The sequence below is a fragment of the Streptomyces spinosus genome (genome assembly GCF_020400655.1).
GTDB lineage: Bacteria > Actinomycetota > Actinomycetes > Streptomycetales > Streptomycetaceae > Streptomyces > Streptomyces argyrophylli.
On sequence record NZ_JAINRC010000002.1, the window covers coordinates 511,099 to 567,414 of the forward strand.

Below are 56,316 nucleotides of genomic sequence, written 5' to 3' on the forward strand. Positions count from 1 at the left end.
AGGTCGACCTCGCCGAGGGCGCCCTGCGCATCCAGGCCGTCGACTTCGGCCGCTTCACCGCCCTGCTGCCGAAGGTCGCCAGGGACCACGGCATCCGGCTCCTCACGGTCTCGCCGTCCGACGAGTCCCTGGAGTCCGTCTTCTCGTACCTGGTCGCGGCGTAGGAGGCCGAAGATGTACGACCCCACCGTCGCCCGGCTCACCTACCGGGCCCTGCTCGGCCGCCGCAGGGCCCTCATCCTCGGTGCGCTCCCGCTGCTCCTGATCGTGATCTCCGTGGCCGTCCGCGCCCTGACCGGAGCCGACGACCAGACGGCCTCGGACGTCCTCGGCGGCTTCGCGCTGGCCACCATGGTGCCGATCATCGGCGTCATCGCCGGCACCGGCGCGATCGGCCCGGAGATCGACGACGGCTCCGTCGTCTACCTGCTGTCGAAGCCGATCAAGCGCCCCACGATCATCTTCACCAAACTGATCGTCGCCATCGCCGTGACCATGGTCTTCTCGGCGGTGCCGACCCTGGTCGCCGGCCTGATCCTGAACGGCAACGGCCAGCAGATCGCGGTCGCCTACACGGTCGCCGCGCTGGTCTCCTCCATCGCCTACTCGGCGCTCTTCCTGCTGCTCGGCACGGTCTCCCGGCACGCGGTGGTCTTCGGGCTCGTCTACGCCCTGGTCTGGGAGGCGCTGTTCGGCTCCCTGGTGCCGGGCGCGCGCACGCTGAGCGTCCAGCAGTGGTCGCTGGCCGTCGCGCACAAGCTGGCCGGCGGGGACCTGGTGACCTCGGACGTGGGCCTGCCGACGGCCACCGTGCTGCTGGTGGCGGTCACCGTGCTGGCCACCTGGTACGCCGGCCAGAAACTGCGGTCGCTGACGCTCGCGGGCGAGGAGTGACGGGGCCCTGCCCTGACGGGGGCTTCACCCCGGCCCGCGCACACTGGGCTCAGCGGACGTACAAGCAGGAGGCCGGAGATGGCTGAGGAGACGCCGGGACACGAGAAGCGGGAGCGCACCGGCGAGGACGTGTGGGACGACGTCGCCTTGGACGAGTCGTTCGTCCGGGCGGCCGGGATCTGTGAGCCGTCGGCCCGGGCCCGGATGCTCGCCGCGCGCTGGCGGGCCGAGGCCCCCGAGCCCCGGCCCTGGCGCTCCGACGAGCCGCCGGCCGGCTGGTTCTTCGGCAAGGCGCGGCGCCGCAGGTGGCGCCGCCGGTAGCGGTCGCCCGCCCGCTCCTCATATATCGGTGGCGCCCGGCTCCGGCGCGGGGCACAGTGATTGTGCCCCATACGCCGGGATCGTCCCGGCGTCACCGACTGGGAGCGTCTCCGTGAGGCCACGGGGACTGCCCGGAGCGGCCGCTTCGAGCACGCGATGTCGCTCTCGCGTGGGCCGCCCACCCAGCCGTTGCCACGGGGGCCCGGCCGCAGCGGTGGCCGGGCCCCCTGGCTCCGGGCCGGGTCGGACCGGCTGACGCCGGCAGCCGCACCGGTGACCGGGCTCCGGCGCGCTCACCACGGACGGCGGCCCGGGCACCCGGTTCGACGGCGACGGCAGGTGGTCACCGACGTCACCCCGGCGAGGCGCGGTGGCAGGACCCGCGAGCCCGGCATGATCGAGCGGGAGGCCTAGCCGAGCAGACGCTCCAGTACGACCGCGATCCCGTCCTCCTCGTTGGAGGACGTGATCTCGTCGGCCACCGCCCGCAGTTCCGCGTGGGCGTTGGCCATGGCCACGCCGCGGGCGGCCCAGGCGAACATCGGGATGTCGTTGGGCATGTCGCCGAAGGCGATCGTGTCGGCGGCCTTCAGGCCCAGGCGGCGGGCGGCCAGGGACAGTCCCGTGGCCTTGGACAGGCCGAGCGGGAGCAGCTCGACGATGCCCTCGCCCGCCATGGCCACCGTGACGAAGCCGCCGGCCGTCTGCCGGGCCACCTCCGCCAGCTCGTCGTCGCCCAGCGTCGGATGCTGTATGTAGATCTTGTTCAGGGGCGCCGTCCAGAGGTCGGAGGCGTCCGTGAAGGGGGTGGCGGGGAGCTTGCCGGTGACCGCGTAGCCCGGCCCCACCAGCACTTCGCCGTCCAGGCCGTCCCGGCTGGCCGCCAGGTACAGCGGACCCACCTCGGCCTCGATCTTGGCCAGCGCCACGCCCGCGAGCTGCCGGTCCAGGGTGACCGAGGTCAGCAGGCGGTGGGAGCCGGCGTCGTACACCTGGGCGCCCTGACCGCAGACGGCGAGACCGTCGTAGCCGAGGTCGTCCAGGATGGGCCGGGTCCAGGGGACCGCGCGGCCGGTGACGACGATGTGCGCGGCGCCCGCCGCGGTGGCCGCGGCGAGCGCGTCGCGGGTGCGCTGCGAGACCGAGTCGTCGGAACGCAGGAGCGTCCCGTCGAGATCGGTGGCGATCAGCCGGTACGGGAACGCGGTCACTTGGCGACCGGCTCCAGCACCTCACGGCCGCCCAGGTAGGGGCGCAGCACCTCGGGGACCCGGACGGAACCGTCGGCCTGCTGGTGGTTCTCCAGGATCGCCACGATGGTGCGCGGTACGGCGCACAGCGTGCCGTTGAGGGTGGCGAGCGGCTTGACCTGCTTGCCGTCGCGCATCCGGATGGACAGCCGGCGGGACTGGAACTCGGTGCAGTCCGAGGTCGAGGTCAGCTCGCGGTACTTGCCCTGGGTCGGGATCCACGCCTCGCAGTCGAACTTGCGGGCGGCCGAGGAGCCGAGGTCACCGGAGGCCACGTCGATGACGCGGAACGGCAGCTCCAGCGAGGTCAGCCACTGCTTCTCCCACTCCAGCAGGCGCTGGTGCTCGGCCTGCGAGTCCTCGGGGGCGACGTACGAGAACATCTCGACCTTGTCGAACTGGTGCACGCGGAAGATGCCCCGGGTGTCCTTGCCGTGCGAGCCGGCCTCGCGGCGGAAGCACGGGGAGAAGCCCGCGTACCGCAGCGGCAGCCGGTCCGCGTCGATGATCTCGTCCATGTGGTACGCGGCGAGCGGGACCTCGGAGGTGCCGACCAGGTACAGGTCGTCCTTGTCGAGGTGGTAGACGTCCTGGGCGGCCTGGCCGAGGAAGCCGGTGCCGGCCATGGACTGCGGGCGGACCAGCGCCGGGGTGAGCATCGGCGTGAAGCCGGCGGCGGTGGCCTGGGCGATCGCCGCGTTCACCAGGGCCAGCTCCAGCAGGGCGCCGACACCGGTGAGGAAGTAGAAGCGGGATCCGGAGACCTTGGCGCCGCGCTCGACGTCGATCGCGCCGAGCAGCTGGCCCAGCTCCAGGTGGTCCTTGGGCTCGAAGCCCTCGGCGCCGAAGTCGCGGATCGTGCCGTGCGTCTCCAGCGTGACGAAGTCCTCCTCGCCGCCGACGGGCACGTCGGGGTGGACGAGGTTGCCGAGCCTGAGCAGCAGCTCCTGGGTCTCGGCGTCGGCGGCGTCGCGCTCGGCGTCGGCGGCCTTCACGTCCGCCTTCAGCTGCTCGGCGCGGCCCAGCAGTTCGGCCTTCTCCTCGGCGGTGGCCTTGGGGATCAGCTTGCCGAGCTGCTTCTGCTCGGCGCGCAGCTCGTCGAAGCGGACGCCGGAGGACCTGCGCCGCTCGTCGGCAGACAGGAGGGCGTCGACGAGCGCGACGTCCTCTCCACGGGCGCGCTGGGACGCGCGCACACGGTCGGGGTCCTCACGGAGCAGGCGAAGGTCAATCACGAGGGCAAGGCTACCGGTGCGGCGTCGCGGCTCACGAATCACCAAACCGGGGAGTTCTGATTCGCGGCGTACGTTCCGTTATGCGGTAATTGCCGCGAGTGCTGCGCTGTGCGGCCCGTACGCCCCGCCGGGCGTCAAGGGAAAAGTGTCTCACTCCCTGGGACGGGCCACGCCCCGAGCGTGCGGTTGACCCGACTTCCTTGTGGAGAACGGGATTTGGCGGCCTGGTTGTCCACAGCGATCCACACCCTCCGGGAAGTTATCCACAGGCTGTGTGGAAGATCTGTGGACGTCGGAATTGATCACTCCGAAAAGAGTGCGCGGACGGAAGAATTCCCGGGTCAAACCGCACTGACGCCCACTTTCGGGTGGAAAACGGTCGCCCCAAAAGATGAACCAAAGGAAACGGATGGACGAAGGGTGAGTCGGCCGCCGGTGGCCTCGGGTAGGGCTTCCAGGGCGATTTGTCGACCCTGTGGTACCGCTCTGTCGACTTGTCCCCAGGTCGAGAAGGGCACCTGTGGATAACTTCTGTGGATAACGTTCGTTCGCAGGTACGACCGGTCGGCGTTCGTGGGTACGACCCGCTAGAACCGGCCGTCCTGGCAGCGCGCCACCCAGTCCGCCGCCGCCATGAACTCCTCGTCCGACGTTCCGGGCAGCGTCGGACGGGCCCCGCCCGGCGCGATGTCCGCGCGCGGATAGGAACCGAGGAAACGCACCTGGAGGCAGATCCGCCGCAGGCCCGTCAACGCCTCCGCCATCCGCCGGTCGGCGATGTGCCCCTCGGCGTCGATGCAGAAGCAGTAGTTGCCGATGCCGGCGCCGGTCGGGCGCGACTGGAGCAGCATGAGGTTGATGCCGCGCGAGGCGAACTCGCCGAGCAGGTCGCGCAGGCCGCCGGGGTGGTCGTCCCGCTGCCACAGCACCACGGAGGTCTTGTCGGTACCGCTGGGCGCGGCCGGCCGGGCCGGACGGCCGACCAGCACGAACCGGGTCTGCGCGTTCTCCGCGTCGTGGATCCCGGTCTCCAGCGCTTCGAGACCGTACCGGGCGGCGGCGAACTCGCCGGCGAAGGCGGCGTCGTAGCGGCCCTCCTGGACCAGACGGGCGGCGTCGGCGTTGGAGGCCGCCGACTCCCAGGCGGCCTCCGGGAGGTTCGTGCGCAGCCAGTTGCGCACCTGTGGCTGGGCCGCCGGGTGGGCGGAGACCGTCTTGACGTCCGCGAGTTCCGTGCCGGGGCGCACCAGCAGCGCGAAGGTGATCGACAGCAGCACCTCGCGGTAGATCATCAGGGGCTCGCCCGCGACCAGTTCGTCGAGGGTGGTGGTGATGCCGCCCTCGACGGAGTTCTCGATCGGCACGAACGCGGCCTCGGCCTCGCCGGTCCGGACCGCGTCCAGCGCGGACTGCACCGAGACGTACGGGATCAGCTCCCGGGTGGCCGCCTCCGGAAGCGTGCGCAGGGCGACCTCCGTGAAGGTGCCCTCCGGGCCGAGATAGGCGTAGCTCGCTGGCATGTCCTCACCCTAATGGCCGCCGGACCGGTCGGCTGAGGCATCCGGCGACAACCACTCGACCGGGTGGTTTGAACCCCGGTCTACCCGGCCTACGGCTGGTTCGCCCGTCGGTTCCCCGGTTCACCCCTCCAGCAGGCGCTGCCCCACGTACTCCCCCTTCGCCGCCCCGCCCGGCACCGCGAACAGGCCGCTCGCCTCGTGCCGGATGTACCGCGACAGCGCGTCACCCCGGTCGAGCTTGCGCTGCACCGGGACGAAGCCGCGCAGGGGGTCCGCCTGCCAGCAGATGAACAGGAGACCGGCGTCGGGCGTGCCGTCCGCGTCGATGCCGTCGTGGTAGGAGAACGGGCGCCGCAGCATGGCCGCGCCGCCGTTCTTCTCGGGCCGGGTGATCCGGGCGTGCGCGTTGAGCGGGACGACGTAACCGCCCTGGGCGTCGGTCTTCTCCAGGTCCATCGGGGTCGTCTCGTCGCCGCCGGACAGCGGTGCCCCATCGGCCTTGCGGCGCCCGATGACCTGCTCCTGCGCGGTGAGCGAGAGCTTCTCCCAGTCGTCGAGGAGCATGCGGATACGGCGTACGACCGCGTAGGAGCCGCCGGCCATCCAGGCCGGCTCGCCCGGGTCCGGCACGAAGATCCGCCGGTCGAAGTCGGTGTCCGTGGGCTTGGGGTTGCGGGTGCCGTCGAGCTGGCCCATGAGGTTGCGGGCCGTCATGGGGCGGGCGGTGGCGCCCGGGCTGCGGTTGAAGCCGTTCATCTGCCAGCGCACCCGTGCGGCCGAGCCCGCGTCCTTCTGGATCGCGCGCAGGGCGTGGAAGGCGACCAGGGCGTCGTCCGCGCCGATCTGCACCCACAGATCGCCGTCGCTGCGGGACTTGTCGAGGTGGTCGGAGGAGAAGTCCGGCAGCGGGTCGAGCGCGGCGGGCCGCTGCTTCTCCAGGCCCGTCCTGCCGAAGAAGCTGTGTCCGAAGCCGAAGGTGAGGGTCAGCGAGGAGGGTCCCGCGTCCCGGGCCACATCGGTGTCGCCGTGCGGGGCGGCCTCGCCCGCCATCAGCCGCTCGGCGGTCGTGGACCAGCGGCGCAGCAGGGCCGCCGCTTCCTTGCGGCCCGCGCCCGCCGCCAGGTCGAAGGCGACGAGGTGGCCGCGCGCCTGGAGACCGTCGGTGATACCGGGCTGATGTTTCCCGTGAAACATCGCCCGCCCCGCACCCACCGAGGTGAGCGGAGTCGCCCCGGCGGGCGCGGAGGCGTAGCCCACGGCGCCGCCGGCCGTGCCGAGCACGAGCCCGGTGGCGCCGGCGGTGCCGAGCAGGGCGCGCCGCGAGATGCCGCTCGCCCCGGACACGGGCTCCGCCGTCGGCGTCTCGGGCGTACGGGCCTGGGGGATGGACTGGTCGGGCATGGTGTGGTTCAGCCGATCTGAGCGTTCTTGGAGACGGTCACCTGGTCGATGTCGGAGGTGCGGACCGTGACGGCGATCTTCCAGTCGCCGGCCATGGGGATCTGCACTCCGCTCGCCGACCAGTGACCGGTGGTGATGTGGTCGGGGTTCACGGGAAGCGGACCGATCTTCTTCGCCTCCTGGGTGAAGGAGACCTTCACCTCCGGGACGTCGAAGGCCCGGCCGTTGGGACGCTGGACGTAGACGTGCATCTCGTTGCCGCCCACGCGCGCGGGGTCGAGGTCGATGCTGACGACGCCCTTGCCGTCGGTGCCGCCGGTGTCGAACGGCATGTCCAGGGTGAGCGCGCCGGACGTCGCCGAGGTGCCGGAGCCCGCCGACGTGGAGGTGGCCGCCTTGGCCTCCTGTTCGGTGCGGCCCGGCTCGGTCTGCGTCAGCGCGGTGGTGACGGCGAGCAGCACGAGGGCGACTCCGGCCTCGGCGAGCACCGAGCGGCGCAGGCCGAAGCGGTTCGGGTCGCCGTCCCGCAGCCGCTTCGCCCGGGCGGCGTCGGCGGCGGCGCGCTGCCGGGCGAGCTGGGCGGCGCGCCGGCTGTCCCGGGAACCGGCGCCGGTGCCCTTGCCGCCGGTCGCCTTGGAGGCGGCGACCTGCTCCTTGCGGGCCTCGGCCTTCTCCGTCCTCCCGGTGCGGACGGCCGGGTCGGTGAGCCGTCCCGTCCACCGCCGGGACACGGCCGCGATGCCCACCAGCACCGCCACCAGCCCGATCTTGACCAGCAGCAGCTGTCCGTACCGGGTCTCGGTGAACGCCGACCAGGAGCCGAGCTGCCGCCAGGACTGGTAGACGCCGGTGACGACGAGGGCGAGGACGCTGCCGAAGGCCACCCGGGAGAAGCGCTGTACGGCGGCGGCCTCGACCGGCATCTCGGCGGGTGCCCGGTACAGCGCGGTCAGCAGGGCGGTGAGGCCGCCGAGCCAGGCGGCGACGGCCAGCAGGTGGACGACGTCGACCGGCATGGCGATGCCCGGCTGGAGCCCGGTCGAGGCGTGCTCGGCCATGGCCCAGCTGGTGGCGAGCCCGGCCGCGACGACCACGCCGCCGACGGCGAGCCCGAAGGTCAGGTCGCGTTTCTCCTCGCCTTCGTCGCGCCGGGTGTAGGCGCCGAAGAGGACGGCGACGAACAGCGCCGCGGCGGCGAGCAGCAGCAGCCGGGACACGAGCGCGGCACCGGTCTTCGTCTGCAGCACCTGGCCGAGCAGTTCTAGGTCGAAGACGTCGGCGAACTTCCCGGAGCCGGTGTACGCGCCGCGCAGGAGCAGCAGCCACAGGGTGGCCGCCGTCAGCGCGATCCAGCCGCCGACGACCAGGCGCTGAAGGGGCCGTACGCCCGCGCCGCGCCGCCAGCAGGCGAGCACGAAGGCCGCGCCGCCGGCGAGCACGATGAACCCGGCGTAGGACACGTACCGGCCGAACGCGTAGAGCCCGCCCACGACCCCGCCGCCCGCAACCGGGCCGGTGCCGGAGACGACGGTCTGCGAGGGCGCCCCGATGGAGAAGGTGTAGGCGCCGGCGACGGGATGGCTGTCCGCGGAGACGACCTGGTAGGTGACGGTGTACGTGCCGTCGGCCAGGCCGCTCCTGAGCCGCACGGAATACGTCGTGCCGCTCACGTTGGCCGGGCTGCCGGTCTGCACCGGCTTGCCCTTGGGGTCGAGGACGCGCAGGGAGTCGTCGTTCAGGGCCACCTTCTCGGAGAAGGTGAGCGACACCTGGGTGGGTGCCTTGGCGGCCACCACCCCCTGCGCGGGGTCGCTGCCGGTCAGCGCCGCGTGGGCGGAGGCCGGTCCGGCGCCCGCCAGCAGCGCGCCGGTGACGGCGATGAACAGCAGCATCAGGATCCGCACGCGGGGGGCGATGGTCCGGGTCACGGTGGTCCCTCCCTCAGTGGCCGGTCGACGGGTTGTACGTGGCGGACTTCACGGGCATCTCGACGGTGACCGGCCCGGACTTGCTGAAGGTGAGCTTCACGGTGACCGTCTGGCCCTGCTTCGGCGCACGCTTCAGCCGCTCGAACATCAGATGGTTGCCGCCGCTTCGGAACACCAGCCGTCCGTGGGCCGGTATCGCGAAGGAGGACTTCTGCGTCATGGCCCCGCCGACCGTGCTGTGCATGGTCACCTCGCCGGCGACGTCACTGGTGACCGAGGTCAGTTCGTCCCCGGCCCCGCCCTTGTTGGTGATCGTCAGGAACCCGGCGGCCATGTCCGCGGAGACGGGCTGGGGCATGTAGGAGGAGCCGACGGACAGCTCGGCCCGGCCCGGCTCCGAGCCGGACCCGGAGCAGGCGGTGAGGGCCAGGGCCGCGGCGAGCGCGCCCGTGGTCAGGACGGCGGCGCGGCACCTCACGGGGTGGCTCCCTCGACGAGCTTGGGCAGGTCCTTGGTGTAGTCGTCGACGGTGGTGTCCTCGCCGTAGAGGACGTACCCGGCGTCGGTCTTCGGCGAGAAGGCGACGACCTGGGTGCCGTGGACGGAGACGAGCTTGCCGTTCTTGTCCTTCGTCGTCGGTTCCACGGAGATGCCGACGGACCGGGCGCCGGCCTGGATCTTGGCGAAGTCGCCGGTCAGGCCGATGAACTGCGGGTCGATGCCCTTGAGCCACTTGCCCAGCTCGGCCGGGGTGTCGCGGCCGGGGTCGGTGGTGACGAACACGACCCGGAGGTCGTTCTGCTCGGCCTTGGGCAGCGCCTTCTTGGCGACGGCGATGTTGCTCATCGTCGTCGGGCAGATGTCGGGGCAGTGCGTGTAGCCGAAGTAGACCAGGGTCGGGTGTCCCTGGGTCGCCTTGCGGAGGTCGTACTTCTTGCCGTGGGTGTCGGTGAGGACCAGGTCCGGCTTGTCGAACGGCTGGTCCAGCACGGTGGCGGCCTTGTCCGCGTCCGACCCTCCGGAGACCACGGTGACCGGCGGCTTGCCGTCGTCGCCGCTGCCGCAGGCGGAGAGGGTCAAGGTGGCGGCGGCGAGCAGCACGGCCGCGGTGAACGTCTTCTTGCGCATAGAGAAATGTCCCAGATGTGTGTACTCCGGCGCGCACCGGGGTCGTGCGACGGTCCGGGTGGCGGGGTGGTACGGCCCCCGGTGCGCGCGGTGGAACGGAGGGTCAGGCGGCGGTCCGGCGGCGGCCCGCGAGGACGCCGTAGGCCACGCCCGCGACGCCGACGACGATGCCGACCACGCCGAGCACGCGCGCGGTGGTGTCACTGTCGTCGCCGGAGTCCGCGGCGGCGGCCGTCTGCCCGGTCTTCTCGGCGGTCTTCTCGGCGCTCGCCGTGCCGTGGTGGTCGTCGGTGGCGGCGGACAGCTCCAGGACCGGGGCCGGGTTCTCCGGCTCGTCCTGGCCCTCCTGCGGCACCTCGATCCAGCGGACGACCTCCTTGTTGGAGTACGTCTGGACCGCCTTGAAGACCAGCTGGTCGGTGTTCTCGGGCAGCGCGCCCAGGGAGAGCGGGAACTTCTGGAAGTAGCCGGGCTCGATGCCCTTGCCGTCGGAGGTCCAGGTGACCTTGGTGACGGCCTCGTCGATCTTCTCGCCGTGCATGGTCAGCGGCTTGGCCAGCTTGGACTTGGTGATGTCGATCTTCCAGCCCGGGATCGCCTCCGGCATCACCGAGGCGATCGGGTGGTCGGCCGGGAAGTTCACCTCGACCTTGGTCGTCGAGGCGTTGTCACGCTCGTTCGGGACCTTGAAGTCCACGACCGCGTAGCCGCCCTTGGCCGCGGTGCCCTCCGGCTGCACGGAGACGTGCGCGAAGGCGGGGGCGGACAGGGTGAGGACGGCCGTGCCCGCGACAGCGGCGGCGGCGGCGATACGAGAAGCCTTCATGAAGGAAGCACTCCACTTCGAGTGGGAACCGGTGATGAAGAGGGATACGCGCGTGTGCCCCGTGATGTGGCAGTGCGGCACCGAAATCGGCCGTTCGGCTGACCGGGAACGTGCACGCGCGCGTGCCGCGCGTCGGCGGCGCACCGGGTCCGTGTCGGGAAGTGGTGGCCGCGTCAGGCGGCGAGGAGGAGGGCGGCGGCGGGCGGGCCGCGCCGGATCACCGTGTGCTGGAGTACGGCGGTGTGCGGGGCCGGTGCCCCGTCCCGGTCGGGACGCGGGCCGCGCGGGCCCGGCCCGGTGGCGGGCAGCAGCCCGGCGCACAGGGCGCGTGTCAGCGCGAGAGCCGCGCGCAGGGATCGTACGAGCGCCCCCTCCGCGACTCCATGCGCCGACAGCTCGATCAGCCGCAGCACCGCGAGATCCCCGCGGCGCAGCAGCCAGCCGGCGGCGACGGCCGCGAGCACGTGGCCGAGCAGCATCGGCAGCGAGGGCAGCAGGCCGGCCGAGGCGCCGGCGGCGTCGTGGACGTGCTCGTAGCCGGCCAGGGCGGAGGACGTCGGCCGGCCGGCGCGGTCGATGAGACGCGCGTCGAGCAGCAGGCGGAAGGCGTGTCCCGGGGTGAGGGACGCGGCGGTCGAGCCGCACACGAGCCGCGCGGCCCGCTCGACCAGCGCGCTGTCGCTCAGCGCGGCGCCCGCCGGCCCGCCGGCCGCCGGCCCCGTCGCGCCCGTCGACATCCCGGCGGAGGCCATCGTCATCCCGTGCTGGCCCAGCCCGAACAGGGTGTGCAGCACGGTCTGGCCGAGGGCGAGGAGCACGGCGATGCCCGGCAGCGAGCGGGCCCGCCCGGCGAGCGGTGCCACGAGCAGCAGGGCGCCGAGGAAGCCCGCGCCGAGCGTCCACAGCGGCACGGGCGCGCAGGAGGCCAGGGAGTGCCCGCCCGCGGCCAGCGCGACGCAGACCGCGGCGAACACCGCGGCCCGCAGGATCCGGAGCCCGGCTCCGGAGTGCGCCGTGCGCGGGTGGGGGGCAGTCATGGCGGGGTCATCATCGCACTGCCCTCACCGCGCGCCTACGGCAGGGCGCCTGAGGCGCCCCTCATACACCGATTCCTCCCCCGGCGCATCGGCCGGATGGGCGCAGACACGTCGACGCAGTGCTTACGGCCGCCTACGGGCGGCAATACGTAACGGTATGTCGAGCCGCGGCCGGGAGGCTGGAGCATGAGCATCTGGTGGTCACTCCATCTGCGGCGCGAGGCCGCCAGCGTGCCGCTCGCCCGGCGACTGCTGATCGGCACGATGGAGACGGCGGGAGTCGACCCGGAGATCTCCTACGACCTGTCCGTCGCCCTGAGCGAGGCCTGCGCCAACGCCGTCGAGCACGGCGGGGACACCGCCCGCGGCGCCCCGGAGGCGTACCGGGTGACCGCCTACCTCGACGGGGAGAAGTGCCGTATCGAGGTGACCGACGCGGGTCCCGGCTTCACCCGTCCGGCCGACACCCGGCCGGCCCGCCCCGACGCCGAGCACGGCCGCGGCCTCTGTCTCATCCGCGAACTGGCCGACCACGTGCACATCGGCCCGAAGTCCGGCCGGGGCGGGACGGTCGTCAGCTTCGACAAGATCCTCAAATGGCGCAAGGACCCGTCCCTGCTCACGGCCTAGCGGTCGCCCTGCCGGTGCCGCCGACCTGTCCGAGGACCTTCGCCAGCGTCTCCAGGGCCTCCGGGTACAGCCGCTCCCTGGGGGTGCCGTAGCCGACGACCAGGCCCTGGGGCCGGCCGGGGCCCGGCGTGTGCCAGTGGTCGCCGAGCGCGCCCAGCGCCAGTCCCTCCGCCTCCGCGCGTTCCAGGACGGCCGCCTCGTCCGGCACCTCGATCAGCGCGTGCAGCCCGGCCGCGATCCCGCGCACGCTCCGGCGCGCCCCCAGCCGGTCCAGCAACTGGTCCCGGCGCCGCCGGTAGCGCAGCCGGCACGCGCGCACGTGGCGGTCGTACGCGTGGCTGTCGATCAGCTCGGCGAGCGCGAGCTGGCCGATGGTCTCGGTGTGGTGGTCGCTGTGCAGTTTGGCGTCGGCGACCGCGTCGACCAGGTGCGGCGGCAGCACCATCCAGCCGAGCCGCAGCGCCGGGCCGAGGGTCTTGGAGGCGGTGCCCAGGTACACCACCTGGCCCGGCGCCATCCCCTGCACCGCGCCCACGGGCTGGCGGTCGTAGCGGAACTCGCCGTCGTAGTCGTCCTCGACGATCAGCCCGCCGCGCGCGCGTGCCCAGTCGGTGAGCGCCCGGCGCCGCTCGGGGTGCAGGGTCACCCCGGTCGGGTACTGGTGGGCCGGCGTGACCACCACGGCCGCGGCCCCGTCCAGCTCCTCGGGGCGTACCCCGCGCGCGTCGACCGGCACCGGCAGGACCGTTCCGCCGTTGTGCCGCACCACCTCCCGGTGGAAGGGCAGACCCGGGTCCTCCATGGCGACGGCGGCGCCGTCCAGCACCCGCGTGAGCAGCGCCAGGCCCTGCACGTAGCCCGAGGTGATGACGATCCGCTCCGGCGGCGCCAGCACCCCGCGCGCCCGCCCCAGGTAGCCGGAGAGCGCGGTGCGCAGCTCGATCCGGCCGCGCGGGTCGCCGTAGTCGTACGCCAGCGAGGGTGCCGTCGCTATGGCGCGGCGCAGCGCCCGCAGCCAGGCCGCCGCCGGGAACGCGCCGACGTCCGGACTGCCCGGGCGCAGGTCGAGGCGTGGCGCCCGGGCGCGCGTGTCCGTGCCCGGCTCCTCCGCCTGCACGGCGGGCAGTTCGGCGACCCGGGTGCCCGAGCCCTGCCGTGCCGTCAGGTAGCCCTCGGCGACCAGCTGGTCGTAGGCGGCCTTCGCGGTGCCGCGGGAGATCCCGAGGTCGGTCGCGAGCCGCCGGGTGGCCGGCAGGCGGGTGCCCGGCCCGAGCCGCCCGTCCCGTACGGCGTCCCTGAGGGCCCGTTCGAGCCCTGCCCGGCGCCCGTCGGCCGCGTCGGGTTCGAGATGCAGGTCGACACCGACGCCCGACCAGAAGTCGTCCACGTTTCCACCCCCGTCACTGCCCGCGCCCCGAGCGGGCGCGGGGAACCCCGCGGCCGGCCACGGCGCCACCCGCAGACGAAATGGCCGGGCACCTCCCCGGTACCCGGCCATTCAAACGCAGATCAGCCCTTCAGGGAGGCCATCCACGATTCGACCTCGTCCGACCGCCGGGGCAGCGCGGCGCTCAGGTTCCGGTTGCCGTCCTCCGTCACGAGGATGTCGTCCTCGATCCGGACGCCGATGCCCCGGTACTCCTCCGGCACGGTCAGGTCGTCGGCCTGGAAGTACAGCCCCGGCTCGACGGTGAGCACCATGCCCGGCTCCAGCGTGCCGTCCACGTACGTCTCGGTCCGCGCGGCGGCGCAGTCGTGGACGTCCATGCCGAGCATGTGCCCGGTGCCGTGCAGGGTCCAGCGGCGCTGGAGGCCCAGCTCCAGGACCCGCTCGACCGGGCCCTCGACCAGGCCCCACTCGACGAGCCTCTCGGCCAGCACCCGCTGCGCGGCGTCGTGGAAGTCGCGGTACTTGGCGCCCGGCTTCACGGCCGCGATACCGGCCTCCTGGGCCTCGTACACGGCGTCGTAGATCTTCCTCTGGATCTCGCTGTACGTGCCGCCGACCGGCAGCGTGCGCGTGACGTCGGCGGTGTAGAGGGTGTGGGTCTCCACGCCGGCGTCCAGCAGCAGCAGGTCGCCGGAGCGGACCGGGCCGTCGTTGCGGACCCAGTGCAGGGTGCAGGCGTGCGGGCCGGCCGCGCAGATGGAGCCGTAGCCGACGTCGTTGCCCTCCACGCGCGCGCGCAGGAAGAACGTGCCCTCGATGTAGCGCTCGCTCGTCGCCTCGGCCTTGTCGAGGACCTTGACGACGTCCTCGAAGCCGCGCACCGTCGAGTCGACGGCCTTCTGCAGCTCGCCGATCTCGAACTCGTCCTTGACGAGACGGGCCTCGGAGAGGAAGACGCGCAGCTCCTCGTCGCGCTCGGCGGTGACCTTGTCGGTCAGGGCCGCCTCGATGCCGGCGTCGTGGCCGCGCACCACACGGACCGGGCCGGTGGCCTCGCGGAGCTTGTCGGCCAGCTCCCGCACGTCGGCGGCCGGGATGCCGTACAGCGCCTCGGACTCGGTGAGGGAGTGCCGGCGGCCGACCCACAGCTCGCCCTGGCCGGAGAGCCAGAACTCGCCGTTCTCGCGGTCGGAGCGCGGCAGCAGGTAGAGGGTGGCCTCGTGGCCGTCGCCCCTGGGCTCCAGCACCAGGACGCCGTCCTCGGTCTGGTTGCCGGTGAGGTAGGCGTACTCGACGGAGGCGCGGAAGGGGTACTCGGTGTCGTTCGAGCGGGTCTTCAGGTTGCCCGCCGGGATCACCAGGCGCTCGCCCGGGAAGCGTGCGGAGAGCGCGGCGCGGCGGCGCGCGGTCTCGGTGGCCTGCGGGATCGGCTCCAGGTCACGCAGCTCCGTGTCGGCCCAGCCGGACTTCATGTTCTCGGCAAGCTCGTCGGAGACGCCCGGGTACAGGCCGTTCTTCCGCTGCTTGACGGTCTCCTCGGCCTCGGTCTCCGGGCCCTCCGCGGTAGCGGAGTCGGGGACGGCCGGGTTGAGCTCGTCGGACACGTGATCCTCCTCGATACGCCAGTGATCTCCCCCGGGGGCCCGCGACGCTCCTGCTTGTGGCCGGGCGGGGACCACCATCATCGTACGGTCGTACCAGGAGCGGGCGGGGGCGGATGACCTGTTATGCCCGGTCATGCCGGCCGCCCGGAGCGCGCGGCTCAGTCGAAGCGGGCCGCCAGCAGGACCACGTCCTCCTCGCTGTCGGCCGCGTCCAGGCCGTCCGGCAGGACCGCGCGCAGGACGTGGTCGGCGACGGCTCCCGGATCCTGCCGCAGCGCGCGCGGAACACCCGCGGCGGCGGCGTGCAGCCGGGCGAAGGCCCGGTCCATCGGGTCGCCGGTGCGGTGCAGCAGCCCGTCGGTGTACAGCAGGACCGTCTCGCCGGCCTCCGCCTGGATCTCCGCGCTGGGCGCCTCCCAGCAGGCGAGCATGCCGAGCGGCGCGGAGACGGAGGTCTCGGCGAACTCGGTGCGCCGCTCGCCGATCAGCAGCGGCGGACTGTGCCCGGCACCGGCCAGGGTGACCTTGCGCACGGCGGGCTCGCAGTAGGCGAACAGCGCGGTGGCCGAGCGGGCCGGCTCGGTCAGCCGCAGCAGCAGCTCCAGGTCGGACAGGACGGCGACCGGGTCCTCGCCCTCCATCACGGCGTACGCGCGCAGGGAGGCGCGCAGCCGCCCCATGGCGGCCACCGCGCTCGGCCCGGAGCCGGTGACCGAGCCGACCGAGAGGCCGAGGGCGGCCTCCGGCAGCGGCAGGGCGTCGTACCAGTCCCCGCCGCCGCGCGGGCCGGTGCGGTGCCGGGCGGCCAGCTGGACGCCGGGCACCCGGGGCAGCCGGGCGGGCAGCAGTTCCCCGGTGAGGGTCGCCACGCACGCGCGCGTGCGCTCCACCTCCAGTAGCCGGGCGAGGTGCTCGGTGGCGTGCCGGACGTACAGGCCCGCCAGGTGGCGCCGGCGCTCGTGCGGTTCGGCCGGTTCGTCGTAGAGCCAGACGACGGCGCCGAGACGGCCGGCGGACTCGGTGGCGAGCGGGAGGGAGTAGCTGGCGGCGTAGCCGAGGCGGGCGGCCACCTCGCGGTGGCGCGGGTCCAGGCCGTCCTCGGCGAACAGGTCGGCGTGCACGGTCTCGGCGGCGCCGCTGGTGTCGTACGGCAGGGCGGCGCGCGGCACGGTCTCGAGGTGGCCGAGATCGGCGGGGCCGAGGCCGAGACCGAGGGTGGTGCGGGGGCCGTCGCCGTCGGCGGGCTCCAGGACGGCCAGGCCGCGGCGGGCGCCGACCAGGGCGGCGCCGCCGCGCAGGAGTTCGTGCAGCGCGGGGTCGAGGGCGCTCGTGCGGGAGAGGCGCTCGGTGAGTTCGTGGAGGGTCGTGAGGTCGGAGACCCAGCCGGCCAGCCGGTCCTGGAGCAGGGCGCCGGGGGCGGGGCTGTGCGGCGCGGGGACCGCGGGGGCGGGACCCGAGGCGGGGGAGGCGGGTGCGGCAGTGTGGGCGGAAGTGGAAACTGTTGAATCGATTCCAGCCACTTTCGGAGGGTGCGGGGCGTTCATGGCGTCCGGCCTTCAGACCGGTGCGTATTGCTCAGAAGCATCGCAAACCCCCATGTCATTCTGCGCCGCTAGCAGTGTCTCCACATGTACACGCACTCGTGAGGGGATGTCCAGCATTGTCCTGCGGGGATTCCTGGTGTCCATGAGGTTGGTGAGGGTTTTCCTCGAACCCCTTGCCTTACTGCCAAGTTGGCTCAAAACTGCCTTAGGTATCGGTTCATTGCGGTCGACTGGCCTTGCTCCACGGAGCGTCACAGCGGTCGTGATGGGTACGTACTCGGAGAAGGCCAGGGGTGGTTGGGGGCCACCCGGAACCTGGCGACGGACCCGGGCGTCATAGCCACCGACGGCCGAGCCCCATCCTCCCGTGGCGGAGGCGGAGAGAAACACGCGCGACGGCAAAACGCCAGACTTCGCCACCCCCGCGCCGCAACCGTGCTTTTGATGGACGCACTATGGACGCGGACGCGGCCAACGCTCGACCCCCCCGGGGTTCCCCCTGCCGTGCGCGGGGGTGTGATGCGCCAACAGGTACGCCCAGTGAAGTGATCGACACATGGTGTGATGTGGCCCACGGTGTTGCCAGCGGTGCAACGGAAAGGAACGAGCGCTCATGCGCGAGATCCTCGGAAGGCGACGCAGGCTTCTGTCCAGGCGTAAAGACGGCAGGCCCGAACTGATCGGCGCGGCCCTGACCTTCGCGACGCAGTGGCAGTGGCCGGTGCTCCCCGGAGTGGCGCCGGACCCGCAGGGGCGGGCCCGCTGCGCCTGCCCCGACCCGGAGTGCACGGTGCCCGGCGCGCACCCCTTCGACCCCGGCCTGCTCGCCGCCACCACCGACGCGCGCATGGTGCGCTGGTGGTGGACCAACCGGCCGGCCGCCCCGATCGTCCTGGCCACCGGGGGCAAGGCGCCCTGCGCGGTCAGCCTGCCGGCGCTCGCCGCCTCCCGCGCCCTCGCCCTGCTCGACCGGCGCGGCATGCGGCTCGGACCGGTGATCGCCTCGCCCACCCGCTGGGCGCTGCTCGTCAAGCCGTACTCCATGGAGCAGCTCGGCGAACTGCTCTACGCCAAGGACTTCGTCCCCGGCTCCCTGCGCTTCCACGGCGAGGGCGGCTATCTCGCGCTGCCCCCGTCCGAGACCGGCCAGGGCGCCGTCCGCTGGGAGCGCGCGCCGCTGCCCGGGTCGGCCGCGCCGTGGGTGCCCGACGTGGAGGCCGTCGTGGACGCTGTGGTCGACGCCCTCACTCGTACGGGTGTGAGCGCGCCCGAGTTGTAGGGGTGTCGGGCGCGGGCGGGGCGGGCGAGCCCCGCTCGCTCGTTATCGTCCGCATATGCAGCGTCAACCCGGCGGCCATGGCGCCCCACGGCCGCACCGCGCGCCACGGCCGCACCGAGGCCGGCGGAACCACCGAAAGCCCGACCCCCGGCGGCTCCGGCTGCTCGCCCTCGCGGGCTTCGTGGCGGCCATGGCCGCGCTGCCGCTGGCCGTGGCCTCCGCGCGGCAGGCGGGCGACACCGGCCGGGCCGCCGTACCGGCCGCCTCCCGCGGTGACGCCGGGACCCGCCCCCACACCGGCAGCCGCTCCCCCCGCCTGCTCGGCCTGGGGCTCGCCACCGCCGCCCGCTGCGGGCCCGAACTGACCTCGCCCGAGGGCATCGAGGCGCAGACCTGTGTGCTGACGCGGGGCGAGGACACCTGGGCGCGCACCTACTACCGCAACGCCACCGGCGCTTCTCTGGACTCCGTGCTGAGCCTCATGGGTCCGGACGACCGGACCGTGCAGACGCGCTGCGCCACCGGGGCCGACGACGAGCCCGCCACCTGTGAGACGCCGCGCGAGCGCAGCCGGGGCGGACCGGACGCCTACACGGCCGTCACCGAGTTCGCCGAGCACGGCCCGGCGGGGGCACTGCTGCTCCGCTCCGGCAGCAACTCCTGACCCGACAGGGGGAGTTGACGGCCGGCGACCGCGCGGCGCACCGCATGCGGGCATGGAAAGACCCGGTTGCTGGCGACGGGGGATGCACCAGCAACCGGGCTACTGGAACGGTAACAAGAGATCGGCGGTTCGCAAATTCCGGGTTGGCTATTCGGACACCGATTGCCCTGTCCGAACCGGGAGTTGTGACAGGAGTCACCTGCCGTACGGTCCGGTGTCACGGCTGACCGACCAGTCAGCCGTGACACCCGGGCGCGGGCGTCAGCTCAGCGTGACCTGCCGGTTGGTCAGGCCGCCGCGCGCCCGGCGCTCGTCCGGAGTCAGCGGCTCCCGCACGGCGAGGGCGGCGGCGAGGCGCTCGGCGAACTCGGCGGCCGGCTTCTCCACGTCCTCCGCGGTGACGCCGGTCGGCAGGTCCCAGACCGGCACGATCAGGCCGTGAGCACGGAAGGAGCCCACGAGCCGGGTGCCCTCGCCGAGGCTGGACCGGCCCGCCGCGTGCAACCGCGCGAGGGCGTCCAGAAGCTGCTCCTCCGGGTGGGGCATGACCCAGCGCAGATGGTTCTTCTCCGGGGTCTCGCACCAGTACGCGGCGTCCACGCCGGACAGCTTCACGGTCGGGATGGCGGCGGCGTTGGCCCGCTCCAGGGAGGCCGCCACCTCCGGCGTGGCGTTCTCCGCGTCCGGCACCCAGAACTCGAAGCCGCTGTGCACGACCGGCTCGAACGCGCCCTCGGGGTCGAGCAGATCCTGCAGGCGCGGACCCTCGGCGGGGGCCCGGCGGCCCTGCACCGGGGTGCCGGGCGCGGCCTCAAGCGCCCGCAGCAGCGTGTCGGCGAGGTCGCGGCTGATGTCACCGGACGCCGTGTCGTTCTGCAGGCCGAGCAGCACCGAGCCGTCGTCGCGGCGCAGCGCGGGCCAGGCCATCGGCAGCACGGTGGCCAGGGTGACCGACGGGACGCCCTCGGGCAGGCCGTCGCGCAGGGTCAGCCCGGCCGTCGCGGCCGGGACCAGTTCGCGCAGCGCGACCCAGTCGCACTCGCCGGGCAGTCCCTCGAACGGGCGCTGCACCAGCTCGGTCGCGGCGTGCGCGGCGGTCCGGCCGTGGCAGGCCTTGTAGCGCCGCCCGCTGCCGCAGGGGCAGGGTTCGCGGGCGCCGACAACCGGGATCTCCCCGTCGATCGGCTGCGGCTTGGCCTTCGTCTGGGGTCGCTTCTTGGCCATGGTGGGTGTCTCCCGGTTACGGCTCTTCTCGTACGTCCGGAGCCTAGCCGTTCGGACCATGGCCGACGGGAACCTGTGGACAACGCACGCGCGCTCGACGCCGGTGGGTGAATCCGCGGGCGGTGGACGGGGGACACGCCGTCCGCCCGCACGGTTCCCGGCGACGCGGGACCGCACGGTCCCCGGCGACGCGGGACCGCCCCGGCTCAGTCCAGTTCGTCGAACGCCTCGGTGAAGTCCAGGCCGGTGAGGCCGGACAGGCCGGGCAGCGGCGCGGATCTGGTGACGCGCGTAGCGAAACCGTCGCGGCGGCACCCGGCATCGGGATCGTGGACGTCCTCGTGGACCAGCGCCCAGACGGTCACCTCGCCGTGGACGTCGTCCCGGACGCCCCAGTCGTCGGCGAGGGCCGTGATGATGTTCAGCCCGCGACCGCCGTGCGCGGTTACCGAGGGCGTGGCCGGCGCCGGGCGGGTCGGGCCGCCGCCGTCCGTGACCTCCACGACGAGCCGCCCGCGCGCGTCGACCCGCCAGGCGGCACGGACGTCCCCGTCCCCGGCCGACGCGTCCCCCAGGGGCCGCCCGTGCTTGCAGGCGTTGCTCAACAGTTCGGAAAGGATCAGTACGGCGTCGTCGATGACCGACTCGGACACGCCACCGCTGCGCAGCTGCGCCCGCATCCGGTGCCGCGCCTCCCCCACGCCCGCAGGGCCATGAGGTACGGCCATGCTCGACGACGTGGGCACCTCCTGTGCCACCACCAACGCCACCCCCGAGACCTCCTTCGCCCCACGCCATGGGGTGGATGCCCTCCCGGCCTGTGCCGGAAACCGGCCAGTCCTCTTCCGGTGACGCATTCGACACGGGCGGACACGCAGCGAACGCGCCGGAGCACACCCCGTGACGGGCACGCGCGCGCCGGGAGGCGGCGGCCGGCTCAGCGGCCCAGTCGCCGCAGCACCGCGCGCGGGCGGTTGGTGATGATGGCGTCGACGCCCAGCCCCACGCAGAGATCGACGTCCTCGGGCTCGTTCACGGTCCACACGTGGACCTCGTGACCGGCCCGCTTCAGCCGCTCCACGTACGCGGGGTGGGCGCGCACGATGCGGATCGAGGGCCCCGCGACGCGTACGCCCGCGGGCAGCCGCCCGTCGCGCAGCCGGGGCGAGACGAACTGCATCAGGTACACCGTCGGCAGCGTCGGCGCCACGGCCCGCACGCGGTGCAGCGAACGCGCCGAGAAGCTCATGACGCGGACCGGGGACTCGTCGGGAGAGGCCGGCGCGTCCAGCCCGAACCGTTTCAGCAGGGTCAGCAGCCGGTCCTCGACCTGGCCCGCCCAGCGCGTGGGATGCTTGGTCTCGATGGCCAGCTCCACCCGCCGTCCGGCGTCCGCGACCAGCTCCAGCAACCGCTCCAGGGTGAGCACGGAGGTCTCCTCGCGGTCCTCCGGCCGGTGCTCCCAGTCGGGCTCCTCGTCGCGCCCGTGCCAGGCCTCGCGCGTCTTCCAGGAGCCGAAGTCGAGGGCGGCCAGATCGGCCAGTTCCAGCGCGGAGACCGCGCCGCGGCCGTTGGAGGTACGGTTCACCCGCCGGTCGTGGACGCAGACCAGATGGCCGTCCGCGGTCAGCCGTACGTCGCACTCCAGGGCGTCCGCGCCGTCCTCGATGGCCTTCCGGTAGGCGGCGAGGGTGTGTTCGGGTGCGTCCTCGGAGGCGCCGCGGTGGGCGACGACCTGGAGGGAGTGCTGTCGTGCGTGGGTCACCGCGTCATGGTGCCACCGTCGCCGGGTACACGGGGCGGCCCGGGCATGTCCGGGCGGCGCAGGGGGCCCTACGGCATGCACGTTACAAAACCTTTGCCCGTAAGATCCTATATAAACCTATATAAAGACAGCTGCCGGACCCACAGCCACCGCTTATGGTGCTCTGACGGCCCGTGGGAAAAGCTGACCGCAGACCAGTGCGACCGACGACACCAGGCGTGGATCGAGGAGAAGACCTGTGAGCACCGAGAACGAGGGCAACGCGGTACCCCCGGCGCCGTCCGCACCTCCCGTGCCGATGGCCTCTCCCGCCGCTTCACCGCACGGCTCCGCCCCGGAGGGGAACGCGCCGACGGCTCCGCTGCCGCCCGTGCCCCACGAGGCCCCGGCGACCTCGGCGGCGGCGGACCACGGCGCCGCGTACCAGCCCGGCCCGGCCCCCGACGGCTCCTGGCCGCCCCCGCCGCCGGCCACCCCGGCCTACGCCGACGGCGGCTCCGGCGCCGCGGGCACCGGCTGGGGGAGCACCTACCAGCAGCCCGCCCCCAAGCCGCGCGGCGGACGCGGCGGGCTCGTGGCCGCGGTCCTGGTGGCCGCGCTGGTGGCGGGCGGCCTGGGCGGCGGCCTCGGCTACACGCTGGCCAAGGACCGCGACGACCGCGGCTCCACCACCGTCTCCGCGACCGACAGCGGCGCCACGCAGGTCAAGCGCGCGCCGGGGACGATCGCCAACGTGGCCGCCAGGGCGCTGCCCAGCACGGTGACCATCGAGGCGGAGAGCACCAGCGGCGAGGGCGGCACGGGCACCGGGTTCGTCTTCGACACCCAGGGCCACATCGTCACCAACAACCACGTGGTGGCGGACGCGGTGGACGGCGGCAAGCTGACGGCCACCTTCCCGAGCGGCAAGAAGTACGACGCCGAGATCGTCGGCCACGCGCAGGGCTACGACGTCGCGGTGATCAAGCTCAAGAACGCCCCCTCCGACCTCAAGCCGCTCGCCCTCGGCGACTCCGACAGGGTGGCCGTCGGCGACGAGACCATCGCCATCGGCGCCCCCTTCGGCCTGTCCAACACGGTCACCACGGGCATCATCAGCGCCAAGAACCGTCCGGTCGCCTCGAGCGACGGCGGCTCCGGCAGCAAGTCGTCGTACATGAGCGCCCTGCAGACCGACGCGTCGATCAACCCCGGCAACTCCGGCGGCCCCCTGCTGGACTCGGCCGGCGCGGTCATCGGCATCAACTCCGCGATCCAGTCCACCGGCAGCGGCGGCTTCGGCACCGGCCAGTCCGGCTCGATCGGCCTGGGCTTCGCCATCCCGATCAACCAGGCCAAGTACGTCGCCCAGCAGCTGATCAAGACCGGCAAGCCGGTGTACGCGCGCATCGGCGCGTCCGTCTCCCTGCAGGACTCCGGCGACGGCGCGCAGATCACCGACCAGGGCTCGGGCGGCTCCGCCGCGGTCGAGGCGGGCGGTCCGGCGGACAAGGCCGGCCTCAAGTCCGGTGACGTCATCACCAAGCTCGACGACCACGTGATCGACAGCGGCCCGACCCTGATCGGCGAGATCTGGACCCACAAGCCGGGCGACAGGGTGACGGTCACTTACAAGCGCGGCGGCCAGGAGCACACGGCGGAACTGACGTTGGGTTCCCGGGTGGGCGACAGCTGAGCCACGGGGGCCGTGCCCCCACACCCCGGCCCGCGCCCGGTACGCTGTACCCGCTCCGCCCCCGGCGGGCGAGCGAGGTGGGTTGCCCGAGCGGCCTAAGGGAACGGTCTTGAAAACCGTCGTGGCAGCGATGTCACCGTGGGTTCAAATCCCACACCCACCGCACGCGAGAACGGCCCCTGACCAGCACGTCGGTCGGGGGCCGTCGTGCTGGGCGGGCAACCGGCGGTGACAGCCGGCGAGGAAACGGAGCCGCGCTCGGCTCGACGCGGCTCCGGCGCCGGCATGGCGAGGGGTGATCCGCTACGGCCACCGAAGAAGCCACCCCCGGGGCTACCCAGCCCGGTCGTCGGCGTCCGGCCCTCACGGCCGGTGTCCCGTGAGCCTGGCCGCCGACGCGATCGTGGCGCGGGCCTCGCGTTCGGTCAGGCCGGTCTCGCGGGCGGCGGCCACGAGGGAGTCCGTCAGGGCGGGTCCGAGGCCGTTCTCGTAGGCGCGGCAGGCCGCCCAGAACAGGCGGGTGTTGCGCTGCCCCTCGTGCGCGGCGAGCACGAACTGGACCAGCCCCTGGCCGTGGCCGCCCATGGCCGGACGGGTGGGGTGCGGCGCGTGGGGCGGGGGGAGGAGGAGCCGCAGGAGGGACGGCGGGCAGGCGGCCGGGGCGAGGTCGGCCGTGCCGGGCACGGCCGTGTAGACGCCGTGGTCGGTGCGGGAGCCGGGGCCGACGAGGTAACCGCCGGCGCCCCGGATGTCTATGCCGGGGGCGAGCCGGCCGGCCGAGTTCGGTACGACGGCGTCGGGCGGGCCGGTCAGCCAGAGGTGGCGGCCGCCGCTGGGGGTGCGGACGACGACCGTCTCCGGGATCGTGAACAGGTGGCGCAGGGCCAGTTCCCGCAGGGCGGCCGAGGAGTCCGTGCCGGGCTTGGTGTCCAGGTCGACGCCGATCAGGTGGTACGGGGGCAGCCCGCAGGCGATGCCGTAGCCGGTGGCCCGGGGTGCGGCGGCGAAGAGCTCGCGGATGCGGGAGGGGTCGCTGGAGGCGTCGTACACGCCGTGGCCGAAGCGGCCGCACTCGCCGTGGCAGGGCCGCCCCGCCGGGGCCGGGTCGTCGCGGTGCGGGGAGCGCAGGGCCGGGAGCTTCGTCCGGGACAGGGGGATCACGGCCAGTCCGCGTTCGGCGGCGGACAGGGCGTGCGCGAGGGCCAGCGTCGTGGCCTGCCGGTCGATGGTGGCCATGCTTCCATGTTCGTACACGTGTTCGAAAATGGGAAGGCCGGGGTGGGGTGACGCGCCGGTACCGGGTGGACGGGCTGGAAGGGTGCCGGAACGATTAATCCCTTGTGTCGCTTGAGGTATGGATAGGGCGCCACGCGTGATCTCGGGATGAAAAGTGGTGATGGGGGTTTATCGACTTGTCATCACGCTTGCGTGCGAATCGCGGCTTCCGGCATGGTTCGCCGCTGATCCGGTGGGCAACTCTGGAGGCGCGACGTCGCCCACTCGGTCGGGGCGGTCGGCCAACCGCCCCGACGACAGCCGATGGTTCACGCGCTCGCGGCCCCAGGGCCGCGGAGTGCTTGATTCTGGAGGAACACATGGCAAGCATCCGTACCGCCCGCGTTCTCGCCGCCGTCTCCGCTCTCCCGCTCGCGGCCGTCCTCTTCGCCGGCGTCGCGGCGGCGGACAACGGCGCCCTCGCGGACGACGGATCGAACTCGGGCGTGGCGGCGGTCCTCGGCAGCGGGGTCGGTGACGACAACAGCGGCAACTCGTCCACCACGAACCAGAACGCGGCCGGCTCCGGTGCCTCGAACCAGAGCAACACCGCCCAGGTCAACGGCTCCGCGTTCACGGCCATCCGGCAGGGCAACGACAACGTCCACGTCAACTTCACCCGGCTCTGGTGAGCCGGGGGCGAGGGCCCTCGTGAGGAGGGCGCTCGCGGGGTGTGCTTCAGGGTCGCGACACGTCGGCGCGGCGGTGCTTCGGTGCCGCCGCGCCGGCGTGGGATCCGCGTGCCGGGGGCGGGCCGCATCCTGGTGACGGCCGGTGCCGGGGGGCGGCATCCGGGCTGGCCCCGACGGCTGAGGGCTGACCTCCTCAGGGTCGTACCCGCAGACGGTCCGCACCCGCACTCCACCTTCAGGAGGTGGCGACAGCCCCACCCCTACAACCTGAGGGGGACTCGCCTTCGGGACCTGCGGCCGATCCGCGCCGCGGGCCGCGCTCCTAGCGTGGAGCCATGACCACACCCGTCTGCACCAGCGCCTCGGCCGCCGCCGTATCCGGGCGGCGGACGCCCGCCTACCCGTCGTTCGCTTCGTACGTGCGGGCCCGGCAGCCGGTCCTGCTGCGCACCGCGCGCTCGCTGACCGCGAACCCGAGCGACGCCGAGGACCTGCTGCAGACCGCGCTCGCCAAGACCTACGTCGCCTGGGAGCGGATCGAGGACCAGCGGGCGCTCGACGGCTATGTGCGCCGGGCGCTGGTGAACACCCGGACCTCGCAGTGGCGCAAGCGCAGAGTGGACGAGTTCTCCTGCGACGAGCTGCCCGAGCCGGAGCCCCTGCCCGGCGGCGACGACCCCGCCGAACGGCAGGCGCTGCGCGACGCCATGTGGCGGGCGGTCCTGCGGCTGCCGGCCCGTCAGCGGGCGATGGTGGTCCTGCGGTACTACGAGGACCTCAGCGAGGCCCAGACCGCCGAGGTGCTCGGCGTGTCGGTGGGCACGGTGAAGTCGGCGGTGTCCCGCGCGCTGGGCAAGCTGCGCGAGGACCCCGAACTGGAGCTGGCCCGCTAGCCGGGCCCCGGGCGACCCGGAACGGGGGCCGGGCTCCTCCGCCCCGCCGGCCGCGCCCCTTCGCCCCCGGCCGGGATTTTCCTCCCCTCAGTGACACACCCCCTAGTGACATACCGCGCGGTATGTGCGCAGAATCAGCGCACCCCCCTACTACCGCGTAGGCAATGTCGCCCGGGAGGAACGCCGTGCTGGCCACCATGCAGGACGTACCGCTGCTGATCTCCAGGATCCTGACCCACGGGTCGACGGTCCACGGCTCGTCGCGGGTGACCACCTGGACCGGGGAACCCGAGCCCCACCGGCGCACCTTCGCCGAGATCGGGTCCCGCTCCGCCCAGCTGGCGCACGCCCTGCGGGACGAGCTGGGCGTGACCGGCGACGACCGGGTCGCCACGCTCATGTGGAACAACGCCGAGCACGTCGAGGCGTACTTCGCGATCCCCTCCATGGGCGCGGTGCTGCACACCCTCAACCTGCGCCTGCCCGCCGACCAGTTGGTGTGGATCGTCAACCACGCGGCCGACAAGGTCGTCCTCGTCAACGGCTCCCTCATCCCGCTGCTCGCGCCGCTGCTGCCCAAGCTGCCCACCGTCGAGCACATCGTCGTGTCCGGGCCCGGCGACCGCACCCCGCTCCGGGACGCCACCGCCCGGGTGCACGAGTACGAGGAACTGCTCGCCGGCCGGCCGACCGCCTACGAGTGGCCCGAGCTGGACGAACGCCGGGCCGCCGCCATGTGCTACACCTCCGGCACGACCGGCGACCCCAAGGGCGTGGTCTACAGCCACCGTTCCATCTACCTGCACTCCATGCAGGTCAACATGACCCAGTCGATGGGCCTGACCGACCAGGACACCTCCCTCGTGGTCGTCCCGCAGTTCCACGTCAACGCCTGGGGCCTGCCGCACGCCACCTTCATGACCGGCGTCGGCATGCTGATGCCGGACCGCTTCCTGCAGCCCGCCCCGCTCGCCGAGATGATCGAACGCGAACGGCCCACCCACGCGGCGGCCGTGCCGACCATCTGGCAGGGCCTCCTCGGCGAGCTGCACGCCACACCGCGTGACGTCTCCTCCCTCACCCAGGTCACCATCGGCGGCTCGGCCTGCCCGCCCTCCCTGATGACGGCCTTCGACGAGCTGGGCATGCGGGTCTGCCACGCCTGGGGCATGACGGAGACCTCCCCGCTCGGCACGGTCGCCCGCCCGCCGGCCCACGCGGCGGGCACCGACGAGGAGTTCGCCTACCGCCTCACCCAGGGCCGCTTCCCGGCCGGCGTCGAGGCCCGCCTCACCGGCCCCGGCGGCGAACGCCTGCCCTGGGACGGCGCTTCGGCGGGCGAGCTGGAGGTACGCGGCCCCTGGATCGCGGGCGCCTACTACAACGGCCCCGGCGCCGAACCCCTGCGTCCCGACGACAAGTTCAGCGAGGACGGCTGGCTGAAGACGGGGGACGTCGGCACCATCTCCCCCGACGGCTTCCTCACCCTCACCGACCGCGCCAAGGACGTCATCAAGTCCGGCGGCGAATGGATCTCCTCCGTCGAGCTGGAGAACGCGCTGATGTCCCACCCGGACGTCGCCGAGGCCGCCGTGGTCGCCGTACCGGACGACAAGTGGGGCGAACGCCCGCTGGCCACGGTCGTCCTGCGGCCGGGCGCGACCGCCGACTTCGGGACCCTGCGCGCCTTCCTCCTGGAGGAGGCCCACATCGCCAAGTGGCAGCTGCCCGAGCGCTGGACGGTCGTGGAGTCGGTGCCGAAGACGAGCGTCGGCAAGTTCGACAAGAAGGTGCTGCGCCGGCAGTACGCGGACGGAGGGCTGGACGTCACCCGGCTCTGAAGAACCCCCGCGGGCCGCCCCCTCGGAAGGAGGCAGCCCGCGGACCGCTTGCCGGAAACAGGCGCGCTAGTTGGTGCCAATACGGGCCAGCAGGTCCACGATCCGCGACTGCACCTCACCGCTGGTCGACCGCTCGGCGAGGAACAGCACGGTCTCGCCGGAGGCCAGCCGGGGCAGGTCCGCCGGGTCGACGGCGGCGGTGTAGACGACCAGCGGGGTGCGGTTCAGCTGCCCGTGCGCCCGCAGCCAGTCCACGATCCCCGCCCGCCGGCGGTGCACCTGCATCAGGTCCATCACCACCAGGTTCGGCCGGAACTGCCCCGCCAGCGTCACCGCGTCGTTGTCGTTCGCGGCCCGCGCCACCTGCATCCCGCGCCGCTCCAGCGTCGCCGTCAGCGCGAGCGCGATCTCCGCGTGCTCCTCGATGAGCAGCACCCGCGGCGGATGCTGCTCACTGTCCCGGGGAGCCAGGGCCTTCAGCAGCACGGCGGGGTCGGCGCCGTACGCCGCCTCGCGCGTCGCCTGCCCGAGCCCGGCCGTGACCAGCACCGGGACCTCGGCGGCCACGGCCGCCTGCCGCAGCGACTGCAACGCCGTCCGCGTGATCGGACCGGTCAGCGGGTCCACGAACAGCGCTGCGGGGAAGGCCGCGATCTGGGCGTCGACCTCCTCGCGCGAGTGCACGATCACCGGCCGGTAGCCACGGTCGCTCAGCGCCTGCTGGGTCGTCACGTCCGGCGCGGGCCACACCAGCAGCCGGCGCGGGTTGTCCAGCGGCTCCGGGGGCAGCTCGTCGTCCAGCGGCTGCGGACGCGGGGTGTCCGCCACCTCCACGGCCCCACCCGGGCCGTCCAGCGGCTCCGGCCCCTCGGCGGCGTCGGGCCCCGGGGCACCTATGGCGTACGACCGACCGCCCCCCTCGGTGCCCTGCGCCGGCCGCGCCTGCCCGCCGAGCGAGGACTGCGGCACGGGCGCCGGGGCGGTGGGCGAGGGGTGTGCCGGGGACGGCTGACCGGCGAGCGGGTTCTGTCCGCCGAGTGACGGCTGCCCGGCCGGAGCGGGGTGCGCGGGCGCGGGTTCGGCGGCCGGGTGCGGCCGGGCCGCCTGGTCCTGCTGCTCCTGGCCGGCGGGGGCCGGGTCGGGGCGCGTGCCCAGCTTGCGCCGTCGGCCCGAACCGCCCGGCGCGTGCGGCGGCGGGGTCGCCGTCGGCTGCTGTACCTGAGCGGCCTGCCGCGCGAACGGCACGCCCTGCCCGAGCGTACGGACGCTGATCGCCCGCCCCTGCGTCGAGTCCGGGTCGACGGGGCCGCCACCGGCGGCTTCGGCGGGCAGCGGCATCGCGACCCGCTGCGGCCGGCCACCGGCCGGGGCACCGGGGACGGGGACCCCGCCGCCGGAGGTGTCCCCGGAGCCGGGCCACTGCTGCGGGACGCCGGCGGCGGGGGTGCCCGCAGCCGGACCGGTGACCCCCGCACCGGAGGTGTCCGCGGAGCCCGGCCACTGCTGCGGGACACCGGGCGGCACAGGGGCGGCCGGGGCTCCCTGCGCCCCGGCGGGCACCTGACCGGTGCCGGCCTCGGCGGGCAGCGCCCCCGGGGACGCCACGGGGGTACCGGCGGCCGGGACGCCCGGCTGGGCGGGAGTGAGGTGAGGGGCGGTGCCCTGGGCCTGCGGGGCATGGCCGGGCACGCCCTGGACCGGCATGCCGTGGGCGGGCGTGGCCGCGGCGGGCGCGGGGTGGCCCGGCGCTCCCGGGGCCGGTGCGGCGGCACCGGGCCGGGCGCCCGGGCCCGCGGGCACGGCACCCTGCGCCTGGGCGGGGGGACCGGCCTGGACGGGGCCGCCCTGCGCCGGGACGCTGTGCGCCGGGGTCCCCTGACCGGGGGCCGGCGGCACGGCCGTACTCTGCGGGACCTGGCCGGGAGCGGCCGGTGCCGGAAGGGGCTGCGGCGGGGCCTGTCCGGGCGCGGAGGCCACCGCCCGGGCGGCCTCGGCGGGCTGAGCCACGGCCCGGCGGCGCCGCCCGGTCGGGGCGGTGGTGGGATGCGGCTGCGGCGGAGTGTGGTCCTCGGCCTGGTCGAGCGGTACGGCGTCGTGCCGGCCGTCGTCGCCGGCGATGCCCTGCGCGGACACCGGCATCTGGGCGGGGACCCGCACCTGACCGGGCAACGGCCCGGCACCGGCCACCGGACCGGCGACGCCGGGCCCACCGGCGGCGGGACCCGCACCGGGGGCGGCCGGGGCGACGGCGCCCGGAGCCACGGGCGCGGCGGTGCCGGCGCCCGGGCCTGCGGGCGCGCCGGCACCCGGGGGGACGGGGGTCGCGCCGGCGGGAGCCACCGGGCCACCGGGGGCAACGGGGGTGCCGGGCGCAACGGGAGTACCGGGAGCCACCGGGCCACCGGGCGCAACGGAGGTACCAGGAGCCACCGGAGCACCGGCGGGGACACCGGCCTGCGGGCCGGCAGGCGCGACGGCACCCGGGACGACGGGAACTGCGGTACCCGGAGCCACTTGACCCCCGGCACCCGGAGGCACGGGGGCGCCCGTACCAGGAGCCACCTGACCGCCGGCCCCGGCCGCACCGGCACCCGGGCCCGCGGCCGTGCCGCCATCCGGCGGCACCGGCACGGCCGGGCCCGGACCCGTGCCGGTACCCGCGCCCGTACCCATGGCATCGGTCGCATCACCCTCCGGGCCCGGACCGTCCGGGGACCGGTCCGCTTCGGCCGGCGGCAGGGCGAAGACCGTGCGCGCGCCGCCCGCCTCCTGCGCCGCGGCCCGCTCCGCCGCCGCGGCCAGCGCCCGTCGGCGCCGTCCCGTCGGCTGCGCGCCCTCGGCCGGAACCGCGTCACCGCCCTGCGCCGGCACCACGGAGGCACCCTCGGCCGGCACCGCCCGCGCACCCGGCTCGCCGCCCGCCGCCGGAAGCGCCGGGGGCAGCGCGGCCTGCGGGGCACCGGAGTCGCGGCGGGCACGCCGGCCGGCCGGCACGGGCACGCCCTGCGGCGGCACGGTGCCACCGAGTCCCGTACCCGAGGCGGCGGCTCCCGCGCCCTGCTCGGCGGAGGTCACCACGGACCCCTCGGACACGCCCTCGGCGTCGCCCGCACCGGCACCGGCGTCACCCGCCGGCCGGCCGCGGCGGCGTCCGGTCCCACCGGACGCGCCCTCCGCGCCCTCGGCCGGGACCACGGCGCCCTCCTCGGCCGGCGCGGCGGCACGCCGCCGGCGCCGTCCGGTCGGCGCTGGCGCCTCCGGGTCACCGGCGTCACCCGCGCCGGCCATGTCACTGTCCAGGAACGCGTCCGTGGAGGCCCGCCGGGCCCGCCGCCGGCCCCCGGCGGGACCCTGCCCGGCCGCACCGGCGTCGTCCGTGCCGTCCTCACCGTCGTCGGGCACCCGCACCGCGACCGGCGCCCCGGGGACGCCGGCAGCCGTCGTCGTCCCTGCCGCGACCGCGCCCGCCCCGCCACCGAGCGGTACTTCGAGCACGTACGCGCTGCCGCTCATGCCCGGCACCTCGTGCGTTTGGAGCACGCCGCCGTGGGCCCGCACGATCCCGCGCACGATCGGTTCGTGCACCGGGTCCCCGCCGGCGTACGGGCCGCGCACCTCGATCCGCGCGACCTCGCCGCGCTGCGCGGCGGCCACGACGACGGTGTTGTCCAGGTAACCGCCCGCCGAGACGGGCGTGTTGCCGGTGGCGTCGACCCCGGCGACGTCCGCGACCAGGTGCGCCAGCGCGGTGGCGAGCCGCTGCGGGTCGACCTCGGCCTCGATGGGCGGCGCGTGGACGGCGAACTGCACGCGTCCCGGTCCGATCAGCTCGACGGCGCCGTCGACACCGGCGGCGACGACGGCGTCCAGCATCACCTTCGTACGGGTGATGTCCTCGCTGCCGGCGTCCAGCCGCTGATAGCCGAGGACGTTGTCGATGAGGGTCGTGATCCGCGAGTACCCGGCGGAGAGGTGGTGCAGCACCTGGTTGGCCTCGGGCCACAGCTGCCCGGCGTCGTCGGCGGCGAGCGCGGACAGCTCGCGGCGCAGCTCGTCCAGGGGTCCGCGCAGCGACTGCCCGAGCAGTGTGAGCAGCTGTTCGTGCCGCCCGGCGAGGGCTTCGTACCGGTCCTTCTCCCGCTCGGCGAGCGCCGCGTACCGCTCCTCGCCCGCCGCCAGCTCCTCGGTGTGCTTCTCGCGCAGCTCCTCGACCTCGGTGACGTGCTGCTGGCGCAGCGCGGTCAGGTCGGAGGCGTGTTCCTCGGAGAGCCGTTCCAGCTCCTCGGCGTGCGCCTTCTCCAGCGCGGCCTTCTCCTCCACCAGGGCGTCGTACGGCCGCCGGTCGGTGAAGGTCATCACGGCGCCGACGAGCTGGTCGCCGTCGCGCACCGGCGCGGTCGTCAGGTCGACCGGCACCTTCTTGTCGCCCTTGGACCACAGCACCTGCCCCCGCACCCGGTGCTTGCGCCCGGAGCGCAGGGTGTCGGCGAGCGGCGACTCGTCGTACGGGAAGGGCGAGCCGTCGCCGCGGGAGTGCAGCACCAGCGTGTGCAGCTCCTTGCCGCCCAGCTCACCGGCCCGGTACCCCAGTATCTGGGCGGCGGCCGGGTTGACGAGCACGATCCGTCCGTCGGTGTCGGTGCCCACGACACCTTCCGCCGCCGCCCGCAGGATCATCTCGGTCTGCCGCTGCGACCGGGCCAGCTCGGCCTCGGTGTCCACGGTCCCGGACAGGTCCCGGACCACGATCATCAGCAGCTCGTCGCCGGTGTAGCCGTAACCGTCGTACGCCTGCTGCCCGTTCTCCAGGTTCGCGCTGGTGACCTCGACCGGGAACTCGGCCCCGTCGGTCCGCCGCGCGACCATCCGGGTCGGTTTGGTCCGTCCCGTGGGATCCATGTGATCGGGCCGCCGCATGGAGCCCGGGATGAGCCGGGAGTCGAACTCGGGCAGCAGATCGAGCAGCCCGCGCCCCACGAGAGCCGTACCGGGCGTCTCGAAGGCCTCCAGCGCGATGGTGTTGGCGTTGACGACGGTTCCGTTGGCGTTGACCAGGACCAACGCGTCCGGCAGCGCGTCGAGTATGGCTGCGAGGCGAGCAGCGCCTCGGGATGGCCTGCTGCTCACGAGACGCCTTCCTCCCTGTTACCGCACCTTGCCGACCGCTCGGGCCATCTTGCCAACCGGCCCGCGACGTGTCACGCGAGGGAGTCTAAGGGCACGGGTCCCGCCCGCGGCGCCGGATGAGAGGGAGGTCCCACGAGGAAGTGACGGCGAACGCGTGACCGTATGCGCCGGCTCCCCGACTCCTCCCCGGGACCTTTACGGAACCGATGCGTCCGTCCACCGCCCGCTACGCGGGTCCGCCCATGCGCGGCAGCAGGGGGACCATCCCGTCCCACCGCGCGATCTCGCACCCGTCGCCACGGCCGTACGAGGCGTCCACCGGGCGTCCGGCCCAGGTCCCGGTGACACGGGCGGTGGCCGGGCCGCCGTAGAGCATGGTGCAGAGGGTGCCGTCGGGGACCGGCGCGAAGGGGTCCCGCCCCCACCGGGTGTGCTCGTCGAGCACCCGGCAGGCCCCGGCGACGTCCGGATGCCGGCCAGCGCCGGGGTGGCAGCGCACCTCGTACGTCCCGTCCCGTCCCGCACCGGCGTGCCGGACGACGACGGTGAGGTGATCGCCCTGTTCCTCCGGCCGGACCGGCGGCGGCACGGCTCCGGCCGCGGCGGCGGGCACGGTGGTGAGGGGGACGAGGGAAGCGGCGACGGAGAGCGACGCGAGCAGAAGGCGCCGCCCGGCGCCCGGCAGCACAGAGTCCATGCCCCTTCCAACGCGTCCCCGCCCCGGACGTTGCGCCCGGACCTCGCCCGACCTCTCCTCCCGCCCGCCTCGCCGGAGGGGGGAAGCCCTTTGCCCTGCGGCCCAGGTCCCTAGTACCGTGGGGGGCGATTGGTGACACGGCGCTCGACTGTGTCATCATCTGCACGCACCACTCGCGCGCTCGCGTGAGCGGTTGTGCTGGAGGCGTCGCCTAGTCCGGTCTATGGCGCCGCACTGCTAATGCGGTTTGGGCCTTAAAGCCCATCGAGGGTTCAAATCCCTCCGCCTCCGCCCCGATCCCGAAGCCCCGGTCCCCAGGACCGGGGCTTCGGCGTTCACCGGTCCCGGCCGTCTCCGCACCCCTCAACGGCGTTTTCGCAGGTCACAAGGGGTGTGCGGATCGGATTTCACATGACGGCGGCAGTCATGTAATGTTCTTCCTGTCGCCGCGAGCGGGCCGAAAGGGCCGGGAACGGGGGCAGAACAAAAGAACAAGCACTCGTAGCTTAACGGATAGAGCATCTGACTACGGATCAGAAGGTTGCAGGTTCGAATCCTGCCGAGTGCACACCGATTGAAGGCCCTGGAGAGATCCGGGGCCTTCGGCGTATGCCCTCCATCGTCATGGCTGTCGCGGCGAGGTCGTGGAGCGGGCCGTGTACTCGTCCACCCAGGCGGGAGGAACGCGCCTCCTCCACGCAGTGGTCCATGTAGACCCGCTGAACGGGGACCCTCTCGTTCGCTCCTCGCGGTCGTCCCGGCCGCCGGGGAACGCGGCCCGAGCCGAGGCCGCCGAGGACAGATCGAGCCGCGCGCAGGAAGATGGGAACCGGGCCGTGCGTGCTGGGCACGGGGTCGTCACCCTCTCGGGTCCGCCGTTTCCACGCGGCCCCGTGAAACCGCGGCGCGGCCTTTCCCACCAGACCCCCTCGCGCCGGGCAGGCGGCCGGGGCGCTCGTCCCTCCCCCCGGCCAGACCACTGCTCAACGGGACCGCCACCCTGACCCCGCTGGAGGCAGCCATGGGCGCAGTTCTCGGTGACGTGCTGGGTTTCGCGGCCGGTGTCGCGGTCAGCCCGCTTCCGGTCATCGCCGTCATCCTCATCCTCGCCACGCCCCGGGGACGTCTCAACGGAGTCCTCTTCACCGTCGGCTGGATGCTCGGACTCGCGGCGCTGGGCGCGGTGATGCTGGCTGTCGCGTCCCCGGCGGGGGCCTTTGCGCACGAGCACCCGGCCACCTGGGTCGGGGCGCTCAAGCTCGCTCTCGGTCTGCTCCTCCTCTTCTTCGGTGCCCGGCAGTGGCGGCGGCGCCCGAAGGACCCCGCGCAGGTGAGGCTGCCGAAGTGGATGGGTGCGATCGACCGTCTCACGCCGGTCAAGGTCTTCGGACTCGGCACGGGCCTGGCCGCCCTCAACGCGAAGAACGCCCCGCTGACCATCGCCGCGGGGGCCGCCATCGGCTCGGCCGGTCTTCCGGCCGGGCAGCAGATCGCTTCACTGGCGATCTTCGTCGTGATCGCCACGCTCGGCCTGCTGGTCCCGCTCGGCGTTTTCCTGCTCGGCGGGGAACGGGCCAGGACCACGCTCGGGAACTGGAAGGACTGGGCCGCCCGGCACAACGTCGCCGTGATGGCCGTCCTGTTCTTCGTCCTCGGGCTGAAGCTGCTCGGAGACGGCATCTCCGTCGTCAGCTCCTGACGGGCCGCGGCCGGGACCGACGGCAACGCCGGTCGAAGGGTTGCCCTCGGCGCCGTCCGGGGTCAGCACTCCTCGGCCGGGTCGTCGCGGTTCAGCTTCTCCAGGTATTCGTGGGCCAGGGCCGTGGCGCGGGTGAACCAGTCGGTGATGATCGCCAGTTCCTCCGAGGAGTAGTCGGAGAAGAGGGCCGTCAGGCGCTGGTAGTGGCCCGCGTACACCGCCTCGACGCGGGCGACGGCGTCCGGTACGGCGGCCACCCGGACCCGGCGGCGGTCGGCGGGGTCGGGGCGGCGGGTGACGTAGCCGGCGCGCACCAGGCGGTTGAGGATTCCGGTCACCGCGCCCGTGGTGACGTGGGCGCGGGCCGCGAGGTCGCCCGCCGTCAGCAGGTCGTCGCCGGCCTCCAGGACGAAGCCGAAGCAGGTCAGGTCGGTGACGTTCAGCCCCAGCCGCCGGGCCAGCTCCTGCTGTCCGATGAGGTGGGCGGCGATGAGGTGGTCCATCGCCGACAGCGCCTGGGCCGGAGTGGCGGGCGGGCGCGGCGTGCCGTGCATCTTTCAGAATCCCTTAGTTCGTGAGATATTCGGTGTGTAAATTCCTTAGCCCGTGAGGGAACCGGGTTCGTCCCCCTGGAGGCGGTTTCATGAGTCTGTACGACGAGGGTCACACGATCGCCGGCTGGACCGGCGTCGCCATCGCGACCGCGGGGAGCGCCGTGGTGGGGCTGGGCGTGTGTACGGCATCCCTCCCCGTGGTCGGCGCCGGGCTGGCCGTGGTGGCCGTGAGCGTCCTGGTGACCTGGGCCCTGCACCTGTCCGGCTGGGGCAAGCCGCCCGGGGTGCGGCCGCGCGAGCAATGGGGGATGCGGGTCCGGGACACGCGGGCGCGGGACGGGCACCCGGGGTGCGTCGGGTGCCGGCTGGCGGGGCGGGGGCGCAAGCGGGCGGCCGGGGCGCCGGCCTCGGCGCCGGTCCCGATGCCGGGTGCGGTTCCTGCCGAATCGATCCCTCTGTCCCCCATCGAGTGAACGGACTTTCGTGAACGACAGTTGCCGATCGCCGACCCTAGCTTCCGGGGTGGAGGTGATGCTCGGTGAACGAGCAGAACGACACTCCGTCGGAGCAGCCGGCGGGAGCGAAGCGGGACGCGATCGACATCAACGACTTCGTGTTCGCGGCCACGGGGGCGCGGGTGCGGAGGCTGACGCTGCCGACAGGGGAACACTGGTTCCCGGCGGTGGACGTGGCGGCACGGCTGGGTTACTCCAACACGCGCGACGCGCTCAGGTCACATGTGGACCCCAGCTTGCAAATGAGCTTGGGTGAGATTGCACAAGGCGTCGGTACAGCCGACACCTTGCGCAAACTTGCAGGTCACAGGCTTCAACGCTCGATGAAGATGGTGAATCTCAAGGGGCTCATCCAGCTCGTCAACGCCTGCACCAAGCCCGAGTGCGGCCCCTTCAAAGCATGGGTTTGCGAGGTCATCGAGACCGTTCAGCGAGACGGTTCCTACTCCCTCGACCCCGCCCCCGTACAACCCGCCCCGGACGGCACCACCGCCTACCTCATGCCCCGGCAGGTCGCCGACGCGATCGTCCGGCTGGAGGAGCGGAACATCCGGGCGGACGAGGAGCTGGCGGTCGCGCGGATCGAGCGGATCGAGCAGATGCGCCGGACCAACGAGCACCTGGGGCGGGTCACCGATCAGCTGGACCGGACCAACGACCGGCTCGGCGGCGTCAACGACCGCCTCGGGGCTCTCGTCGACCGGGTCGGCGGTGTGCACGACGTCCTCGGACGGATCGCCGACACGCTGGACCTCGTCGCGGACCGGCTGCGGCCGTCCGGGTCCGTCCGTCCGGCGGTGACCCCTCAGCAGCTCCTCGCGGCCTGGCGGGCGAAGAACCTCGTCGTCACCGAGGACGTGCACGCCGTGGCCGCCTACCTCGCCCCGGCGCTGGTACGCGGGCCGGTGCACTGCCGGCTTGAGGAGGTCGCGGCCCGGACGGGGCTCACGCTCGACCGGGTCCACGACTGCGTGCGCATGCTGATCAAACGGGGCTGCATGCGGCAGACGGGAGTGGGGGCCGGGGGGATGCCGGTGTACGTGCTGCCGTAGCCGAGTGACGGAGGAAGGCCCGAAGCCGCAAACCAAAGTTGCGGCTTCGGGCCTTCGCCCACCGTACCCCCGCCCGTCGCCCCCGGGTGGTTGTCAGACCCACGTCCTACCCTCACGAGTGATGGCACAGGTCTGGAAGTGCGCGGGACTGCGATGGGCGGCAGGTGGTCCGGTGCTGGAATGGGACGGCGGGCGGCGCAGTGCGCTGCCCCGGGGGAAGCGGGTCGCCTTCGCGGTGCCGCAGGGGGGCGTGCGCAGGTGCGTGGGGGCGCGGGGGCACGTCTGTCCGGTGCGGGCGGCCGTGCCGGGGCGGAGCACGGGGGCCCGGTGTGAGGAGTGCGCGCGGCTGGACCGGGCGCACTCCGTGGCCGCCGACACGATCGCCGACGACCCCCGGCCGTACCGCGTGTACCTGGCGTGGTTCGGGCCGGGGATGGTGAAGGTCGGCATCACCGCCGTCGAGCGGGGGCCGGCGCGGCTGCTGGAGCAGGGCGCGGTCTGCTTCAGCTGGCTGGGCACCGGTCCGCTGATGGCCGCCCGGCGCACCGAGGAGCTGCTGCGGGCCGCGTTGCGGGTGCCGGACCGGATTCCGTACGCCGAGAAGCGGGCGGTGCGGTCGGCGCTGCCGGGGACGGAGGCGGAGCGGGCCGCCGAGGTGCGGGAGCTGCACGCACGGGCCGTCGCGCTCGCCGGGTGGCCGGAGTCCCTGCGGCCCGAGCCCTGTGAAGTGGCCGACCACGTCGAGGTCTTCGGGCTCGGTGCGGGGCCGGAGGCGTTCGGGGAGGTGACCGGACTGGTGCCCGGCAAAGGTGTGAGCGGTGAGCTGGTCGCGGTCGCAGGACCCGATCTGCATCTGGCGGTCGCCGGTCGCGGGGCCGTCGTGCTGGACACGCGGCTGATGACCGGCTGGGAGCTGCTGCCGCCGGAGTCGGTGGCGGCCGGATGCGCCTTTCCCGTAAGGGAGTTCAGGAGGGAACCGGACGGGCTGTTCTGACCCGTGCGTTCCCTGAGAGGCGCCTGTGCGTTTCTCAGGGAAATCACAGATGCGTGAAAGCGTGTTCTCAGAGGCCGCCGACAGGGTGTCCAGCATGACCACGACCTCGCCCCAGGGGCGCACCGAACTGCTGAGGCCGGACGGGAGCCCCGTCCGCGTGCTGGTGGTGGACGACGAGATGTCGATCACCGAACTGCTGAGCATGGCTCTTCGCTACGAGGGCTGGCAGATCAGGAGCGCGGGGGACGGACAGGGGGCCGTCCGGGCGGCCCGTGAGTTCCGGCCCGACGCCGTCGTGCTCGACATGATGCTGCCGGACATGGACGGGCTGACCGTCCTCGGCCGGCTGCGGCGTGACCTGCCCGATGTGCCGGTCCTCTTCCTCACCGCCAAGGACGCCGTGGAGGACCGTATCGCCGGGCTCACCGCCGGCGGGGACGACTACGTCACCAAGCCGTTCAGCCTTGAGGAGGTCGTCGCGCGGCTGCGCGGGCTGATCCGCCGGGCGGGGGCCGCAGACCGGCGCTCCGACTCCGTGCTCGTCGTGGGTGATCTGACCCTGGACGAGGACAGCCACGAGGTGTCACGGGGCGGGGAGAACATCCATCTGACCGCCACCGAGTTCGAGCTGCTGCGCTTCCTCATGCGCAACCCCCGGCGGGTGCTGAGCAAGGCGCAGATCCTGGACCGCGTGTGGTCGTACGACTTCGGCGGACAGGCCAATGTGGTCGAGCTGTACATCTCCTATCTGCGGCGGAAGATCGACGCGGGGCGGGAGCCGATGATCCACACCCGGCGGGGGGCCGGTTACCTGATCAAGCCCGCCGCGTCATGAGCGGACGGCGCCGGCCGGGTCCGCGGCGGCGGGAGCGGCGGGCCGGACAGCCGCGCACGCTGCGGACGCGGCTCGTCGTCGCGTCCGTCACGCTGATCGCCGTGGTGTGCGCGGTGATCGGCACGGTCACCACGCTGGCGCTGCGCTCGCACCTGTACGAACAGCTCGACGGTCAGGTGACGGAGGCCGGCAAGCGCCTGTCCGGGCCCATGAAGCCCGTCGGCATGAACGACTCCGGGCTGACGGACCGGCTCACCGGCTTCGTCAAGGGGCCGACGCAGCCGGAGACCATCGCCGCCGAGGTCGGGCCCGACGGCACGGTCACCCGGGCGGTCATCGCCAGGCACCCCGCCACCGACAACGGCCCGTTCCAGCGCAACGACGCCGTCGCTCTCAGCGACGAGCAGAAGGCCGCCCTGGACAAGGTGCCGACCAGCGGCACGCACACCGTCGTCATCCCGGGCCTCGGCCAGTACCTCGCGCGGTACGTGACCGGAGCCGAGGGCACCTACTACGTCGCCCTGCCCACCGAGACGGTCGGCAACACGATCAGCACCCTGATCCTCGTCGAGATCAGCGTCACCGCCGCCGGTCTCGTCGCCGCCGGCATCGCGGGCTACGTGCTCGTCGGCGTCGCCACCCGCCCCCTCCGCAAGGTCGCCGCCACCGCCACCCGGGTGTCCGAACTTCCGCTGCACACCGGCGAGGTGAACCTCAGCGAGCGGGTCCCGGAGGCGGAGTGCGATCCGCACACCGAGGTCGGGCGGGTCGGTGCCGCGCTCAACCGCATGCTGGACCACGTCCACGGCGCCCTGCACGCCCGGCAGCAGAGCGAGACGCGGGTACGGCAGTTCGTCGCCGACGCCAGCCACGAACTGCGCACGCCGCTCGCCTCCATCCGGGGGTACGCCGAGCTGACCCGGCGCGGGCGGGAGCAGGTCGGCCCCGACACCCGGCACGCGCTGGGCCGGATCGAGTCGGAGGCGGGGCGGATGACCCTGCTGGTGGAGGACCTGCTGCTGCTCGCCCGGCTGGATGCCGGGCGGCCGTTGCGGTTCGAGCAGACCGATCTCGTCCCGCTCGTCGTGGACACGGTCAGCGACGCCCGCGCGGCCGGCATGGACCACCTCTGGCGGCTCGACCTGCCCGACGAGCCGGCGCCGGTGTCGGCGGACGCGGCCCGGTTGCAGCAGGTGCTGGTCAACCTGCTGGGCAACGCCCGCAACCACACCCCGCCCGGTACGACGGTCACCGCGCGGGTGCAGCGGCGGGGGCCGTGGATGTGCGTGGACGTCGAGGACAACGGGCCGGGGATCCCGGCGGAGCTGCTCCCGCACGTCTTCGAGCGGTTCGCCCGCGGGGACTCCGCGCGCTCGCGCGCCACCGGGTCCACGGGGCTCGGGCTCGCGATCGTGCAGGCCGTGGCCGCGGCGCACGGCGGTGCCGTGACCGTGGACAGCGTCCCCGGCCGCACGGTGTTCACCGTGCACCTGCCCGCCCCCGGACCGGCCGCCGTGCCCCGGCAGCGGCCCGGAGCGGGCCGGCGGCCGGACTCACAGGCACAGCACAGTGTCACCACACGGGTGCGACAGGGCAGTTGAGAAAAGTCGGTCCCATGCGAACCGACTCTTCTCCCGGCACCCTGCCGGCGCGGGAGCACCTCCCGGCCGGAGACGCCGGTACGCCTGTCCTGGACGTAGTGGTCCCCGTCTACAACGAGGAGAAGGACCTCCAGCCGTGCGTCCGCCGACTGCACGAGCACCTCACGCGCACCTTCCCGTACGCGTTCCGCATCACGATCGCGGACAACGCCTCCACGGACGGCACCCCGCTGGTGGCGGCGCGGCTGGAGGCGGAGATCCCGGAGGTCGCCGGCTTCCGCCTGGAGCAGAAGGGGCGGGGGCGGGCCCTGCGGGCCGTGTGGTCCGCGTCCGAGGCGCCGGTCCTCGCCTACATGGACGTCGACCTGTCCACCGACCTCAACGCCCTGCTGCCGCTGGTGGCGCCGCTGATCTCCGGTCACTCCGACCTGGCGATCGGCTCCCGGCTCGCCCGCACCTCCCGGGTCGTGCGCGGACCCAAGCGGGAGTTCGTCAGCCGGGCCTACAACCTGATCCTGCGCGGCTCGCTCCAGGCCCGTTTCTCGGACGCCCAGTGCGGGTTCAAGGCGATCCGGCGCGACGTGGCGCAGGTGCTGCTGCCGCTGGTGGAGGACACCGGATGGTTCTTCGACACGGAGATGCTGGTGCTCGCCGAGCGGGCCGGGCTCAGGATCCACGAGGTGCCGGTCGACTGGGTCGACGACCCCGACTCCACCGTGCACATCGTGCGGACCGCGACCGACGACCTGAAGGGCGTCTGGCGGGTCGGCAAGGCGCTGACCACCGGTTCGCTGCCGCTGGACCGGCTGACCCGGCCCTTCGGTGACGACCCGCGCGATCGTGAACTGGCCGGCGTGCCGCGGGGACTCGCCCGCCAGCTGGTCGGCTTCTGCGGGGTGGGCGTCCTGTCGACCCTCTTCTACCTGCTGCTGTACGGCGCCTTCCGGCAGTTCTGCGGCTCGCAGCTCGCCAACGCGCTCGCGCTGCTGGTCTCGGCCGTGGCCAACACGGCCGCCAACCGCCGGCTCACCTTCGGGGTGCGCGGCCGGGGCGGCGCGGTACGGCACCAGGCGCAGGGCCTGGTCGTGTTCGGCATCGGCCTCGCGCTGACCAGCGGTTCGCTCGCCGCCCTGAACGCGGCCACGGACAGCCCGGCGCACTCCACGGAACTGGCGGTGCTCATCGCGGCCAACCTGGCGGCCACCGTGCTGCGGTTCCTGCTCTTCCGCGCCTGGGTCTTCCCGGAGCGGAGGGAGACCGTCCCGTGCCCGCCGGCCGCCCCGCCCGCCCCGGCCCGCCCCGAGACGGCTCCGTACGCCCCGGCCCACCGCACGAGCGCTCCGTACGCACCGCTGCCGCAGCGGCCGGCGGTGCCGCAGCAGCCGTACCGGACCACCCAGTTCCGCGCCGGTGGGGCCGCGGACGGCAACTGGAGCGGCGTCACCGACGCGACCGCGCGGCCGCGGCCGGTGCGCCCTCACGACACCGACCCGGGGGATGCCCGATGACCACGCACTACGACCCGTCGACGACCGGGCACGGCGCCGCGGCCGACTGGGGTCCGCCCCCGGCCGCGCCCCCGCCGGGCCCCCGGGCCGGTGAGCCGAGGCAGCCGTTCGTACGGAGACTGTGGCGCGGCCGGCCCGAGGACCCCCGCTGGGTCCGCCCGGCCTTCCTCGGTCTGCTCGCCACCACCCTCCTGCTGTACCTGTACGACCTCAGCGCCTCGGGCTACGCCAACTCCTTCTACTCGGCGGCCGTCCAGGCGGGCAGCAGGTCCTGGAAGGCGTTCTTCTTCGGCTCGCTGGACGCGGGCAACGCGATCACGGTGGACAAGCCGCCGGCCTCGCTGTGGCCGATGGAGCTGTCGGTCAGGGTCTTCGGCCTGAACTCGTGGGCGATCCTGGCACCCGAGGTGCTGATGGGCGTGGCGGCGGTCGCCGTCGTGTACGCGGCCGTGCGCCTCCGGTTCAGCCCGGTGGCCGGCCTGGTGGCGGGCGCGGTGCTGGCGCTCACGCCGGTCGCGGCACTGATGTTCCGGTTCGACAACCCGGACGCGATGCTGGCCCTGCTGATGTCGGTGGCCTGCTACCTCGTCCTGCGGGCCCTGGCGGACGGCCGTACGAAGTGGCTGGTGTGGGCAGGGGTCGCGATCGGCTTCGCGTTCCTCGCCAAGACGCTCCAGGCGTTCCTGATCCTGCCGGTGCCGGCGGTCGTGTACGCGGTGTGCGCGCCGGTGCCGCCGAGGAAGCGGTTCGGCCAGCTGGCCGCGGCGACGCTCGCGCTGGTCGTCTCGGGCGGCTGGTGGGTCGCGGTCGTCGAGCTGTGGCCGGCCTCGTCCCGGCCGTACATCGGCGGCTCGCAGAACAACAGCTTCCTGGAGCTGACCTTCGGCTACAACGGGCTCGGCCGCCTCAACGGCGAGGAGACCGGAAGCGTGGGCGGCGGCGGTGGCGGCGCGGGCGGCTCCGGCATGTGGGGCGAGACGGGCTGGGACCGGATGTTCAACTCCGAGGTCGGCGGTCAGATCTCCTGGCTGCTGCCCGCCGCGCTGATCCTGCTCGTCGCCGGCCTGGTGGCCACGCGCAGGGCCCGCAGGACGTCCGTCACCCGCGCCTCGTTCCTGGTCTGGGGCGGCTCGCTGCTGATGACCGCGGTGGTCTTCAGCTACATGGCGGGCATCTTCCACCAGTACTACACCGTGGCCCTCGCCCCCTACCTCGCGGCCGTCGTCGGCATGGGCGCCGGGCTGCTGTGGGAGCGGCGGCGCGAGCCGTGGGCGTCGATCGCGCTCGCCGCGTCCGTGGTCGCGTCGGCGGCCTGGGGGTACGTGCTGCTCAACCGCACCCCCGACTATCTGCCCTGGCTGAAGTGGCTGGTCCTGATCGGCGGTCTGACCGCGGCGCTCGGCCTGGTCTTCGCCGGCCGGATCCCCCGGCGACTGGCCGTCGGCGCGGCGGCGGCGGGGCTCGTGGCCGCGCTGGCGGGACCCACGGCGTACACCCTGAGCACGGTCCGGGAGGGCCACACCGGTTCGATCGTCACGGCGGGCCCGGCGGGCGCGAGCGTGACGGGCGGCCGGGGCGGCGGTCCCCGTGGCGGTGTGCGGGGTGGCTTCGGCGGCGGAATGCCGGGCGGTCAGGGGCAGCAGAACCAGCGGGGCAATGGTTTCCCGGGCGGCGGCGGCCTCGGCGGGGGCACCCCGACGCAGCCGGGTCGGCAAGGCCAGCAAGGGCAGCGCGACGGTGGCGGCTTCGGCTTCCCCGGCGGCCGGACGGGTGAGGGCGGCACGGGCGGCGTCGGCGGCCTGCTGAACGGCGCGAGCGTGTCGTCCGAGGCCAGGAAGCTGCTGGAGCGGGACGCCTCGCGGTTCACCTGGGTCGCCGCGTCCGTCGGCTCCCAGAACGCGGCCGGCTACCAGCTCGCCACCGGCGACCCGGTGATGGCGATCGGCGGCTTCAACGGCACCGACCCGTCCCCGACGCTCGCCCGGTTCAAGAAGTACGTCGAGGAGGGCAGGATCCACTACTTCATCGCCGGCGCAGGCATGGGCGGCGGCGGCAACAGCGGCACCGCCTCGCAGATCAGCTCGTGGGTCCAGAGCACCTTCACGAAGGTGACGGTGGGATCGGCGACCTTCTACGACCTCACGCGGAAGGCGAGCGGCTGAGGACGTCCGGCCGGCCGGAAAAGGCGTTGTACACCGTATAGCGGCAGCTATACGGTGTACGGCATGTCCAGCCCCCAAGGCCATCCCCGACGCTGGCTGATCCTCGGCGTCATCTGTCTCGCGCAGCTCACCGTGCTGCTCGACAACACGGTCCTGAACGTGGCCATCCCCTCCCTGACCCGGGAACTCCACGCGGAGACCTCCGACGTCCAGTGGATGATCAACGCGTACTCCCTGGTGCAGTCCGGTCTGCTGCTGAGCGCGGGAAGTGCCGCCGACCGCTACGGCCGCAAGAAGATGCTGGTCGCCGGGCTCGCCCTGTTCGGCGTCGGTTCGCTCGTGGCCGGACTCGCCGGCAGCACCGGTCAGCTGATCGCCGCGCGGGCCGGCATGGGCGTCGGCGGCGCGCTGCTGCTGACCACCACGCTGGCCGTGGCGATGCAGATCTTCTCCGCCGAGGAGCAGCCGAAGGCGATCGGCATCTGGAGCGCGGTCAACGCGCTGGGCTTCGCCGGCGGCCCGCTGATCGGCGGCTTCGTGCTCGACCACTACTGGTGGGGCGCCATCTTCCTGATCAACATCCCCGTCGCGGCGCTCGGCCTGGTCGCGGTGGTGGCGCTCGTACCGGAGTCGAAGAACCCACGCGGTGACCGCCCGGACCTGCCGGGAGCGGTGCTGTCCACCATCGGCATGGCCTCGCTGGTGTACGCGATCATCTCCGGGCCGGCGCACGGCTGGACGTCGGCGCGCGTGCTCGGCACGGCGGCCGTGGCGGTGCTGGTGCTGAGCGCCTTCGCCTGGTGGGAGAGCAGAACCGACGAGCCGATGCTCGACCCGCACTTCTTCAGGAACCCGCGGTTCACGGGGGCGGTCGCCGGGGCCGTGCTCATCGTGTTCGGCATGGGCGGCGCGTTGTTCCTGCTGACACAGCACCTCCAGTTCGTACTCGGGTACGGGCCGCTGGAGGCCGGCCTGCGGACCGCTCCGCTGGCGCTGACCGTGGTGGCGCTCAACTTCACCGGGCTGTCGGCGAAGTGGTCGGCGCGGCTGGGCACGCCGGTGTCGATCGCGCTGGGGATGGTCTGCATGGCCGGCGGCCTGGTGTCGATCGCGGAGGTGGACTCCGGGGGTTACGCGGGGACGCTGCTCGGTCTGCTGCTGATCGGCGCGGGGTGCGCGGTGGCGAATCCGGCGATGGCGCACGCCATCATGCGGGCGATTCCTCCAGAGAAGGCGGGAGTGGGAGCCGGGATCAACGGCACGCTGGCGGAGTTCGGCAACGGGCTCGGCGTCGCTGTGCTGGGCGCCGTGCTCAGCTCCTCGGTGGCGTCGGGGGAGTCGTTGTCGGCCGCGCTGGGCGCGGGTCAGCTGGTGGGCGCCGTCGCGGTGCTCGGCGGAGGCTTCCTGGCCGCCGGACTGCTCCGGCGGGCGGAGAGGGTGTCCGCCTAGCAGTTCGGGGGATGGGGTAGTCGAGCGACTGTGGGTGCGTTGTGGCTGGTCGCGCAGTTCCTCGCGCCCCTAGGTTGGGACAGTGAGCGCAAACGAGGAAGGGCCGCCGGTGGCGAAGGCAGCAGGTCGGTCGGCGCGGGACAGCGTGTGGCTGGAGGGCAGGGCCGGGCGCGGTGGGCGCGGTGGGCAGCCGTCCGGGCTGGACCGGGAGCGGATCACCACGGCGTCCGTGCGGCTGCTGGACGCCGAGGGCCTCGCCAAGTTCTCCATGCGGCGGCTGGCGGCCGAGCTGAACGTCACGGCGATGTCCCTGTACTGGTACGTCGACACCAAGGACGACCTGCTCGAACTCGCCCTGGACGCCACCTACGCCGAGTTGCGGCTGCCCGACCCGGAGAACGCGGACGAGGACTGGCGGGAGCAGCTGCGCGCGCTGGCCACCGCGTACCGGGGGCTGCTGGTGCGCCACCCGTGGCTGTCCCCGCTGGCCGGGCGTTTCCTCAACATCGGCCCGAACTCCCTGGTGTTCTCCCGGGTGGTGCAGCAGGTCGTCCGCCGGGCCGGGCTGCCCGCGCACGGGGTGACCGGGGCGATCTCGGCCGTCTTCCAGTTCGTGTACGGCTTCGGCACGATCGAGGGCCACTTCCGCACCCGGATAGCCGACACCGGGCTGAGTGCCGACGAGTACCTCGAGCAGGCCATGTCCCTGGTGGACGAGGTCCCCGGCACCGCGGACGTGATGAGGGAGTCCAAGGACCTCATGGCGGCACGCGGCGGCGACACGGTGGCCGAGATGCTGGACCGCGACTTCACCTTCGCCCTGGACCTGCTGGTCGCGGGAATCGAGGCGATGGTCACCCGCGGCTGACCGCCCCGCCCGCCGCCGGTCGCGGCGGCAGGCCGGGGGGCGGGTTACTCGGAGGCCAGGCGTGCCGGGAAGCCGCCGGTGGCCACCGGGCCCCAGCGGTCAGGGGTGACCCGGATGATGGACTTGCCCTGCTTGACCATCGCCTCGCGGGCCCCTTGCGTCTGCGCCCCTCGCACTGCTGCGCAGGCTTCGGAGCGCGGCGCCGGACTCCGTCCGCCGGGTGAGCCGGAGGGCGTTCGCCCGGGTACCTGCTGCGTCGGTCCCCTGCCGCCGGCAGTTCCGTCACTCCGGTGACCGACCGCCCCGCCGGTCGCGGCGGCAGGCCGGGAGGTGGGTTACTCGGAGGCCAGGCGTGCCGGGAAGCCGCCGGTGGCCACCGGGCCCCAGCGGTCAGGGGTGACCCGGATGATGGACTTGCCCTGCTTGACCATCGCCTCGCGGGCCCCTTGCGTCTGCGCCCCTCGCACTGCTGCGCAGGCTTCGGAGCGCGGCGCCGGACTCCGTCCGCCGGGTGAGCCGGAGGGCGTTCGCCCGGGTACCTGCTGCGTCGGTCCCCTGCCGCCGGCAGTTCCGTCACTCCGGTGACCGACCGCCCCGCCGGTCGCGGCGGCAGGCCGGGAGGTGGGTTACTCGGAGGCCAGCCGTGCCGGGAAGCCGCCGGTGGCCACCGGGCCCCAGCGGTCAGGGGTGACCCGGATGATGGACTTGCCCTGCTTGACCATCGCCTCGCGGTACTCGTCCCAGTCGGGGTGTTCGCCGGCGATGTTGCGGTAGTACTCGACCAGCGGCTCCACCGAGTCGGGCGTGTCGATGACCTCGGCCGTGCCGTCGATCTGGACCCAGGGGCCGTTCCAGTCGTCGCTGAGGACGACCAGGGTGACCCGGGGGTCCCGCTTGGCGTTGCGGGTCTTGGCCCGCTCCGGGTAGGTCGAGACGACGATCCGGCCGGAGTCGTCGACGCCGCAGGTCAGCGGGGACGCCTGGGGGGAGCCGTCGGCCCGGCGCGTGATCAGCAGGGCGTGGTGCCGGGGACGTACGAAGTCCAGCAGTTCGTCCAGCGACACACGGGTGTTGGTAGCGATGTTCGGTGCCATGGAGGGCAGCCTAGGGGCAGCGGGTGCCCCGGTGGCTGACCCTGCTGTGCCTATGTCTACGCCTGGGGCAGGGAGTCGCCCTGTACCGCCTGGATGTCCAGCTCCACCTTCAGCGTGGTGCCGATGGCGGCGATGCCCGCCTGGAGGACCTGGTTGTAGTTCATCGCGAAGTCCTCGCGGTGCAGTTCGGTGGTGGCCCGGAACGCGGCGCGGGTGCCGCCCCACGGGTCGGCGCCGGTGCCCAGGTAGGCCAGGTCCAGGTCGACGGGTCGTACGACCCCGTGCAGGGACAGCTCGCCGTGGACGGTCCAGCGGTCGGGGCCGGCCTGGGTCAGTCCCGTGGAACGGAAGGTGATCTCGGGGTTGTTCTCGACGTCGAGGAAGTCCGCGGAGCGCAGGTGCGTGTCCCGCATGCCGTTGCCGGTGTCGATGGACGCGGCCCTGATCACCGCCTCCACCCGGGACTTGGTGACGTCGTCGGGCGCGATCTCGATCGTGCCGCCGAACTCCGTGAACCGGCCGTGCACGCTGGAGATGCCCAGGTGCTGGGCGACCGCGGCGACGGAGGAGTGCGCCGGGTCGATGGTCCAGGGGCCGGGCGGCGGCAGCTCGGTGCCGCCCTGCCGGGCCAGCGTGACCGTGCCGACCTCGGCCCGGCCGCTCGCGGTGACGATCGCGCTGGACGCGGCGGGCGCGTAGCCGACGGCGGTCACGATCACGGTGTACGCCCCCGGCGCCAGCTCGGTGGTGTCCCGTACGGCCCCCTCGGCGTCCGCCTCGGCCCGCAGCACCTGCGTACCGGTCATGTCGGTCACCGTGACGACCGCGTGCGACACGGCCCACCCGTCCCGCGTACGGATCTTCGCGGTCAGTCCCATCCCGTTTCTCCCTGAAAAAAGCTCAAAAACTGGTCGTATGAGACCGGCCCGTGGCGGGCGCGCCCTCCGCTCAAGGCGCGCGCCGCCACGGGCCGGGGGTGAACTACTCGCCGGGGTGGGCGAGTTCGATGTCGTGGCCGTCGACTCCGGTGCCGGAGACGGTCAGGGCCGTGGCCACCGGCGGGTAACCCGTCGCGATGACGGTGTACTCGCCGCTGTCCAGGTCGGTGAAGGCGTACGCCCCGTCCGTGCCGGTGGTGGCGGTGCCGACCACGTTGCCGGCCTGGTCGACCAGCGTCACCCGGGCGTCGGCCAGCGGACCGTGCGGGGCGCGGACGACACCCTGGAGCCGGGCGCCGGCGTCCAGGTCGACCTCGATCCGGGTGACGCCGGTGGCGCCGACCTCGACCGGCAGGGCGCGCGGCCGGAACCCGCTCGCGTTGACCGCGACGGTCACGCTGCCGGGCACCAGGTCGGTGAGGGCGAAGTCGCCGCCCTCGCCGGTGGCGGCGGTGGCCAGCAGGTCACCGCGCACATCGGTGACGATCACCATCGCGTCCTTGACCGGCAGCGCGCTCCCGGCGGCCCGGACCACACCGGTCAGCCCGCTGGTGCCGCTGAGCAGGATGTCGTACGACAGCGGTTCCTCGCCCACCACGACGGTGGAGGCCTGCGGCTGGTAGCCGTCGGCGGAGGCGATCAGGACGTAGCTGCCGGTGCCCGGGGCGTCGAGTGCGTAGGAACCGTCGCCCTGGGCGACCGCGCGGCCCAGCTGGCGGCCGGACAGCGAGATCAGGGTGACCGCGGCCTGCGGGACCGGGGCGCTCTCGGCGCCGCGGACGAAGCCGTGCACCGGGGTGCCGCCGGAGCCGACGGGCTCGGCGACCGTGGCGACGGCGGCCATCGGCCGGGTGGCGGTGGCCGTGCCGTCGGAGGCGGGCTCGGTGGAGGCGGCGACCGCGGCCGGGACCGGTGCGGCGACCGGGGCCTGGGCCTCGGCGACGGCGGGCGTGGCGGCCGGGTCGGTCACCGGGGCCTCACCCTCGGCGGCCTGCGCGAGCGCGCCCTTGGTCCTCAGCGGGACCTCCTTGATGAACAGCGTGATCAGGAAGGCGATGGCGGCGAGGCAGCCGGCGATCATGAAGACGTCGGCGATGCCGTGGCCGTAGGCGCTCTCCAGCAGCGTCCGGATGGGCTTCGGCAGCGCGTTCATGTCCGGGATGCTGTCGGTCGAACCGGAGCCGCCGGCCAGGGCCTTCTGGTACTTCGGGCTCAGGTCGGCGACGCCGTCCTGGACGTAGTGGGTGATCCGGCGGGACATCACGGCACCCAGCGCGGAGACGCCGACCGCACCGCCGAGGGAGCGGAAGAAGGTGACCGTGGAGCTGGCCGAGCCGAGGTCGGCGGGGGAGACCTGGTTCTGCGTGGCGAGGACCAGGTTCTGCATCATCATGCCGATGCCGAGACCCAGCAGCGCCATGAAGATGGCCATCTTCCAGTAGGCGGTGTCGTACCGGATGCCGCCGAGCAGCAGCAGGCCGGCCGTGACCAGCACGCCACCGCTGACCAGCCAGGCCTTCCAGCGGCCGGTGCGGGTGATGAACTGACCCGAGACGGTCGAGGAGACGAACAGGCCGCCGATCATCGGGATGGTCAGGACGCCCGACATGGTCGGGGACTTGTCGCGGGCCAGCTGGAAGTACTGGCTGAAGAAGACGGTGCCGGAGAACATCGCGATACCGACGAACAGCGAGGCGAGCGACGCCAGCGTGATCGTGCGGTTCCTGAACAGGCGCAGCGGGATGATCGGCTCGCTCGCCTTGGACTCGACGAGCACGAACAGCGCGCCGAGGACGATCGAACCGCCGACCATCGCGTAGGTCTGCCAGGACAGCCAGTCGTACTTGTCACCGGCGAAGGTGACCCAGACCAGCAGCAGGGAGACGGCGGCGGAGATGAGGGTCGCGCCGCCCCAGTCGACCTTGACCTCCCGCTTGACCACGGGCAGGTGCAGGGTCTTCTGCAGCACGATCAGCGCGAGGACGGCGAAGGGGACGCCGACGTAGAAGCACCAGCGCCAGCCCAGCCAGGAGGTGTCGGTGATGACACCGCCGAGCAGCGGGCCGCCGACGGTGGCGACGGCGAAGGTGGCACCCAGGTAGCCGGAGTACCGGCCGCGCTCACGCGGGGAGATCATCGCGGCCATGACGATCTGCGCCAGGGCGGACAGACCGCCGACGCCGATGCCCTGGAACACCCGGAAGGTGATGAGCATGCCGGGGTTCTGCGACAGACCGGCCGCCATCGAGGCGACCACGTAGATGATCAGGGCTATCTGGACGAGAGCCTTCTTGCTGTACAGGTCGGCGAGCTTGCCCCACAGGGGAGTGGCCGCGGTCATCGACAGCAGGGCGGCGGTGACCACCCAGGTGTAGGCGGACTGGCCGCCGCCGAGGTCCCCGATGATGTGCGGCAGGGCGTTGGAGACGATCGTGGACGACAGGATCGCCACGAACATGCCGAGCAGCAGCCCGGACAGTGCCTCCATGATCTGCCGGTGGGTCATCGGGGCGTCGCCGTGGGAGCCTCCCCCGTGCTTGGCGTGAGCCCGCACACCGGCTGGTGTGGTCGTTGCCATGGGCTTCCTTTTCTTACGTGCTTGCGGGTGTACGGGTGGTCTGTTCGTCTACGGGAGCGGGGAGCCGCAGCGGGGCGGACCGGCAGTCTCCGAATGACGCGCGTAGACGTGTCATCAGCCGGATCAGCTCGTCGACGTCCTCGTCGGTCCAGTCCGCGAGCCGTTCGGCCAGCAGGTGCGTGGTCCGCCGGGACAGGTCGTCCAGCTGGTGCAGGCCCGTGGGCGTCAGGCGCAGGATGCGCGAGCGCTTGTCCGCCGGGTCGGGGTGCCGCTCGATCCAGCCGCGCGCGGCGACGTGCGCGACGTGCCGGCTGGTGACCGACATGTCCACGGCGAGCAGCTCCGCGAGCTTGCTCATGCGCATGTCGCCGTGGCGGCCGAGCAGGGTCAGCACGGCGGCCGATCCGGCCGGGCAGTCCGGCGGCAGGATCCGCCCCATGTCCCGTTTCACGGCTCCGACGGCACTGAGCTGACGCGCCAGCTCTTCGAACTGCGCCTGCTCGGCCATCACACCTCCCGTATTCGTTGCTTGGGGCAACCATAGGACTGCTTGGTTGCTGAAGGCAAACAAACGAGGGGTCGGCGGCGCAAAAACTTGGCAAAGGCAAGTATTGCGACCGTAAATATGCAGGTGACTGAGGGTGGCGTGCCCCCGTCTGTCCCGGTGGCCCCGCACTTGGGTCGGTCACCGGGATTCGCTAGGGTCTCGGGCCATGGCTAACACCCAGGGCCCCCAGGGCAATTACGACCCCGCAGGCAGCACCCAGATGTTCCGCGCGTTCGTCGACGAGGCCCCCCAGGGGCCCCAGCAGCAGGCGGCCTCCTCCGGCCCCCGGGTCGGTCTGATCATCGGCGTGATCGTGGCGCTCCTGGTGGTCGCCGGCGTCGCCTACCTGGCGGTCAGGTAGGACTCACGCACCGCGCGGATGAGGTCCCGCGCGCACCCGGCGCCATCGCCCGCCGATGTCCGCGGCCACCGGGCCGCTCAAGGCGAGGGCGCCGGGAAGCGAGGGGTACCCGGGGGGCGAGGGGTGCCGGGGGCTGCCTGCCCCGCGCCGGCCGCCGTGCAGCCGCCGCCCGCACCCACCCCCCGCGCACACGGCCGGCATCCCGCCCGGACACACGACGGCCGCCGACGCTGCCGTAACGGCGCCTCGGCGGCCACGCGTCCGTGTCGTCGTACGAACCGTCCCGGTGCGGAGCGTCCGGGCAGGTGACTGACGCCTCGTCGGACAAGAAGCGGACGGCCCGCGTCAGTCCGAGATCAGGCCCTCCCGCAACTGCGCCAGCGTCCGGGTCAGCAGGCGGGAGACGTGCATCTGGGAGATGCCGACCTCCTCGCCGATCTGCGACTGGGTCATGTTGGCGAAGAAGCGCAGCATGATGATCCGGCGCTCCCGGGGCGGGAGCTTGGCCAGCAGCGGCTTGAGGGACTCCCGGTACTCCACGCCCTCCAGGGCCGTGTCCTCGTAGCCGAGCCGGTCGGCGAGCGAGCCCTCGCCGCCGTCGTCCTCGGGGGCCGGGGAGTCGAGGGAGGAGGCGGTGTAGGCGTTGCCGACCGCGAGGCCGTCGACCACGTCCTCCTCGGAGACACCGAGCACGGCGGCCAGCTCGGTCACCGTGGGGGAGCGGTCCAGCTTCTGGGACAGCTCGTCGCTGGCCTTGGTGAGGGCCAGGCGCAGCTCCTGGAGCCGGCGCGGGACGCGCACCGACCAGGAGGTGTCACGGAAGAACCGCTTGATCTCGCCCACGACGGTCGGCATCGCGAACGTCGGGAACTCCACGCCCCGTTCGCAGTCGAACCGGTCGATCGCCTTGATCAGGCCGATGGTGCCGACCTGGACGATGTCCTCCATCGGCTCGTTGCGCGAGCGGAACCGCGCCGCCGCGTAGCGCACCAGCGGCAGGTTCAGCTCGATCAGGGTGTCCCGGACGTACGCCCGCTCGGGGCTGTCCTCGCCCAGCGTCGCCAGGCGCAGGAACAGCGAGCGGGACAGGGTGCGGGTGTCGATGGCGCCCGTGACCTGCGCGGCCGGGACAGCTTCGGCGGCCGGTTCGGCGGCCGGGGACGGCACGGCTTCGAGGGCCGTGACACCCTCGAAGCCGTCGAGGACGTCGAGAGCGTAGAGCTCCTTGGGCGCTGCCTCGCTCAGCGTGGGCGTCAGCACCTTCGAGCTGCCCTGGTCTGCGGACATGCCACCCCCTTTGGGTCGCGGGACGGTCGCGGCGGCGCCGTCTTGGGCGAGCGACGCAGCCTTCACCTGAATACCGGCGCCGGAGCTCCGGCAAACGCGCTTCCCGCAGAATGTCACATGTCGGCAACGCGCTGTACCGACATGTCGACACGTGAGATCCGAATCGGCCCTGCAAACAAGGGGTCTGACGGCATTTCGGGCCCGAACTGTCGGCAACAGTGCTGGTGAGCGATTCGCCCGCGCCGGTGAACGCTCGATCGGGTTTGCGATGCAGTGGCGTTCGGGGCGTGCTTCCGTGCGCCCGCCGTGCACCAGCCGCTTCGGCGTCTGCTGCGGCTATGCGTCGATCCGGTTCGCGGAACGCAGCCGCTGGAAGCTACGGGCGAGGAGGCGCGAGACGTGCATCTGGGAGACGCCGAGTTCCGCGCTGATCTGCGACTGGGTGAGATTGCTGTAGTAGCGCAGGAGGAGGATGCGCTGCTCCCTCTCGGGGAGCTGGACGAGGAGATGGCGGACCAGGTCGCGGTGTTCCACGCCGTCCAGGGCCGGGTCCTCGTAGCCGATCCGGTCGAGCAGTCCGGGCAGGCCGTCACCCTCCTGGGCGGCCTCCAGCGAGGTGGCGTGGTACGAGCGTCCCGCCTCGATGCAGCTGAGCACCTCGTCCTCGCTGATCCGGAGCCGCTCGGCGATCTCGGCGGTGGACGGCGAGCGGCCGTGGAGCGTGGTCAGGTCCTCGGTGGCGCTGTTGACCTGCACCCACAGCTCGTGCAGCCGGCGCGGGACGTGGACCGTGCGGACGTTGTCCCGGAAGTACCGCTTGATCTCGCCGACCACCGTGGGCATCGCGAAGGTCGGGAACTGCACGCCCCGGTCGGGGTCGAAGCGGTCGATGGCGTTGATCAGTCCGATGGTGCCGACCTGGACGACGTCCTCCATGGGTTCGTTGCGCGAGCGGAAGCGGGCGGCGGCGTAGCGTACGAGCGGGAGGTTCGCCTCGATCAGCGCTCCGCGCACGCGGGTGTGCTCCGGCGTGCCGGGGGTGAGCTCCTTCAGTTCGGCGAACAGCACCTGGGTCAGGGCCCGGGTGTCCGCGCCGCGGCGCTTCTCGGGGGCCGGCGGGGTCGGAGTGGGCGCCTCTTCCTGAGGCGGCGCAGTACTGGCCGACAAGGTCAACGCCACCTCTTCATCGGTCAATCATCCGTCAAAAGCGGTCATAGCATCACAAGACATGTGCACTGTGTGCAAGCACCGCATAACCCCGTGTTGTGGTTCAAACTCCAGTGAGTTGGGTACGCATCGCAGGAAAAACCCGTCCGCGGAACCACGAAAAACCCCTCGCCGGAACGGCGAGGGGTGCGCGTCGGCGCGGGGCTCAGAACTCGTAGTCGGCGATCACCCAGGTGGCGAACTCGCGCCACAGCGCGACGCCCGCCTGGTGGGCCGGGTGCTCCAGGTAGCGCTTGAGTGCGTCGGTGTCCTCGACGGCCGAGTTGATCGCGAAGTCGTAGGCGATCGGCCGGTCGCTGATGTTCCAGGCGCACTCCCAGAAGCGCAGCTCCTCGATCTGCCCGCCCAGGGCCCGGAAGGCCTCCACGCCCGCCACGACCCGCGGATCGTCGCGCCCGACGCCCTCGTTGAGCCTGAAGAGGACCAGGTGGCGGATCATGGGGCGTACCTCAGTTCTTTCCTCCGTGGGCGACCCAGGTCATGAAGTCGCCGATGGCCTTCGCGGCGTCCGATATGCCCTCGAAGCCTATCTGGACGTAGTCGGCCGCCTTGGCCGGATCCGTGATGATCACGTACAGCGCGAAGACCACGAGCACGTACACGGCGATCTTCTTGGCGTTCACCGCCACCGCGGCCTCCCCTGTACCAGTGCCCCTCGGGCCCCTGCTGCCTGCCGGCCGCGAGTGTAACGTTCACGCCTTCGCGTACGGCCAACAGCGTGCCGCCGGACGCGGGTTGTGTCCGGAACGCACGAAAGGCCCCGCCGGTCGGCAGGGCCCTTCTGTGAGCGGTAGCGGAGGGATTTGAACCCTCGGTGACTTGCGCCACACTCGCTTTCGAGGCGAGCTCCTTCGGCCGCTCGGACACGCTACCGAGGGAGACCCTACAGCACGGGGGGCCGTGGTTCGAAATCGGTATCCGGTGGCGGTTTCAGCGGTCACGGAAGAACGCGGTGAGGAGCCGGGCGCACTCCGCCGCGAGCACCCCCTCGATGACCTCCGGCCGGTGGTTGAGCCGGCGGTCGCGCACCACGTCCCACAGGGAACCGGCGGCACCCGCCTTCTCGTCCCGGGCGCCGTAGACCACCCGGTCCACCCGGGACTGCACGAGCGCGCCCGCGCACATCGTGCACGGCTCCAGCGTGACGACGAGTGTGCAGCCGGTCAGCCGCCACTCCCCGAGCCGGGCCGCCGCCCGCCGGATCGCGAGGACCTCGGCGTGGGCCGTGGGATCACCGGTGGCCTCACGCTCGTTGTGCCCGGCACCG

At 73.1% G+C, this 56,316-nt stretch carries 50 protein-coding genes, 4 tRNA genes and 1 pseudogene (2 of these 55 cut by a window edge); 24 read left to right on the top strand and 31 right to left on the bottom strand.

What is annotated here, in order from left to right:
* The 3 genes from LG395_RS06225 to LG395_RS06235 all read left to right on the top strand — a co-directional run.
* Positions 1-164: the final stretch of an ABC transporter ATP-binding protein gene (locus LG395_RS06225; RefSeq protein WP_171154768.1), read on the top strand. The gene continues 748 nt to the left of window position 1, outside the view; the window shows 164 of its 912 coding nt (coding positions 749-912); its start codon lies beyond the left edge, outside the window; it ends in the stop codon at positions 162-164.
* 10 nt (positions 165-174) lie between these two features.
* The gene (locus LG395_RS06230; protein ID WP_171154770.1) at positions 175-894 is read left to right on the top strand and encodes an ABC transporter permease subunit; all 720 of its coding nucleotides are present in this window, start codon (positions 175-177) and stop codon (positions 892-894) included.
* Between the two features lie 78 nt (positions 895-972).
* Positions 973-1,215, top strand: a complete 243-nt coding sequence (locus LG395_RS06235) for an SGM_3592 family protein (RefSeq protein ID WP_225808718.1) — start codon at positions 973-975, stop codon at positions 1,213-1,215.
* A 410-nt stretch (positions 1,216-1,625) separates the two neighbouring features.
* Here the strand turns inward: LG395_RS06235 and LG395_RS06240 are convergent, their stop codons facing one another.
* The 9 genes from LG395_RS06240 to LG395_RS06280 form a co-directional block, all read right to left on the bottom strand.
* Complete coding sequence (locus tag LG395_RS06240; protein WP_225808719.1) at positions 1,626-2,426, bottom strand: HAD family hydrolase; 801 nt, start codon at positions 2,424-2,426, stop codon at positions 1,626-1,628.
* Positions 2,423-3,700 (bottom strand): serine--tRNA ligase, encoded by a 1,278-nt coding sequence (gene serS / locus LG395_RS06245; protein WP_171154776.1) that lies wholly within the window; start codon positions 3,698-3,700, stop codon positions 2,423-2,425. The genes LG395_RS06240 and serS overlap by 4 nt, the downstream gene beginning before the upstream one ends.
* A 587-nt stretch (positions 3,701-4,287) precedes the next feature.
* Positions 4,288-5,220: a prephenate dehydratase gene (gene pheA, locus LG395_RS06250; RefSeq protein WP_225808720.1), complete on the bottom strand. Its 933-nt coding sequence runs from the start codon at positions 5,218-5,220 to the stop codon at positions 4,288-4,290.
* Between the two features lie 120 nt (positions 5,221-5,340).
* On the bottom strand, positions 5,341-6,621 hold the full coding sequence (gene efeB / locus LG395_RS06255; RefSeq protein ID WP_225808721.1) for an iron uptake transporter deferrochelatase/peroxidase subunit: 1,281 nt from the start codon (positions 6,619-6,621) through the stop codon (positions 5,341-5,343).
* Between the two features lie 8 nt (positions 6,622-6,629).
* Complete coding sequence (locus LG395_RS06260; RefSeq protein ID WP_225808722.1) at positions 6,630-8,549, bottom strand: copper resistance CopC/CopD family protein; 1,920 nt, start codon at positions 8,547-8,549, stop codon at positions 6,630-6,632.
* 13 nt (positions 8,550-8,562) lie between these two features.
* Entirely contained in the window at positions 8,563-9,027 is a 465-nt protein-coding gene (locus LG395_RS06265; RefSeq protein ID WP_171154783.1) for a copper chaperone PCu(A)C, read from the bottom strand.
* Positions 9,024-9,677 carry an SCO family protein gene (locus LG395_RS06270; protein WP_171154784.1) on the bottom strand — a complete coding sequence of 218 codons (654 nt, stop codon included), beginning with the start codon at positions 9,675-9,677 and terminating at the stop codon, positions 9,024-9,026. Before LG395_RS06270 ends, LG395_RS06265 begins: the two co-directional genes overlap by 4 nt.
* 103 nt (positions 9,678-9,780) lie before the next feature.
* On the bottom strand, positions 9,781-10,503 hold the full coding sequence (locus LG395_RS06275; protein WP_171154786.1) for a YcnI family copper-binding membrane protein: 723 nt from the start codon (positions 10,501-10,503) through the stop codon (positions 9,781-9,783).
* Positions 10,504-10,676: 173 nt separating this feature from the next.
* Entirely contained in the window at positions 10,677-11,540 is an 864-nt protein-coding gene (locus tag LG395_RS06280; protein WP_225808723.1) for a hypothetical protein, read from the bottom strand.
* Between the two features lie 186 nt (positions 11,541-11,726).
* On the opposite strand from LG395_RS06280, the gene LG395_RS06285 reads away from it, so the two are divergent.
* Complete coding sequence (locus tag LG395_RS06285; RefSeq protein WP_225808724.1) at positions 11,727-12,170, top strand: ATP-binding protein; 444 nt, start codon at positions 11,727-11,729, stop codon at positions 12,168-12,170.
* Here the strand turns inward: LG395_RS06285 and pdxR are convergent.
* From pdxR to LG395_RS06300, 3 genes are all read right to left on the bottom strand, one after another.
* A complete protein-coding gene (gene pdxR / locus LG395_RS06290) occupies positions 12,160-13,557 on the bottom strand; it encodes a MocR-like pyridoxine biosynthesis transcription factor PdxR (protein ID WP_225808725.1) in 1,398 nt (465 codons plus the stop codon). The two genes, LG395_RS06285 and pdxR, sit on opposite strands and share 11 nt — an antisense overlap.
* 122 nt (positions 13,558-13,679) lie before the next feature.
* Entirely contained in the window at positions 13,680-15,164 is a 1,485-nt protein-coding gene (locus LG395_RS06295; protein WP_225808726.1) for an aminopeptidase P family protein, read from the bottom strand.
* 158 nt (positions 15,165-15,322) lie between these two features.
* Entirely contained in the window at positions 15,323-16,708 is a 1,386-nt protein-coding gene (locus LG395_RS06300; RefSeq protein WP_225808727.1) for a PP2C family protein-serine/threonine phosphatase, read from the bottom strand.
* Positions 16,709-17,321: 613 nt separating this feature from the next.
* Between LG395_RS06300 and LG395_RS06305 the strand changes: the two genes are divergently transcribed.
* Both LG395_RS06305 and LG395_RS06310 read left to right on the top strand, forming a co-directional pair.
* Positions 17,322-17,987 (top strand): bifunctional DNA primase/polymerase, encoded by a 666-nt coding sequence (locus LG395_RS06305; RefSeq protein ID WP_171154798.1) that lies wholly within the window; start codon positions 17,322-17,324, stop codon positions 17,985-17,987.
* 55 nt (positions 17,988-18,042) lie between these two features.
* Positions 18,043-18,651 (top strand): hypothetical protein, encoded by a 609-nt coding sequence (locus LG395_RS06310; protein ID WP_372463207.1) that lies wholly within the window; start codon positions 18,043-18,045, stop codon positions 18,649-18,651.
* Positions 18,652-18,912: 261 nt separating this feature from the next.
* Here LG395_RS06310 and LG395_RS06315 read toward each other — a convergent pair whose 3' ends face one another.
* From LG395_RS06315 to LG395_RS06325, 3 genes are all read right to left on the bottom strand, one after another.
* On the bottom strand, positions 18,913-19,875 hold the full coding sequence (locus LG395_RS06315; protein WP_225808728.1) for a DUF5926 family protein: 963 nt from the start codon (positions 19,873-19,875) through the stop codon (positions 18,913-18,915).
* 206 nt (positions 19,876-20,081) lie between these two features.
* Entirely contained in the window at positions 20,082-20,732 is a 651-nt protein-coding gene (locus LG395_RS06320; RefSeq protein WP_225808729.1) for an ATP-binding protein, read from the bottom strand.
* Between the two features lie 80 nt (positions 20,733-20,812).
* Positions 20,813-21,640 (bottom strand): glycerophosphodiester phosphodiesterase, encoded by an 828-nt coding sequence (locus LG395_RS06325; RefSeq protein WP_225808730.1) that lies wholly within the window; start codon positions 21,638-21,640, stop codon positions 20,813-20,815.
* Between the two features lie 238 nt (positions 21,641-21,878).
* Here LG395_RS06325 and LG395_RS06330 point away from each other — a divergent pair, with 238 nt between their 5' ends.
* Together LG395_RS06330 and LG395_RS06335 are read left to right on the top strand one after the other, a co-directional pair.
* Positions 21,879-23,315: a S1C family serine protease gene (locus tag LG395_RS06330; RefSeq protein ID WP_225808731.1), complete on the top strand. Its 1,437-nt coding sequence runs from the start codon at positions 21,879-21,881 to the stop codon at positions 23,313-23,315.
* 76 nt (positions 23,316-23,391) lie between these two features.
* Positions 23,392-23,478, top strand: a tRNA-Ser gene (locus LG395_RS06335).
* A 200-nt stretch (positions 23,479-23,678) separates the two neighbouring features.
* Here the strand turns inward: LG395_RS06335 and LG395_RS06340 are convergent.
* On the bottom strand, positions 23,679-24,551 hold the full coding sequence (locus tag LG395_RS06340) for a bifunctional DNA primase/polymerase (RefSeq protein ID WP_171154808.1): 873 nt from the start codon (positions 24,549-24,551) through the stop codon (positions 23,679-23,681).
* A gap of 359 nt (positions 24,552-24,910) precedes the next feature.
* On the opposite strand from LG395_RS06340, the gene LG395_RS06345 reads away from it, so the two are divergent.
* From LG395_RS06345 to LG395_RS06355, 3 genes are all read left to right on the top strand, one after another.
* Positions 24,911-25,222: a hypothetical protein gene (locus LG395_RS06345; RefSeq protein WP_171154809.1), complete on the top strand. Its 312-nt coding sequence runs from the start codon at positions 24,911-24,913 to the stop codon at positions 25,220-25,222.
* Between the two features lie 335 nt (positions 25,223-25,557).
* Positions 25,558-26,115: a SigE family RNA polymerase sigma factor gene (locus LG395_RS06350; RefSeq protein ID WP_225808732.1), complete on the top strand. Its 558-nt coding sequence runs from the start codon at positions 25,558-25,560 to the stop codon at positions 26,113-26,115.
* A 164-nt stretch (positions 26,116-26,279) separates the two neighbouring features.
* Entirely contained in the window at positions 26,280-27,956 is a 1,677-nt protein-coding gene (locus tag LG395_RS06355; RefSeq protein ID WP_225808733.1) for a long-chain fatty acid--CoA ligase, read from the top strand.
* A gap of 66 nt (positions 27,957-28,022) precedes the next feature.
* Here the strand turns inward: LG395_RS06355 and LG395_RS06360 are convergent, their stop codons facing one another.
* Both LG395_RS06360 and LG395_RS06365 read right to left on the bottom strand, forming a co-directional pair.
* Positions 28,023-33,083: a hybrid sensor histidine kinase/response regulator gene (locus tag LG395_RS06360; protein ID WP_225808734.1), complete on the bottom strand. Its 5,061-nt coding sequence runs from the start codon at positions 33,081-33,083 to the stop codon at positions 28,023-28,025.
* 226 nt (positions 33,084-33,309) lie between these two features.
* On the bottom strand, positions 33,310-33,780 hold the full coding sequence (locus LG395_RS06365) for an SSI family serine proteinase inhibitor (protein WP_225808735.1): 471 nt from the start codon (positions 33,778-33,780) through the stop codon (positions 33,310-33,312).
* A gap of 200 nt (positions 33,781-33,980) precedes the next feature.
* Here LG395_RS06365 and LG395_RS06370 point away from each other — a divergent pair.
* The 3 genes from LG395_RS06370 (at position 33,981) to LG395_RS06380 (ending at position 35,479) form a co-directional block, all read left to right on the top strand.
* Positions 33,981-34,071: transfer RNA gene (locus LG395_RS06370), tRNA-Ser, on the top strand.
* A gap of 204 nt (positions 34,072-34,275) precedes the next feature.
* Positions 34,276-34,348 (top strand) — tRNA-Arg (locus LG395_RS06375).
* Positions 34,349-34,801: 453 nt separating this feature from the next.
* Positions 34,802-35,479 carry a GAP family protein gene (locus LG395_RS06380; protein WP_225808736.1) on the top strand — a complete coding sequence of 226 codons (678 nt, stop codon included), beginning with the start codon at positions 34,802-34,804 and terminating at the stop codon, positions 35,477-35,479.
* 62 nt (positions 35,480-35,541) lie between these two features.
* Here the strand turns inward: LG395_RS06380 and LG395_RS06385 are convergent, their stop codons facing one another.
* Positions 35,542-36,033, bottom strand: coding sequence for a MarR family winged helix-turn-helix transcriptional regulator (locus LG395_RS06385; RefSeq protein WP_171154827.1), 492 nt, complete (start codon positions 36,031-36,033; stop codon positions 35,542-35,544).
* Positions 36,034-36,122: 89 nt separating this feature from the next.
* Between LG395_RS06385 and LG395_RS06390 the strand changes: the two genes are divergently transcribed.
* The 9 genes from LG395_RS06390 to LG395_RS06430 all read left to right on the top strand — a co-directional run bounded on the left by LG395_RS06390 (position 36,123) and on the right by LG395_RS06430 (position 47,017).
* Positions 36,123-36,506, top strand: a complete 384-nt coding sequence (locus LG395_RS06390; RefSeq protein ID WP_171154829.1) for an HGxxPAAW family protein — start codon at positions 36,123-36,125, stop codon at positions 36,504-36,506.
* Between the two features lie 215 nt (positions 36,507-36,721).
* Positions 36,722-37,600, top strand: coding sequence for a BRO-N domain-containing protein (locus tag LG395_RS06395; protein WP_308071218.1), 879 nt, complete (start codon positions 36,722-36,724; stop codon positions 37,598-37,600).
* Positions 37,601-37,721: 121 nt separating this feature from the next.
* Positions 37,722-38,594, top strand: coding sequence for a DUF2797 domain-containing protein (locus tag LG395_RS06400; RefSeq protein ID WP_225808737.1), 873 nt, complete (start codon positions 37,722-37,724; stop codon positions 38,592-38,594).
* A gap of 94 nt (positions 38,595-38,688) precedes the next feature.
* Positions 38,689-39,429, top strand: coding sequence for a response regulator transcription factor (locus tag LG395_RS06405; protein WP_171154835.1), 741 nt, complete (start codon positions 38,689-38,691; stop codon positions 39,427-39,429).
* Positions 39,426-41,030: a sensor histidine kinase gene (locus LG395_RS06410; protein ID WP_225808738.1), complete on the top strand. Its 1,605-nt coding sequence runs from the start codon at positions 39,426-39,428 to the stop codon at positions 41,028-41,030. The genes LG395_RS06405 and LG395_RS06410 overlap by 4 nt, the downstream gene beginning before the upstream one ends.
* A 14-nt stretch (positions 41,031-41,044) precedes the next feature.
* Positions 41,045-42,538 (top strand): bifunctional glycosyltransferase family 2/GtrA family protein, encoded by a 1,494-nt coding sequence (locus LG395_RS06415; RefSeq protein ID WP_225808739.1) that lies wholly within the window; start codon positions 41,045-41,047, stop codon positions 42,536-42,538.
* Positions 42,535-44,700 (top strand): ArnT family glycosyltransferase, encoded by a 2,166-nt coding sequence (locus LG395_RS06420; protein WP_225808740.1) that lies wholly within the window; start codon positions 42,535-42,537, stop codon positions 44,698-44,700. Before LG395_RS06415 ends, LG395_RS06420 begins: the two co-directional genes overlap by 4 nt.
* Before the next feature lie 63 nt (positions 44,701-44,763).
* Complete coding sequence (locus LG395_RS06425; protein WP_225808741.1) at positions 44,764-46,149, top strand: MFS transporter; 1,386 nt, start codon at positions 44,764-44,766, stop codon at positions 46,147-46,149.
* A gap of 109 nt (positions 46,150-46,258) precedes the next feature.
* Complete coding sequence (locus LG395_RS06430; RefSeq protein WP_171154844.1) at positions 46,259-47,017, top strand: TetR/AcrR family transcriptional regulator; 759 nt, start codon at positions 46,259-46,261, stop codon at positions 47,015-47,017.
* A 44-nt stretch (positions 47,018-47,061) separates the two neighbouring features.
* Here LG395_RS06430 and LG395_RS06435 read toward each other — a convergent pair.
* The 6 genes and pseudogenes from LG395_RS06435 to LG395_RS06460 all read right to left on the bottom strand — a co-directional run.
* Positions 47,062-47,166, bottom strand: a pseudogene (locus tag LG395_RS06435) (PPOX class F420-dependent oxidoreductase); the annotation flags it as partial.
* 186 nt (positions 47,167-47,352) lie between these two features.
* Positions 47,353-47,484, bottom strand: a complete 132-nt coding sequence (locus tag LG395_RS06440) for a hypothetical protein (RefSeq protein ID WP_372463208.1) — start codon at positions 47,482-47,484, stop codon at positions 47,353-47,355.
* 159 nt (positions 47,485-47,643) lie between these two features.
* Complete coding sequence (locus LG395_RS06445; RefSeq protein WP_171154846.1) at positions 47,644-48,111, bottom strand: PPOX class F420-dependent oxidoreductase; 468 nt, start codon at positions 48,109-48,111, stop codon at positions 47,644-47,646.
* A 56-nt stretch (positions 48,112-48,167) separates the two neighbouring features.
* Positions 48,168-48,989, bottom strand: a complete 822-nt coding sequence (locus LG395_RS06450) for a YceI family protein (protein WP_171154848.1) — start codon at positions 48,987-48,989, stop codon at positions 48,168-48,170.
* Between the two features lie 103 nt (positions 48,990-49,092).
* A complete protein-coding gene (locus LG395_RS06455) occupies positions 49,093-51,555 on the bottom strand; it encodes an MFS transporter (protein WP_505016505.1) in 2,463 nt (820 codons plus the stop codon).
* Between the two features lie 85 nt (positions 51,556-51,640).
* Positions 51,641-52,135 carry a MarR family winged helix-turn-helix transcriptional regulator gene (locus LG395_RS06460; protein WP_171154851.1) on the bottom strand — a complete coding sequence of 165 codons (495 nt, stop codon included), beginning with the start codon at positions 52,133-52,135 and terminating at the stop codon, positions 51,641-51,643.
* Positions 52,136-52,340: 205 nt separating this feature from the next.
* Between LG395_RS06460 and LG395_RS06465 the strand changes: the two genes are divergently transcribed.
* Positions 52,341-52,535, top strand: coding sequence for a hypothetical protein (locus LG395_RS06465; RefSeq protein WP_171154853.1), 195 nt, complete (start codon positions 52,341-52,343; stop codon positions 52,533-52,535).
* Positions 52,536-52,880: 345 nt separating this feature from the next.
* Here the strand turns inward: LG395_RS06465 and LG395_RS06470 are convergent, their stop codons facing one another.
* The 6 genes from LG395_RS06470 to tadA all read right to left on the bottom strand — a co-directional run.
* The gene (locus LG395_RS06470; RefSeq protein ID WP_171154855.1) at positions 52,881-53,822 is read right to left on the bottom strand and encodes an RNA polymerase sigma factor SigF; all 942 of its coding nucleotides are present in this window, start codon (positions 53,820-53,822) and stop codon (positions 52,881-52,883) included.
* Between the two features lie 336 nt (positions 53,823-54,158).
* Complete coding sequence (locus LG395_RS06475) at positions 54,159-54,995, bottom strand: RNA polymerase sigma factor SigF (protein WP_225808743.1); 837 nt, start codon at positions 54,993-54,995, stop codon at positions 54,159-54,161.
* 199 nt (positions 54,996-55,194) lie between these two features.
* Positions 55,195-55,488: a Dabb family protein gene (locus LG395_RS06480; RefSeq protein WP_171154859.1), complete on the bottom strand. Its 294-nt coding sequence runs from the start codon at positions 55,486-55,488 to the stop codon at positions 55,195-55,197.
* Positions 55,489-55,498: 10 nt separating this feature from the next.
* The gene (locus tag LG395_RS06485; RefSeq protein WP_171154861.1) at positions 55,499-55,678 is read right to left on the bottom strand and encodes a hypothetical protein; all 180 of its coding nucleotides are present in this window, start codon (positions 55,676-55,678) and stop codon (positions 55,499-55,501) included.
* A 159-nt stretch (positions 55,679-55,837) separates the two neighbouring features.
* Positions 55,838-55,922 (bottom strand) — tRNA-Ser (locus LG395_RS06490).
* Positions 55,923-55,979: 57 nt separating this feature from the next.
* Positions 55,980-56,316, bottom strand: the 3' portion of a protein-coding gene (gene tadA / locus LG395_RS06495; RefSeq protein WP_225808801.1) for a tRNA adenosine(34) deaminase TadA. The gene runs 95 nt beyond the window's last position; only the last 337 of its 432 coding nucleotides appear in the window; its start codon lies beyond the right edge, outside the window — the gene reads right to left on this strand; it ends in the stop codon at positions 55,980-55,982.

Excerpts from the sequence above, each read along its gene's own strand:
- LG395_RS06230 (WP_171154770.1), top strand. The coding sequence starts at position 175 with ATGTACGACCCCACCGTCGCCCGGCTCACCTACCGGGCCCTGCTCGGC.
- LG395_RS06235 (WP_225808718.1), top strand. The coding sequence starts at position 973 with ATGGCTGAGGAGACGCCGGGACACGAGAAGCGGGAGCGCACCGGCGAG.
- pheA (WP_225808720.1), bottom strand. The coding sequence starts at position 5,220 with ATGCCAGCGAGCTACGCCTATCTCGGCCCGGAGGGCACCTTCACGGAG.
- efeB (WP_225808721.1), bottom strand. The coding sequence starts at position 6,621 with ATGCCCGACCAGTCCATCCCCCAGGCCCGTACGCCCGAGACGCCGACG.
- LG395_RS06270 (WP_171154784.1), bottom strand. The coding sequence starts at position 9,677 with ATGCGCAAGAAGACGTTCACCGCGGCCGTGCTGCTCGCCGCCGCCACC.
- LG395_RS06275 (WP_171154786.1), bottom strand. The coding sequence starts at position 10,503 with ATGAAGGCTTCTCGTATCGCCGCCGCCGCCGCTGTCGCGGGCACGGCC.
- LG395_RS06280 (WP_225808723.1), bottom strand. The coding sequence starts at position 11,540 with ATGACTGCCCCCCACCCGCGCACGGCGCACTCCGGAGCCGGGCTCCGG.
- LG395_RS06285 (WP_225808724.1), top strand. The coding sequence starts at position 11,727 with ATGAGCATCTGGTGGTCACTCCATCTGCGGCGCGAGGCCGCCAGCGTG.
- LG395_RS06300 (WP_225808727.1), bottom strand. The coding sequence starts at position 16,708 with ATGAACGCCCCGCACCCTCCGAAAGTGGCTGGAATCGATTCAACAGTT.
- LG395_RS06305 (WP_171154798.1), top strand. The coding sequence starts at position 17,322 with ATGCGCGAGATCCTCGGAAGGCGACGCAGGCTTCTGTCCAGGCGTAAA.
- LG395_RS06310 (WP_372463207.1), top strand. The coding sequence starts at position 18,043 with ATGCAGCGTCAACCCGGCGGCCATGGCGCCCCACGGCCGCACCGCGCG.
- LG395_RS06315 (WP_225808728.1), bottom strand. The coding sequence starts at position 19,875 with ATGGCCAAGAAGCGACCCCAGACGAAGGCCAAGCCGCAGCCGATCGAC.
- LG395_RS06320 (WP_225808729.1), bottom strand. The coding sequence starts at position 20,732 with ATGCGTCACCGGAAGAGGACTGGCCGGTTTCCGGCACAGGCCGGGAGG.
- LG395_RS06340 (WP_171154808.1), bottom strand. The coding sequence starts at position 24,551 with ATGGCCACCATCGACCGGCAGGCCACGACGCTGGCCCTCGCGCACGCC.
- LG395_RS06345 (WP_171154809.1), top strand. The coding sequence starts at position 24,911 with ATGGCAAGCATCCGTACCGCCCGCGTTCTCGCCGCCGTCTCCGCTCTC.
- LG395_RS06350 (WP_225808732.1), top strand. The coding sequence starts at position 25,558 with ATGACCACACCCGTCTGCACCAGCGCCTCGGCCGCCGCCGTATCCGGG.
- LG395_RS06355 (WP_225808733.1), top strand. The coding sequence starts at position 26,280 with ATGTCGCCCGGGAGGAACGCCGTGCTGGCCACCATGCAGGACGTACCG.
- LG395_RS06365 (WP_225808735.1), bottom strand. The coding sequence starts at position 33,780 with ATGGACTCTGTGCTGCCGGGCGCCGGGCGGCGCCTTCTGCTCGCGTCG.
- LG395_RS06380 (WP_225808736.1), top strand. The coding sequence starts at position 34,802 with ATGGGCGCAGTTCTCGGTGACGTGCTGGGTTTCGCGGCCGGTGTCGCG.
- LG395_RS06385 (WP_171154827.1), bottom strand. The coding sequence starts at position 36,033 with ATGCACGGCACGCCGCGCCCGCCCGCCACTCCGGCCCAGGCGCTGTCG.
- LG395_RS06390 (WP_171154829.1), top strand. The coding sequence starts at position 36,123 with ATGAGTCTGTACGACGAGGGTCACACGATCGCCGGCTGGACCGGCGTC.
- LG395_RS06400 (WP_225808737.1), top strand. The coding sequence starts at position 37,722 with ATGGCACAGGTCTGGAAGTGCGCGGGACTGCGATGGGCGGCAGGTGGT.
- LG395_RS06405 (WP_171154835.1), top strand. The coding sequence starts at position 38,689 with ATGACCACGACCTCGCCCCAGGGGCGCACCGAACTGCTGAGGCCGGAC.
- LG395_RS06410 (WP_225808738.1), top strand. The coding sequence starts at position 39,426 with ATGAGCGGACGGCGCCGGCCGGGTCCGCGGCGGCGGGAGCGGCGGGCC.
- LG395_RS06415 (WP_225808739.1), top strand. The coding sequence starts at position 41,045 with ATGCGAACCGACTCTTCTCCCGGCACCCTGCCGGCGCGGGAGCACCTC.
- LG395_RS06420 (WP_225808740.1), top strand. The coding sequence starts at position 42,535 with ATGACCACGCACTACGACCCGTCGACGACCGGGCACGGCGCCGCGGCC.
- LG395_RS06425 (WP_225808741.1), top strand. The coding sequence starts at position 44,764 with ATGTCCAGCCCCCAAGGCCATCCCCGACGCTGGCTGATCCTCGGCGTC.
- LG395_RS06445 (WP_171154846.1), bottom strand. The coding sequence starts at position 48,111 with ATGGCACCGAACATCGCTACCAACACCCGTGTGTCGCTGGACGAACTG.
- LG395_RS06450 (WP_171154848.1), bottom strand. The coding sequence starts at position 48,989 with ATGGGACTGACCGCGAAGATCCGTACGCGGGACGGGTGGGCCGTGTCG.
- LG395_RS06455 (WP_505016505.1), bottom strand. The coding sequence starts at position 51,555 with ATGACCCACCGGCAGATCATGGAGGCACTGTCCGGGCTGCTGCTCGGC.
- LG395_RS06460 (WP_171154851.1), bottom strand. The coding sequence starts at position 52,135 with ATGGCCGAGCAGGCGCAGTTCGAAGAGCTGGCGCGTCAGCTCAGTGCC.
- LG395_RS06465 (WP_171154853.1), top strand. The coding sequence starts at position 52,341 with ATGGCTAACACCCAGGGCCCCCAGGGCAATTACGACCCCGCAGGCAGC.
- LG395_RS06470 (WP_171154855.1), bottom strand. The coding sequence starts at position 53,822 with ATGTCCGCAGACCAGGGCAGCTCGAAGGTGCTGACGCCCACGCTGAGC.
- LG395_RS06480 (WP_171154859.1), bottom strand. The coding sequence starts at position 55,488 with ATGATCCGCCACCTGGTCCTCTTCAGGCTCAACGAGGGCGTCGGGCGC.